The organism is Ekhidna sp., assembly GCF_964218185.1.
Lineage (GTDB): Bacteria > Bacteroidota > Bacteroidia > Cytophagales > Cyclobacteriaceae > Ekhidna.
On the sequence record NZ_CAXPLV010000004.1, the window covers coordinates 288358 to 346028 of the forward strand.

General features: G+C 41.4%; 48 protein-coding genes and 1 tRNA gene (2 of these 49 only partly in view). 22 read left to right on the forward strand and 27 right to left on the reverse strand.

What is annotated here, in order from left to right; all coding sequences use genetic code 11:
- The 3 genes in view from ACEQZT_RS05115 to ACEQZT_RS05125 are tightly spaced (at most 7 nt apart) and all read right to left on the reverse strand, a layout consistent with a single transcriptional unit that may run on beyond the window.
- Nucleotides 1-2493: the 5' portion of a choice-of-anchor J domain-containing protein gene (locus ACEQZT_RS05115; protein ID WP_370087892.1), read on the reverse strand. The gene continues 438 nt to the left of window position 1, outside the view; only the first 2493 of its 2931 coding nucleotides appear in the window; it begins with the start codon at nt 2491-2493; the stop codon falls past the left edge of the window.
- 7 nt (nt 2494-2500) lie between these two features.
- A complete protein-coding gene (locus ACEQZT_RS05120; RefSeq protein WP_370087894.1) occupies nt 2501-2779 on the reverse strand; it encodes a NifU family protein in 279 nt (92 codons plus the stop codon).
- Between the two features lie 3 nt (nt 2780-2782).
- The gene (locus tag ACEQZT_RS05125; RefSeq protein ID WP_370087896.1) at nt 2783-3874 is read right to left on the reverse strand and encodes an Mrp/NBP35 family ATP-binding protein; all 1092 of its coding nucleotides are present in this window, start codon (nt 3872-3874) and stop codon (nt 2783-2785) included.
- Between the two features lie 187 nt (nt 3875-4061).
- Between ACEQZT_RS05125 and dnaG the strand changes: the two genes are divergently transcribed.
- From dnaG to surE, 4 genes are read left to right on the forward strand one after another with little or no spacing between them, the layout of a single operon-like run.
- A complete protein-coding gene (gene dnaG / locus ACEQZT_RS05130) occupies nt 4062-5990 on the forward strand; it encodes a DNA primase (protein WP_370087897.1) in 1929 nt (642 codons plus the stop codon).
- A 4-nt stretch (nt 5991-5994) separates the two neighbouring features.
- Nucleotides 5995-7194, forward strand: coding sequence for a bifunctional 3,4-dihydroxy-2-butanone-4-phosphate synthase/GTP cyclohydrolase II (locus tag ACEQZT_RS05135; RefSeq protein ID WP_370087899.1), 1200 nt, complete (start codon nt 5995-5997; stop codon nt 7192-7194).
- On the forward strand, nt 7191-7793 hold the full coding sequence (locus ACEQZT_RS05140; RefSeq protein WP_370087901.1) for a hypothetical protein: 603 nt from the start codon (nt 7191-7193) through the stop codon (nt 7791-7793). Before ACEQZT_RS05135 ends, ACEQZT_RS05140 begins: the two co-directional genes overlap by 4 nt.
- Before the next feature lies 1 nt (nt 7794).
- Entirely contained in the window at nt 7795-8565 is a 771-nt protein-coding gene (gene surE / locus ACEQZT_RS05145) for a 5'/3'-nucleotidase SurE (protein ID WP_370087903.1), read from the forward strand.
- An 11-nt stretch (nt 8566-8576) separates the two neighbouring features.
- On the opposite strand, the gene ACEQZT_RS05150 is transcribed toward surE, so the two are convergent.
- From ACEQZT_RS05150 to ACEQZT_RS05185, 8 genes are all read right to left on the reverse strand, one after another.
- Nucleotides 8577-8996, reverse strand: coding sequence for a hypothetical protein (locus ACEQZT_RS05150; RefSeq protein ID WP_370087905.1), 420 nt, complete (start codon nt 8994-8996; stop codon nt 8577-8579).
- Entirely contained in the window at nt 8981-9418 is a 438-nt protein-coding gene (locus tag ACEQZT_RS05155; protein WP_370087907.1) for a hypothetical protein, read from the reverse strand. Before ACEQZT_RS05155 ends, ACEQZT_RS05150 begins: the two co-directional genes overlap by 16 nt.
- A gap of 180 nt (nt 9419-9598) precedes the next feature.
- Nucleotides 9599-11125, reverse strand: a complete 1527-nt coding sequence (locus ACEQZT_RS05160) for a bifunctional GNAT family N-acetyltransferase/carbon-nitrogen hydrolase family protein (RefSeq protein ID WP_370087909.1) — start codon at nt 11123-11125, stop codon at nt 9599-9601.
- A gap of 100 nt (nt 11126-11225) precedes the next feature.
- Nucleotides 11226-11669, reverse strand: coding sequence for a hypothetical protein (locus tag ACEQZT_RS05165; RefSeq protein WP_370087911.1), 444 nt, complete (start codon nt 11667-11669; stop codon nt 11226-11228).
- Between the two features lie 61 nt (nt 11670-11730).
- Nucleotides 11731-12666 (reverse strand): lipid A-modifier LpxR family protein, encoded by a 936-nt coding sequence (locus ACEQZT_RS05170; protein WP_370087913.1) that lies wholly within the window; start codon nt 12664-12666, stop codon nt 11731-11733.
- A 10-nt stretch (nt 12667-12676) separates the two neighbouring features.
- The gene (locus tag ACEQZT_RS05175) at nt 12677-13555 is read right to left on the reverse strand and encodes a cation diffusion facilitator family transporter (protein ID WP_370087915.1); all 879 of its coding nucleotides are present in this window, start codon (nt 13553-13555) and stop codon (nt 12677-12679) included.
- An 8-nt stretch (nt 13556-13563) separates the two neighbouring features.
- Nucleotides 13564-14883, reverse strand: a complete 1320-nt coding sequence (locus tag ACEQZT_RS05180) for a dihydrolipoamide acetyltransferase family protein (protein ID WP_370087917.1) — start codon at nt 14881-14883, stop codon at nt 13564-13566.
- Nucleotides 14884-14934: 51 nt separating this feature from the next.
- On the reverse strand, nt 14935-16179 hold the full coding sequence (locus tag ACEQZT_RS05185) for a competence/damage-inducible protein A (protein ID WP_370087919.1): 1245 nt from the start codon (nt 16177-16179) through the stop codon (nt 14935-14937).
- Between the two features lie 60 nt (nt 16180-16239).
- On the opposite strand from ACEQZT_RS05185, the gene ACEQZT_RS05190 reads away from it, so the two are divergent.
- Nucleotides 16240-16959, forward strand: a complete 720-nt coding sequence (locus tag ACEQZT_RS05190) for a DUF4197 domain-containing protein (RefSeq protein WP_370087921.1) — start codon at nt 16240-16242, stop codon at nt 16957-16959.
- 25 nt (nt 16960-16984) lie between these two features.
- A complete protein-coding gene (locus ACEQZT_RS05195) occupies nt 16985-17545 on the forward strand; it encodes an EF-hand domain-containing protein (RefSeq protein ID WP_370087923.1) in 561 nt (186 codons plus the stop codon).
- On the opposite strand, the gene ACEQZT_RS05200 is transcribed toward ACEQZT_RS05195, so the two are convergent.
- Nucleotides 17516-20155, reverse strand: a complete 2640-nt coding sequence (locus tag ACEQZT_RS05200) for a triple tyrosine motif-containing protein (RefSeq protein WP_370087925.1) — start codon at nt 20153-20155, stop codon at nt 17516-17518. The genes ACEQZT_RS05195 and ACEQZT_RS05200 overlap by 30 nt on opposite strands.
- A 24-nt stretch (nt 20156-20179) precedes the next feature.
- Here ACEQZT_RS05200 and mtgA point away from each other — a divergent pair, with 24 nt between their 5' ends.
- Entirely contained in the window at nt 20180-20881 is a 702-nt protein-coding gene (gene mtgA, locus ACEQZT_RS05205) for a monofunctional biosynthetic peptidoglycan transglycosylase (RefSeq protein WP_370087927.1), read from the forward strand.
- Here mtgA and ACEQZT_RS05210 read toward each other — a convergent pair whose 3' ends face one another.
- The 6 genes from ACEQZT_RS05210 to ACEQZT_RS05235 all read right to left on the reverse strand — a co-directional run bounded on the left by ACEQZT_RS05210 (nt 20882) and on the right by ACEQZT_RS05235 (nt 28899).
- Entirely contained in the window at nt 20882-24985 is a 4104-nt protein-coding gene (locus tag ACEQZT_RS05210; RefSeq protein WP_370087929.1) for a S8 family serine peptidase, read from the reverse strand.
- Nucleotides 24986-25780, reverse strand: coding sequence for an SDR family oxidoreductase (locus ACEQZT_RS05215; RefSeq protein ID WP_370087931.1), 795 nt, complete (start codon nt 25778-25780; stop codon nt 24986-24988).
- Nucleotides 25761-26162: a hypothetical protein gene (locus ACEQZT_RS05220; protein ID WP_370087933.1), complete on the reverse strand. Its 402-nt coding sequence runs from the start codon at nt 26160-26162 to the stop codon at nt 25761-25763. Before ACEQZT_RS05220 ends, ACEQZT_RS05215 begins: the two co-directional genes overlap by 20 nt.
- A gap of 6 nt (nt 26163-26168) precedes the next feature.
- Nucleotides 26169-26672, reverse strand: a complete 504-nt coding sequence (locus tag ACEQZT_RS05225) for a dihydrofolate reductase (protein ID WP_370087935.1) — start codon at nt 26670-26672, stop codon at nt 26169-26171.
- Between the two features lie 106 nt (nt 26673-26778).
- Nucleotides 26779-27705: a methionyl-tRNA formyltransferase gene (fmt, locus tag ACEQZT_RS05230; protein ID WP_370087937.1), complete on the reverse strand. Its 927-nt coding sequence runs from the start codon at nt 27703-27705 to the stop codon at nt 26779-26781.
- 27 nt (nt 27706-27732) lie between these two features.
- Nucleotides 27733-28899, reverse strand: coding sequence for a PDZ domain-containing protein (locus tag ACEQZT_RS05235; RefSeq protein WP_370087939.1), 1167 nt, complete (start codon nt 28897-28899; stop codon nt 27733-27735).
- Nucleotides 28900-29056: 157 nt separating this feature from the next.
- On the opposite strand from ACEQZT_RS05235, the gene ACEQZT_RS05240 reads away from it, so the two are divergent.
- Together ACEQZT_RS05240 and ACEQZT_RS05245 are read left to right on the forward strand one after the other, a co-directional pair.
- On the forward strand, nt 29057-29890 hold the full coding sequence (locus ACEQZT_RS05240; protein WP_370087941.1) for a PstS family phosphate ABC transporter substrate-binding protein: 834 nt from the start codon (nt 29057-29059) through the stop codon (nt 29888-29890).
- Between the two features lie 49 nt (nt 29891-29939).
- A complete protein-coding gene (locus ACEQZT_RS05245) occupies nt 29940-30797 on the forward strand; it encodes an oxidoreductase (RefSeq protein ID WP_370087943.1) in 858 nt (285 codons plus the stop codon).
- Here the strand turns inward: ACEQZT_RS05245 and ACEQZT_RS05250 are convergent.
- Complete coding sequence (locus ACEQZT_RS05250; RefSeq protein WP_370087945.1) at nt 30794-31699, reverse strand: LysR family transcriptional regulator; 906 nt, start codon at nt 31697-31699, stop codon at nt 30794-30796. The two genes, ACEQZT_RS05245 and ACEQZT_RS05250, sit on opposite strands and share 4 nt — an antisense overlap.
- 108 nt (nt 31700-31807) lie before the next feature.
- On the opposite strand from ACEQZT_RS05250, the gene ACEQZT_RS05255 reads away from it, so the two are divergent.
- Together ACEQZT_RS05255 and ACEQZT_RS05260 are read left to right on the forward strand one after the other, a co-directional pair.
- A complete protein-coding gene (locus tag ACEQZT_RS05255) occupies nt 31808-32740 on the forward strand; it encodes a DMT family transporter (protein WP_370087947.1) in 933 nt (310 codons plus the stop codon).
- Between the two features lie 2 nt (nt 32741-32742).
- Nucleotides 32743-33126, forward strand: a complete 384-nt coding sequence (locus ACEQZT_RS05260) for a hypothetical protein (protein ID WP_370087949.1) — start codon at nt 32743-32745, stop codon at nt 33124-33126.
- A gap of 21 nt (nt 33127-33147) precedes the next feature.
- On the opposite strand, the gene ACEQZT_RS05265 is transcribed toward ACEQZT_RS05260, so the two are convergent.
- From ACEQZT_RS05265 to ACEQZT_RS05285, 5 genes are read right to left on the reverse strand one after another with little or no spacing between them, the layout of a single operon-like run.
- On the reverse strand, nt 33148-33321 hold the full coding sequence (locus ACEQZT_RS05265; protein ID WP_370087951.1) for a hypothetical protein: 174 nt from the start codon (nt 33319-33321) through the stop codon (nt 33148-33150).
- Nucleotides 33322-33326: 5 nt separating this feature from the next.
- Nucleotides 33327-34010 carry a hypothetical protein gene (locus tag ACEQZT_RS05270; protein ID WP_370087953.1) on the reverse strand — a complete coding sequence of 228 codons (684 nt, stop codon included), beginning with the start codon at nt 34008-34010 and terminating at the stop codon, nt 33327-33329.
- A 41-nt stretch (nt 34011-34051) separates the two neighbouring features.
- A complete protein-coding gene (locus ACEQZT_RS05275) occupies nt 34052-34420 on the reverse strand; it encodes a VOC family protein (protein ID WP_370087955.1) in 369 nt (122 codons plus the stop codon).
- Nucleotides 34421-34469: 49 nt separating this feature from the next.
- A complete protein-coding gene (locus ACEQZT_RS05280; protein ID WP_370087957.1) occupies nt 34470-35387 on the reverse strand; it encodes a glutaminase in 918 nt (305 codons plus the stop codon).
- The gene (locus ACEQZT_RS05285) at nt 35388-36539 is read right to left on the reverse strand and encodes an exo-beta-N-acetylmuramidase NamZ domain-containing protein (protein WP_370087959.1); all 1152 of its coding nucleotides are present in this window, start codon (nt 36537-36539) and stop codon (nt 35388-35390) included. It lies immediately after the preceding gene.
- Nucleotides 36540-36600: 61 nt separating this feature from the next.
- Between ACEQZT_RS05285 and ACEQZT_RS05290 the strand changes: the two genes are divergently transcribed.
- Nucleotides 36601-37818 carry an ABC transporter permease gene (locus tag ACEQZT_RS05290; RefSeq protein ID WP_370087961.1) on the forward strand — a complete coding sequence of 406 codons (1218 nt, stop codon included), beginning with the start codon at nt 36601-36603 and terminating at the stop codon, nt 37816-37818.
- Here the strand turns inward: ACEQZT_RS05290 and ACEQZT_RS05295 are convergent, their stop codons facing one another.
- The 3 genes from ACEQZT_RS05295 to ACEQZT_RS05305 are packed head-to-tail and all read right to left on the reverse strand — an operon-like array spanning nt 37819 to nt 40650.
- Entirely contained in the window at nt 37819-38553 is a 735-nt protein-coding gene (locus ACEQZT_RS05295; RefSeq protein WP_370087963.1) for a polyprenol monophosphomannose synthase, read from the reverse strand.
- Between the two features lie 29 nt (nt 38554-38582).
- Nucleotides 38583-39254 (reverse strand): hypothetical protein, encoded by a 672-nt coding sequence (locus ACEQZT_RS05300; protein ID WP_370087965.1) that lies wholly within the window; start codon nt 39252-39254, stop codon nt 38583-38585.
- Nucleotides 39255-39264: 10 nt separating this feature from the next.
- Nucleotides 39265-40650 carry an arginine decarboxylase gene (locus tag ACEQZT_RS05305; protein ID WP_370087967.1) on the reverse strand — a complete coding sequence of 462 codons (1386 nt, stop codon included), beginning with the start codon at nt 40648-40650 and terminating at the stop codon, nt 39265-39267.
- 174 nt (nt 40651-40824) lie between these two features.
- Between ACEQZT_RS05305 and ACEQZT_RS05310 the strand changes: the two genes are divergently transcribed.
- From ACEQZT_RS05310 to ACEQZT_RS05355, 10 genes are all read left to right on the forward strand, one after another.
- Complete coding sequence (locus tag ACEQZT_RS05310; RefSeq protein WP_370087969.1) at nt 40825-41739, forward strand: dimethylarginine dimethylaminohydrolase family protein; 915 nt, start codon at nt 40825-40827, stop codon at nt 41737-41739.
- A complete protein-coding gene (gene ctlX, locus ACEQZT_RS05315; RefSeq protein WP_370087970.1) occupies nt 41732-42667 on the forward strand; it encodes a citrulline utilization hydrolase CtlX in 936 nt (311 codons plus the stop codon). Before ACEQZT_RS05310 ends, ctlX begins: the two co-directional genes overlap by 8 nt.
- Before the next feature lie 17 nt (nt 42668-42684).
- Entirely contained in the window at nt 42685-44469 is a 1785-nt protein-coding gene (argS, locus tag ACEQZT_RS05320) for an arginine--tRNA ligase (protein WP_370087971.1), read from the forward strand.
- Nucleotides 44469-45359 (forward strand): 1,4-dihydroxy-2-naphthoate octaprenyltransferase, encoded by an 891-nt coding sequence (gene menA / locus ACEQZT_RS05325; RefSeq protein ID WP_370087973.1) that lies wholly within the window; start codon nt 44469-44471, stop codon nt 45357-45359. The genes argS and menA overlap by 1 nt, the downstream gene beginning before the upstream one ends.
- A gap of 73 nt (nt 45360-45432) precedes the next feature.
- Complete coding sequence (locus ACEQZT_RS05330) at nt 45433-46278, forward strand: universal stress protein (protein WP_370087975.1); 846 nt, start codon at nt 45433-45435, stop codon at nt 46276-46278.
- Nucleotides 46279-46313: 35 nt separating this feature from the next.
- The gene (locus ACEQZT_RS05335; protein ID WP_370087977.1) at nt 46314-49442 is read left to right on the forward strand and encodes a caspase family protein; all 3129 of its coding nucleotides are present in this window, start codon (nt 46314-46316) and stop codon (nt 49440-49442) included.
- A 76-nt stretch (nt 49443-49518) separates the two neighbouring features.
- Nucleotides 49519-49590, forward strand: a tRNA-Glu gene (locus ACEQZT_RS05340).
- Nucleotides 49591-49829: 239 nt separating this feature from the next.
- Nucleotides 49830-53063 carry a choice-of-anchor tandem repeat GloVer-containing protein gene (locus ACEQZT_RS05345; protein ID WP_370087979.1) on the forward strand — a complete coding sequence of 1078 codons (3234 nt, stop codon included), beginning with the start codon at nt 49830-49832 and terminating at the stop codon, nt 53061-53063.
- Between the two features lie 553 nt (nt 53064-53616).
- Nucleotides 53617-54360, forward strand: coding sequence for a FadR/GntR family transcriptional regulator (locus ACEQZT_RS05350; protein ID WP_370087981.1), 744 nt, complete (start codon nt 53617-53619; stop codon nt 54358-54360).
- A 252-nt stretch (nt 54361-54612) separates the two neighbouring features.
- Nucleotides 54613-57671 carry the 5' portion of a SusC/RagA family TonB-linked outer membrane protein gene (locus tag ACEQZT_RS05355; RefSeq protein ID WP_370087983.1) on the forward strand. Its footprint extends 70 nt past the window's final position, so the window shows 3059 of its 3129 coding nt (coding positions 1-3059); the start codon lies at nt 54613-54615; the stop codon falls past the right edge of the window.

A 57671-nucleotide genomic window follows, 5' to 3' on the forward strand; every position in this document is an offset into this window, starting at 1 on the left:
GAGAGAGTCAGAATCTGCATCTAAAAGTGTTTTTGAATAGGATTCTCCACAATCTGTTGACATTAAAACCTGGAGTCTATCCTGAAACCCGCTTCTGGATGCATATGATGCTCTAAAATATAAACCGGCACTATCAAGACCTCCTGTGTGAAGTCTTGGACTTATAAACCAACTTCTTTTTCCAAGTTCTGAAGCATTAAATCCTTTTGCTCTAAGTGATTTGGAAGGAGTAAGATTCGATCGTACCCACAAAGTATCAGATCCTTCAACCGCCACAGTCCAATTATCAGGACTTTCAAAATCTACTATCAATGGGTATTCATCATGCTGAGTATCTCTGTAGACTATTGTGCTTATGAGATTGTCAAGCAAGGATTCGTCTGTGACTCCATTAACCATAATTATTTCTGCACCGGCTACATTTTCACCTACAACGAGGTTATCTATGATCAAAGGGAATGTTGCAAAGCTTTTTGATGGTATGTTTAATGCATTGAAGGTTGATTCTAACGTATCACCATCTATGTAATACTCCACTGTAAATGATGTGATTGGTTGAGAGCCTACATTTCTGATTCGCAATTCAACTTCTGTTGATGCAGCACATGTAATCAATGGACCATTTAGACTTATTGCATTGGCGTCATTTTCAAAGAGGTTGGTCTCGACAACAGCAATGTCATCAAGGTAAATATTATTTCCACTTCCATTGATCCCAACAAACGCAAATTGAACACCATCTATGTCTCTATACTCCGTTATACTCAATACTGTATCAACCCATTCTAATTGATTTGCAGGCGTAAAAGAGGCCGAGGTTGGAGTTGCAGTGGCTAGATTAGGTCCAAAACTTGAAAATATGACATCTGGAAAAGTCTCACCACAATCAATACTTGCCTTCACCATCAAACCATCATAAAATGCATTTGGTGGATTTGCATATGCATAACTGAATTCTAAATCTCCTGACGAAATCCCTTGGAGATTCATGATGGGCGTCTTGATGATGGTTGTCTCACCAAACCATTCAGCATTTTGATGAGCTTTGAAAACCAGGCTTTGGTTGGAGGGAGTTTCTTTTGGAGCGTTTACAACTTCCCATGGAAATGAAGCTCCTGTTAATCCTAATACTTGCGATGCACCTTCAAAGGAATCATAGAATGGTAGGTTAAGCGTACTAGTTGCAGAGACTGCTTTCAAAATCGTATTGTTAGCCGGATTTCCCTCTATCGTTCCATTTACATTACTAATCTCAAATGATACCGAGCCTGGTGGGTTATTTATTGATTGTGTTGCAAATGCCACTGTATCTGAAGAAAGTGGTGCCAGGGAAGTTACTATGCTTTGCACTCCTCCAATAGGATTCCCATTTTTATAGAGCTGAACATCATAGGAGGTAACTTCATTTGTTCCATAATTCACCAATCGGAGCATAGGAATAAAATTTGTGCTACACTCAGCTTCTTTTGGACTCAAGATATTTGTAGCGGCCAGATCATCCGTGAATCTAGTCGGTTCGCTGAGGCCGGGCGATGTTGTAAGTGAAAATCGATTTTGGGCATTATCCATCACCGTTCGCATCCGTGTTTTTTGCCCTTCAGTGAATAGGTTCATACATACATCATCTGTATAATCCATATAGTTCTGAAACATTTCGGGTTCACCCATGATACATACTTCATCATCGTCGGGATTGGGCCAATCGCATGGTGAGGTATATCCCCCATTGTCATTGTCGGCTAAGGGGGTGTCATCCACAAAGTCATCCACCGAGCAGTTACCATCTCCCCAGATATGCCTTAAACCAAGCCAGTGTCCAACTTCATGTGTGAGCGTGCGGCCATAGCTTTCGAAAGCACTAGCTGAAGGATTTACACCAAAATATTCATAATCAATGAGTACCCCATCGAAAGTGAAATCATCCGCATCATTGGTAATGCCTTCTAGTGAGATGAGTGGAAAAGATGCATAGCCTAAGAAAACCTGAAGGTCCAGCACAAAAATGTTGAGGTAATGCTCCGCCGGCCAGTAGCTTTCAGATCTGAGCAGTGGTCGGTGTGAATTAGCCCGGTAGCTGTCTCGTGATCCTCTCAGCCGATTGATGCCATTGGTAGGGTTACCGGCAGGATCTTGCTTAGCTAGTACAAACTCGATTTCTACATCGGCAGCAATACTGCTGTATTCGGATGGCGTGTTTATCGCATCGGCATTCATGCGACGGAAATCAGCTGTAAGTGAGTCTATTTGAGCTTTAATTCGCTCATCAGATAGATTAACACCAGTACCTATTGGCTCACCTTTGTGGAAAACATGAACGACCACAGGTATTTGATAGAGCGTTGCTAAAGGTCGTGCTTGAGAGGTTCTTTCAGCTATTTTAGTGCTTAACCAATTTTCAAATTCTCCAGTGGATGGTGCTACTGTTCCACACCTTTCCTGTGCTGAAACACTCAGGCAAATAAGAAATATAAAAATAAAGACCCCACTTCGCATGGGTTCATTAGTTAGCAAATGGAAGTTTGGCGTTTGGATCGTCCGGCGAAGTAACATTAACGGCATGCACGCTTTTGATTTCGGGTACTTCGCGCTTGATCGCCTCTTCTACACCAGCTTTCAGTGTCATGGTAGACATAGGGCAAGAACCGCAGTTACCCATCAGCTCTAGTATCACATTCATGTCTTTATCCACTTCCAATACCTTCACATCTCCACCATCAGCTTCCAAATAGGGCCTAATCGTGTTCAGGGCTTTTTCTACTTTTTCTACTAGTTCTGACATATACTAAACGGTCACTTCTACTTTTTTAGTCTCTGCCTGTGAGGCATTTCGGATAGCTACCTGCTGAGCTACTTTCTCTGCAAGTTGCTTAAATGATTCTGATAAATCACCATCTTTCATTGCTGCCGGGTACCCGCTATCTCCACTTTCCCTAATTGATTGAACAATAGGTATCTGCCCCAACAATTCAATCTCATTCTTCTCTGCAAGCTTTTTACCTCCTCCTTCTCCAAAGATAAAGTATTTATTGTCAGGAAGTTCCTCCGGAGTAAACCAGGCCATATTTTCTACTAATCCTAAAATTGGAACATTGATTTGAGGCTGCTTAAACATGGAAATACCTTTCTGTGCATCAGCGAGTGCCACTTTTTGAGGAGTGGTGACTACTAAGGCCCCAGTAACAGGCACTGCCTGAACCAAGGTTAGATGAATGTCACTGGTACCCGGAGGCAGGTCTATGATTAGGTAGTCAAGATCTCCCCACTTTGCATCAGAGATAAATTGTCTCAAAGCAGAACTTGCCATTGGACCTCTCCAAACTACCGCATCTTCACTATTTGTAAGGAATCCAATAGAAATGAGTTTTACGCCATATTGTTGAATCGGTACAATTTTATTTTTACCATCTTCTTGAACGATCCCAGGTTGCTCAAACTCACAGTTGAACATGGTAGGTATAGACGGTCCATAGATATCAGCATCTATCAACCCTACGTCTGCACCTGATCTCGCTAGTGCCACAGCTAGGTTAGCCGCAATGGTAGATTTCCCCACACCACCTTTTCCCGATGAAACTGCGATGATGTTTTTCACACCAGGAAGCACAGGTCCCTCGTCTCGTTTGGTCGTGACATTGGAAGTCATATTGATGATTGTTTTCACATCGCCTAGATGTTTCTGAATCTTTTCCTCACAATCTTTTTTTATGACCTCCTTCAAGGGGCATGCTGGTGTAGTAAGCACTACATCAAATGCAGCCTTATTCCCATCAATATGAATATTCTGGATCATTCCGAGTGATACCAGATCTTTTTTCAGATCAGGATCAATGACCTCACTTAATGCTTTTAGTAAATTTTCCTTCGTCAATTCCATTCGTGCCGCAAGTTAAAATGAATCCTGCACTTTAGCTCTTTTTGAGCGTTTATAGCTAGACTTTCTTCTCCACATCAAACCACCAATTTTGCGTATCAGTTCGATTGACTTTTAGATTGCCGTATAAGTCCTTTACATTTCAGATGGTGTCCCATTAATCGGGTAATTTTGCAGACCAATTTCAACTATGATCCATCCATCTACCATCGAAGAGATAAAGAATCGAATCGACATTGTCGAGGTGGTGGGGGATTTTGTAACACTCAAACGTTCTGGGTCTAGCTACAAGGCACTGAGCCCCTTCACAAACGAAAAGACACCATCGTTTTATGTAGTCCCATCCAAGGGAATTTTCAAGGATTTTAGTTCAGGTAAAGGGGGTGATGCGATCACTTTCGTAATGGAGGTAGATGGTTTGAGCTATGTGGAGGCACTTAAATACCTGGCAGGAAAGTATGGAATTGAAGTAAAAGAAGAAGAGCAGTCTGATGAAGCTCAGCAAGCTCAAAATAAGCGTGAAAGCTTGTATATCGTCCTCAATTTTGCCAATGAATACTTTCAAAGGGTACTTCATACCTCGGATGAGGGTAAGTCGATTGGCTTGTCCTATTTCAAGGAACGTGGATTTACAGAGGAAACGATCAAGAAATTCGAGCTTGGTTACTCCAAGGAGCTTTGGGATGGATTGCTGAACGAGGCTACTCAAAAAGGCTATAATAAAGAACTTCTTGCAGAGGCTGGACTTGTCATCGACAAGGATGGTAAGAACTATGATCGGTTTCGTAGCAGGGTAATGTTTCCTATCCATAATGTTTCCGGGAAGACGATCGCATTTGGAGGTAGAAAGCTTTCGAGTACTGATAAGTCAGCGAAGTACATCAACAGTCCTGAGACAGAGCTGTATCACAAAAGCAAGGTGCTTTATGGTATGTATCAAGGCAAAAACTCTATCAGGAAGGAAGATAATTGCTACCTGGTGGAGGGCTACACAGATGTGATATCTATGCATCAGGCTGGGATTGAAAATGTGGTGGCATCATCCGGTACAGCCCTTACGGAAGATCAGGTTAAACTAATTCGCAGGTATACCGAAAATGTGACGGTCATTTTCGATGGTGATCAGGCTGGAATTAAAGCTTCCATGCGTGGTATTGACCTTTTACTTGAAGGCGATCTGAATGTGAAGGCCGTGGCATTGCCTGAGGGGGAAGACCCTGATAGCTATGCTAAACAACTTGGAGCTTCAGGATTCAGAGATTTTGTTGCCGAGGATGCGCAGGATATCATCCGCTTTAAAACGAAAGTGCTGCTAGATGATACAGGTAATGATCCTGTAAAAAAAGCAGGTGTAATTAAAGACATTGTTTCTAGTATCACCAAGATCAATGACCCTGTAAAGCGAACGGTTTACATAAAAGAGTGCAGCGATCTTCTTGGAATTGCCGAGTCTGTCCTAGTAGCAGAGCAGAATAAAATCCTGATTCAAAACAGGAAAGGTCAGCGCAAGGATGAGGGCCCCATTCCTGAGGAAATGCCTCCATTTCCGATGGAGCAGGAAGATCTGGTGGACAAGCTGGACATTAGTAAAATCATTGAATTTCAGGAGAGGGAGAGTATTCGGATTTTGGTGAATTACGGAAAAAACAAAATTCAGACAAGGGAATTACAGGATCAAGATTTAATTGATTATTTCCTGAACGAAGCGGACGAAATTCAGTTTACCAATCAGACCTATCGAAAAATTGTGGAGATTTTTCAGGAAAGATTGAAGGCCGGGGAGGTTATTGATGGTGAGTTTTTATTGAATCACGAGGATGCGCAGGTTAGAAAGACTGTCATTGACCTTAGTGCTGACAAATATGAGATAAGTGAAAACTGGAGTGAGAAATACAAAATTCATGTACCAAGGGAGACGGAATTTTTGAGGGATGTCACATATACAAATGTGCTTCGCTTGAAGTTTCGGATTGTGCAGCAATTGATCCAGGAGGAGACTGAAAAGCTGAAGCATACAACAAATGAAGCTGAGGTAGATGAACTTTTGGATGACATAAATGAGTTGAAAATGGTATCTGTTGAGATTGCCAAAATATTGGGGAACGTATTAGTAGGTTAGAATAATGCTTGATAAAATAGAAGAGGCCATTGAGGCCATCAAAAATGGAGAAGTGATCATCGTGGTTGATGATGAAGACAGAGAGAATGAAGGAGACTTCATTTGTGCTGCGGAAAAGGTCACACCAGATATTATCAATTTCATGTCAAAGGAGGGAAGAGGGCTTATTTGTGCCTCACTGCTCGAAGATCGCTGTAAAGAATTGGATCTGGACTTGATGGTAGGTAAGAATACGGCCACTTTTGAGACTCCATTTACAGTTTCTGTGGACTTGATAGGGCATGGAACTACTACAGGTATCTCTACTTCAGATCGAGCTAAAACCATTCAGGCACTTGTGAATCCGGAAACCAAATCAACTGATCTTGGACGTCCGGGACATATTTTCCCTTTGAAGGCAAAACAAGGAGGAGTCCTAAGACGTGCAGGGCATACTGAGGCGGCTGTTGATTTTTCAAGACTTGCTGGATTGACTCCAGGGGGTGTGTTGGTTGAGATTTTGAAGGATGACGGCACCATGGCACGCTTACCTGATTGCCGTAAGATTGCTGATAAGTTTGGACTAAAGCTAGTTTCTATCGCTGATCTGATTGAGTATAGAATGAAGCAGGAGTCAATGGTGGAGGAAGAAATAGAGGTGCAAATGCCAACCAATTGGGGGGATTTTCAACTGAAAGCATTTAAGCAAATAAATACTGGTGAGGAGCATTTGGCCCTGGTGAAGGGTACCTGGAAAAAGGACGAGCCGGTGATGGTGAGGGTACACAGTTCATGTGTGACAGGAGATATTTTCGGATCATGCCGGTGCGATTGCGGAGGGCAGCTGCATGGCGCTATGCAAATGGTAGAGAAAGATGGAAAAGGAGTGGTGCTCTACATGAATCAGGAGGGCAGGGGTATTGGGTTACTCAATAAGCTAAAAGCATATAAACTACAGGAAGAAGGCAAAGATACGGTGGAGGCCAATTTGGAACTTGGGTTTAAATCGGATCAGCGAGATTATGGAGTAGGAGCCCAGATTTTGCGAAAGCTTGGAATTACCAAACTTAGACTGATTACAAATAATCCTAAGAAAAGAGTAGGACTGATGGGGTATGGCTTGGAAATTGTAGAAAATATTGGAATTGAAATTGCCCCAAACACTCACAACCAAAAGTATTTGGAAACAAAGCGAGACAAACTAGGACACGAAATTTTGAAATGAAGCAGCTATTAATAATTCTATTTTTAAGCATCACCTTCACACTTTCGTCACAGCAATTTTCCTCTGAAGTATTTCATGATGGATTCATGGTCACTACTGAAAAGGATACCATTAAGGGAGATTTGAAGTACGACCTGGATGCTAACATTTTGACTGTAATCCACCAGGGAAAGACTAAGTCTTTTTCAAGCCATAAAGTCTTCTATTTCGAGATTTTTGATAAAATCCTCAATAATTACCGTCAGTTTTATTCTATTCCCTATACAGTTAATGTTGGATACAAAATCCCTGTCTTTTTTGAGCTTGTTTATGAAGGAAAGCTTTCGCTGATGGCTCGAGAGCATATCGTGAGTCAGACTGTAAATAGCTCGTCGGCTTATTGGGGTGGAGGGACCGGCACCCAGCTTGTAATCCGATATTCTTACTTTTTCATGGATTCGAATGGAACGATCACCTACTTTACAGGTCGAAAAAAAGAACTTCTTTCTTTCATGGCTAAGAAGCAGTCGGATATCAAGAAGTTCATAAAAGATAATAAACTCGATACAGACGAAATGGCTGATTTAGTGAGAATTACAGCCTTTTATAACTCAATTTAGCATGTCAAAACCACTAATTTTAGTAAGCAACGATGATGGTATAACTTCTCGCGGAATTAGAAAACTCGTGAATGTGGTTAAGGAACTGGGTGAAGTTGTGGTAGTTGCTCCTGACAGCCCTCAATCAGGGATGGGACACGCGATCACTGTGGGAGACACTTTAAGACTTCATAAGAGTGATATTTTTGGAGATATTGAGGCTTATGAGTGCAGCGGAACACCAGCTGACTGTGTGAAGCTGGCGAAGCATTACGTGCTGAAAGGACGAAAAATTGATTTGATTGTTTCAGGTGTGAATCACGGGAGCAATAGTTCTATCAGTGTGCTTTACTCGGGTACCATGAGTGCGGCGATCGAGGGAGCGATCGAGGGAGTGTCCTCAATAGGTTTCTCACTGTGTGATTATGATCCTTCAGCTGAGATGTCGCACATAGATGAATACATTAAAAAAGTAACGGAGGAAGCCCTTAAAAATGGTATACCGAAAGGAATTGCCCTAAATGTAAACTTCCCCGCTTTACAAAAAGAATCTATCAAAGGCATTAAAGTGTGCCGTCAGGCAAATGCCAACTGGGAGGAGGAGTTTGACGCACGAAAGGATCCCTATGGAAGAACCTACTTTTGGATGGTGGGCAACTTCGTCAATCATGACAAAGGAGAGGATAACGATGAATGGGCACTAGCTAATAACTACGTTTCTATCGTTCCTTGCCAGTTTGATATGACCGGGCACCATGCCATCTCTCAGCTCAATGAGGCCTGGGATATTTAAGTGAATCAGCGTTAGTCTAAAGAATAATTGAGCGAACTATCTCTCAAATAAAGTTGGGTAGATTGTTGGTCTGAAGTTGAAAATTTCTTGTAGGCTCTTACTGCATCGCTATAAGTTCTTTCGGAAACAATTGTAAACAATAAACCTGCTCCAATAAATATACCTCCATAAATACCTGCTAGGTTCACTTCTTGACTATTGCTCGGAGCACTTCCTGATGACAGACTCACAATGCCAAGTGTGTACATAAGGAAGGACATTCCTTTTGTCGCTTTATGAGTTTGCATCAAGCTTCTAGCTTTTTTTGAATCTTTTTGATCAAGAATAAGCCTCCTGATTTCCTTCCTGGATAGCGAATCAATGCTTTGAGAATACTGTTCATGATAAATACGAATATTTGACTGATAGAGCAGATTTATCGTCCAGACCATTTGTGAATTTCTAATTCTGACCTTAGAAAGGGTTTGTAATTCGTCGACATGCTTGCTTGATTCAAATAGATCGCTTTGGCCTTTTTAAAGCGTTGTTCCGCGGCAATCGTACAAGCAATCGCAACTAGTCCGCTAGTCCATGCATAGGTTGTTGCAATAATTGAATTTTTATTGTCCTTATCAGGATTTTTAGATGAGCCGGCTATAGCACCAAGTACGATTGCAGAAGTAAAAAATACATAGGATGTCACCCTGGACCTATTGTGTTTAACAATCATCTCTCTTGCTTCGTCTGAATCATTTTGCTTAAGCAATAGTGAGCGAATTTCAGATTGACTCATCCCATCAAGACTCTCCGTTTTTTGACAGAGGCTGACGGTACAGGAAAACATTGTTAGGAAAAGGATCAAAAGCTTTTTCATTTGTTAGGTGAGTTAGTGAGGAAATAAATTAACAAATAATGTTTTTATTTAATCAGACAAACTTATCCTGAATAAAAAAGTTCTTAATTTTAACATGAATAAGGAATTGGCTGATGTATTGGTTAGTACTAACCCTACTTAAAAACCCCTAAAAATACGTTGGTTTTTTTGTTTATGAGGCTACTTTTTTCGTAACTCATATACATCAGTCCTTCGATCCTTCAGATTGTTCACGCTTCCAAATTGGTGTAACTCTCTAAGATCATCTACATCCACATCAGCGATGAGGATCATCTCTGTGTTGGGAGTAGCTTCTGCTTTGATGCCATTGGTTGGGAATGCAAAGTCACATGGAGTAAACACAACCGATTGTGCAAACTGTATGTCCATATTATGAACATTCGGCAAGTTTCCCACACTACCAGCCAAAGCTACATAACACTCATTCTCTATGGCTCTGGCCTGGGCGCAGTTTCTCACGCGTGAGTATCCATTTTGTGTATCAGTCAAAAATGGAACAAACAAAATGTCCATTTCCTGATCAGCGAGCAGTCTGCTCAATTCAGGAAACTCTACATCATAGCAGATCAGCACACCTATTTTACCACAATCTGTTTCGAAGGTTTGAAGGGTTTTGCCACCTTCCATCCCCCAGATTTTTGATTCATCTGGTGTTACATGCAATTTCTCATATCGTTCCACCGACCCATCACGCCTGCATAAATAACCAACATTGAATAGCCGGTCATTCTTAATTTCGGGCATGCTGCCGGTGATGATATTTATGTTGTATGAAGTAGCCAGCCTTGAAAATCTGACGACAATTTCTTCCGTATGCTTCGCAAGCTCTCGGATCGCATCTGGCTCAGACATGTGATTATTTTCGGCCATCAATGGAGCATTGAAAAACTCAGGGAATAGGGCGAAATCCGAGCGGTAGTCAGAAACGGCATCAATAAAATACTCAGCTTGCTGCATCAGATCATCCAGGTCTTTGTAAGATCGCATTTGCCATTGGATCAAGCCCAGCCTCACTACCTTCTTGATACTGCTGGCCTTGTCTGTTTCCTCTTCATAGTAGATATTGTCCCATTCCAATAGCACTGCATAGTCTTTCGACTCCTTGTCACCTTCCAGGTATCCCTTGAGGATTTTGGAAACATGGAAGTCGTTAGAAATCTGGAAGTTTAGCACAGGGTCGTCAATCTCCTTTAGTTTCACCTTGTCAATGTACTGACGTGGGGTTAAATCTTTCGCATATTTGTGATAGTTGGGAATTCGACCGCCAAATGCAATCCCACGGAAGTTCATCCGTTCGCAGAGCTCCTTTCGGTAGTCATACAAGCGTCTACCTAGCCTCAGGCCTCTAAATTCAGGCTTGATGAATAGATCAACGCCATACAAAATATCTCCATTCTTTTCATGTGTACTAAAAGTGTAGTTGCCAGTTATTTGACGATACGTATGTCGTTTTTGTGCCATCCGGCTATTCGTTATCATGGACAGGGCACAGCCAGCAATTTGCCCGTTGACTTTGATAACAACCTGACCTTCAGGAAATAGTGATATGAGTTTTTCCAACTCATGCTTTTCCCAGTAATTGTTTTCTACCTGCTTGTAAGCTTCTATCATGGCTTTTTTTAACTCCTGATAGTCATCCAGGCTCAGGTAGGAAAGCTCAATATTGTCAATATCAATTTCTTGCATGATGTAAATGTACAATCGAATGCAATCAAAATAAGGATATTACAAAAGGCGCAAAAAAAGCCGGAAAAATGTCCGGCTTTTCTTAATGTGATTTTTCAATTTAATCCTGTGCTACATAAGTTTCAACAACGTCGCATCCATCCAATGGAAAAGTAAACATGATCGTTAGGATATCAGCTTTGATGGAATAAACGATATCAAATTCATAGGCAGTTCCCTCTTCTTCAAAACTTACAGAGACGGTGTTTCCAGTGATGATATAAGTGGCAGTTATAATCTCTGTATTTCCATCTTCTTTTTCTACAATTGTCAAAATACCATTGTTTAAGGTGATAGTTTCACAATCGTTTTCTGTGCATGGAATGTCTGACACATTCTCATCATCTTGAGGGTTGTCACAACCGGTAGCTACACGACTAGAGTATACCCAAAGGGTACCTTCAAGAGTAATCTCAACATCATTATCATCACCTTCATCGCTGTTACATGAAATGAAGGGCGTAATGAGCAATCCAATCAGGGAGAATAGAATTAGCTTTTTCATAATAGTGGGGTTTTAAGGCTCTATTAAAGATCGCCAATTTCCAAATGGAAGTCAATAGTCATTAGAATCGCTGATTCATGCGAATGCCTACATACTTGTGTAGGCGTGCTTCTGTTGTTGATTTTGTTCGTCGGTAATAGAGAAGAGCTAAATCAAACCTGGTCCAGCTTGCCATCAGTCCGGCTCGTACATGATATATCCATGGCTCACGAGTTTCGGTATAGATGGATTCTTTCCCAATCAGATTGCCTTCTATGGTGGCATTGTAGGCAACAAACTCCACACCCGGGCTAAGGAAGAAAAAGAATTCCTGTTCTCCAGGATTAGTTTTTTCAATACCCAATGTACCATTGTATAACGTAGAATGCTGGATAGGCTTGAAGGTTCCGAATCTGATTACAAACTCCTGTCTCAAGTGAGTGAAGGTGGTACCAAGTGCAAGGTTTGACTCTGGTGTAAAATCGAGCACTTCACCACTTAGAAGTGTTTTTGCATAGGTCCCATAGGTATTTATAATTGGCGCATCGTTTATCTCATATTTCCATCCAAGAGGTAGCTGCATTCCGAAAGCCTTATGCCATTCGTATTGCAGGTCTCCCGTACGGAGGGAAGGTCCCATCCATCCGAGCTCCAATTTGACTTTTAAAAACGCTTTCGAATTGTAATAATATTGGTTTGAAGCAGCTAAAGTGATCTGGCCTGCATATGGTCGGTCCATATCAGCTGAGTCTTCCCAAAAAAGGTGTCGGGGGCTATAGATTCTATGATTTAAATCGTAAGATCGAATCACCTTTGCCATTGATGGTTTCCATTTAGAGGAGTCCATCAAATGCCGATATCGAATAGCAACTCCATTGCTGTAATATTGATCTCGCGTGAGGTTCAGCGTGTAAGCATCATTGTCATTCTCTATTTGAAATTCTCGCGTGAGGTGCTTTTTCTGGCTGTAGCCAATTAGGGTAGTCAAGAGTGATATAAAGATGAATAATAACCTCATTGCTGCAAAACTAGCATGGTTCACATTTTTCAGAAGAGGTTTCAAACTCAATAGTCGTGTGGTTGATACCAAGCTTACTCACTCGTTTCTTAGTTTCGTTTTTAATAGCCTCTAATTGTGACAATGGAAGATCATTCCCAATAACCAGGTGGATAGAAAGGATGTGGTATTCTCCATCCATCGACCAAATATGACAGTCATGTACTTCCAGTACTTCGGGGATGTCGATTATTATCTCGTGAATTTTATCAATGTTAATATCAGATGGAGTGCCCTGAAGAATAATACGGAAGCTTTCTTTTAAGTTTTTGAAAACATTAAATAGAATATAGACAGCAATAAGAACGGAGAGAGCAGGATCGATGATCGGTAAATCCCAGAAGTGCATTACAACTGCCCCCATAAGAACAGCAATCCATCCTAAAATATCTTCCAGTAGATGAGTGTAAACAGCTTTTTCATTTAGGCTGTGCCCTTTGCTTAACCTAAAAGCAGCTGCGCCATTTACAATCACTCCTCCGATCGCCAGATATATCATCCCCTCAGTATTTGGATTTACCGGATCGAATAGTCTGGGAATTGCTTCGATCACGATAAAGACTGATCCTGTTACCAGCACGATAGAATTAATCAATGCTCCAAGCACGGAGAATCGCTTGTAGCCGTAAGAATATTTTTGGTTTCTGTCCCGCTTGGCCACTTTGGCAAAATACCAAGACACGCCGAGTGAAAGGCTATCACCCAAGTCGTGAAGTGCATCTGAGAGGATGGCCACACTATTGGTCCATAAGCCTCCTATGATCTCAATAATGGCGAACCCAAAATTAAGAAAGAAGGCAACCTTGATGTTGCCTTCAGAATGGTCGTGATGGTGGTGCGAGTGCCCCACGTGATCAATTAAATGCCTCTGTTAAGATCGTAAGCCTCCAGGTAGTCAGCTACTTTTCTCACAAACATACCACCAAGAGCTCCATCCACAACTCTATGATCATAGCTATGAGATAAGAACATTTTACTTCTTATTCCAATCATATCACCCTCAGGTGTTTCGATGACCGATGGCTTTTTCTGGATAGCTCCAAGTGCCATGATCGCAACTTGAGGCTGCATAATGATTGGTGTTCCCATTACATTGCCAAAAGAGCCAACATTAGACACGGTATAGGTTCCACCTTGCAGCTCATCCGGCTTCAACTTGTTCTCACGTGCTCTCTTGGCCAGATCGTTCACTTTCTTGGTGATTCCCACCAGGCTTAGTTGATCTGCATTATGGATTACTGGTACGATCAGGTTTCCTGTTGGTAGTGCAGTAGCCATACCAATGTGAATACCTTTTTTCTTCACAATATTATTTCCATCTACCTGCACATTGATCATTGGGAAGTCTTTGATGGCTCGAACGATTGCTTCGATCAGGATAGGAGTGAAGGTGAGTTTTTCACCTTCTCTGCTCTGGAATTCATTCTTTACTTTATCTCTCCATGCCACCACTTTGGTTACGTCTGCTTCTACAAATGAGGTTACGTGAGGAGAGATATGCTTAGAGGCAACCATTCGTTCTGCGATCATCTTGCGCATGCGATCCATTTCGATGATCTCATCTCCACCATCGACAGCTACTGGCATAGGCTGATGAGATGCTGATACCATGGTTGGGGCTGTAGAAGGTGCAGGAGTTGCTACACGAGCACCAGAAGTTCTGGTTTTTACATAATCAAGAATGTCATTTTTGGTTACCCGACCTTCTTTTCCTGAACCGCTAATAGATTCTAACTCAGCAACAGAAATCCCCTCTTCCTTAGCAATGCTTCTAACCAGCGGAGAGAAGAACTTACCGGAATCAGAGGTTCTTGGTACTGCCGTGCCATTGCTAGCTGAGGCTGTGCTCATAGCAGTTTCTAAAATTTCCTCTGCCTTTTCTACTGGTGATTCCTTAGGGGCTTCAGCAGGAGATGGGGTTGATCCACCTGCTTCACCATCTACTTCAATTATAGCAATGGGTTTACCTACTTCTACCACGTCACCTTCACCGGCGAGAACTTCCTTCAGTACTCCGGCATGTGTTGCTGGTATTTCGGTATCAACCTTATCTGTAGCTACTTCAAGGATCGACTCATCTTCTTCGATGGTGTCACCTACATTTTTTAGCCATGCAAGCACCGTCCCCTCCATCACACTTTCGCCCATTTTAGGCATTACCATTTCTACAGTTGCCATATTATATTTTGTTTTTGGTTGTTTATTTTGATTTCAAAGATAATAATTTTGTTAATCCTTATCTAAGTTTATTCTAATCATGTTCAGTGCTGCTACCGCACTGTACTTTATGTTTAGCTCCCTATCTCTGATAAACTGAAATTTCTTAGCTACGTTTTTCTTTGCATCTGCGTACCCAATCCAAACTGTTCCTACAGGTTTTTCGGGTGTTCCGCCTCCAGGGCCAGCAATGCCACTTATTGAAACTCCAACATCAGATTTAAACTCCTTTCTCACATTCTTTGCCAAAGCTAAAACAACAGGTTCACTGACGGCCCCATGTTCCTGAATGATTTTCATATCAACATGCAATTGTTCGTTTTTTAGCTGATTGGAGTAGGGGACAAATGAGCCATTGAACCACTGAGAACTTCCTGGTACGGATGTAATTTTATGAGATAAATAACCGCCCGTGCAGCTTTCTGCCACGGCGAGCGTCATTCCTTTGGCTTTCAGCATTCTTCCAATTGCTTCTTCAATCTCTTCATCTTCATATCCATAGACAAATTTCTCTATCAGCGGTATTACCTTATCAATTTCTGCCTGAACAAGCTTTTGAGTGGTAGCGTTATCGCCGGAAGTTGTAAGTCTGAGTTTGACAGCTCCCATTGTTGGTAGGTAGGCTAGCTTAATGGTCTTTGGAAGTTGGCTTTCCCAGTCTTTAATAATCTCGGCCAGCTTCGATTCGCCAATGCCTATAGTTCGGATCATCCGGTGATTGATAGTGTCCCGTACAAATTTTTCTTTGAGTTTTGGTAGGATAGAATCTTTCATCATCTGTCTCATCTCAAAAGGGACACCAGGCATGGATACAAACACCGTATCATTCTGGTCAAACCACATTCCTGCAGCAGTGCCAATGGAATTTTTGATGGGAGTGCAATTGGCAGGAAGGTCCGCCTGCATGGCGTTTGACTCAGACATCTCCCAACCTGCCCGCTCAAACATCCCCTTGATATGACTTAGGATTTCTTCATTTCTTTCAAGCTGAGTACCAAAGTACTCGGTGAGGCAGGGTTTTGTTAGGTCATCACTGGTGGGGCCAAGCCCTCCGGTAATTAAAACCATATCTGCCAGCTTTTCTGATTCTGCCAGGTTATCCAGAATTTCCTCTCTGGAATCTCCAATAGTGATTTTTTTAATCACACGAATCCCTAAACTATCGAGTTCACCACTGATCCAATGTGAATTTGTGTCAAGCGTTTGGCCGTAAAGAATTTCATCACCAATGGAAATCAGTATTGCTTTTGCAGGCATTGAGGTCGATTAGATTAATGCGGAATATTCGCTAGTTTTAAAAAACTCAAAAATACCAAGATGCAGATGAAGTCGACAGCTAAAATTCTATTTATGGCAATGCTTTTTTTAGGATGTACCGCTCAGCAAATCCAATCAATTACCGATGCAATTGGTTATGAAGAAGGGCTGACAACCGAGCAGGTGGTTTCAGGACTAAAGGAAGCACTTGTGAAGGGGACGACAAGCGGTACTCAAAAGGTGAGTAAAGTTGATGGGTACCTTAAAAATCCGAACATTAAAATCCCATTTCCACCGGATATCCAAAAGGTAGAAAACACACTGAGAGATGTAGGGCTGGGAAGCCAGGTAGATCGATTTGTAACGACGCTGAATAGAGGTGCAGAGGAAGCAGCAAAAGAGGCTAAGCCAATTTTCGTAAACGCAATCAAGCAAATGACGATAAATGATGCCTGGAATATTTTGCAAGGTAGCGACAAAGAGGCAGCTACCAACTATCTCAAGAAAACGACCAGCGATGAGTTGCGAAGCATGTTTTCACCGGTCGTGAAAAGGGCATTGGATCAGACTAAAGCCACTAAGTACTATGCTGACGTGATTAATTCATACAATAAAATTCCTCTGGTGGAGGATGTGAATCCGGATTTGGAGAGCTACGCTACTGAAAAAGCTATGGAGGGGTTGTTTTATATGATTGCAGAAGAAGAAAAGAAAATTAGAGCTAACCCTGCAGCCAGAACTACCGATCTGTTAAAGAAAGTTTTTAAAGAACAGGATTAATTATTTTTGGAACAAATAATCATCTATGCTGACGGAACTTCAAATTAATAAGTTAGAGCGATTCTTCTACATTCTGGACTTTGACCGGAATGGCATCATTGAGAAGGAGGACTTTGTGGGGATAGCAGAGAATCTGTGCATTCTGTGGAGGATACGAGAGGGTGAGGAAAAGTACGATTTAATAAAATCTCGATTTGAAGACGGCTGGAATCACTTCAACCTTTTTGTGAACAATAACGACGGGAAGGCCAACTGGGATCATTGGATACATTTTGCGGAGCAGGTGATTGTGAATGGTGATGAAGCCATTTTTACTGAATATGTGGATGAATTTGTCGGAGAGATTTTTGACAATTTTGATACTGACAATGATGGCTACATCGATATTGATGAATACATTGATTTGCTCGTGGGATACCGCATCGAAGTACGATTTGCAGCCAAGTCTTTCAGAAAACTTGATCGTAATCACGATGACCTGATCAGCAGGGGTGAGCTAATCCGCGCTGTGAAGGAATTTTTTCGCAGTGATGATCCCGATGCACCAGGCAACTGGTTATTCGGAAGAGGAGTCCTTTCGGACTAATGGAATATTCTTCTTTTTAATCTGCACCTTTCCTTTTGTCATAAGCTCTCTAAGAAGTCTTTCCAGTGGGAAGATCATAAATGCAATGGAGGCATCCAGTAAAAAGTCTACCACAGGCGTACTTTTGAAATTGAAGAGTGACCCGATGGCACTTTGAAGAAATTCAATGATAAGTACCAGTGTGAGTAGAGTCAAACCACTCCTTAGCAACCTGTTTTTGGAACTATCCTGATTTAGTTTAGTGGAGAGATAAACCAGCCCTCCAAAAAAGATAATTTGGATAGCATAAAACCAGGGAGTTTGCCAATAGGGTGGCTTGACAGTAAAAGCCAACACTTCACCTTCCTCCATTCTCCCAAAAGCATCTCTTGATCGTACCAAGAGTTTGTAGTCGCCTTCAGGCAGAAAGCTATAGTCAATCGATTTACTGTTTGTCCAATCAGACCACTCACTATGCAGCCCTTCTAGCTTGTACTGAAATTCAGGATTTGAGAGTCCTAAAAAATCTGGCTTGGACAGTTGGATGTTTAGGTAGTTTTCATCGTATTCTAGGGTGAATTTTTCTTTCTGGTTGATATCTCCTTTTTCATTAGATACCCTGCGAAGGAAAAATGGATTGTTGTTTAGAATTCCGCTTTTGGTTGGGTCGTATTTTAGTAGATCATTGTCGGGGGTGAGCAGCCAAAGGTGGCCTGAGCTTTTGTCCAGTGAGATAGCTCTCAAATCCTGAAAAACGCCCATGTATTCCATTGTTTCTATAGTGCCATCCTCTTTAAGATGATACCATTTTTGTCCATTAAACACCCACACGCTGTTTTCAACCGGATCGAATAGGTGATGTAACGGTGAGCCTATTTGTCTCTCCAACTCCAAATCTTCTTTCACTTTATCATCTACAGAATCATAGTAGAAAAAACCCTGAGCATTGATAAAGTATGGTGTTTCATTGCGCTGGAGGATGTTTACATCATCCAGATGCGTGTTATTTAGTCTATACTCTTTGAGGACAGTAAAAGACGTGTCTGTCGAGATCGTTTTGTATACAGATGTGGTTCCTGCCATCCACATATTTCCATCTTTGTCCTGACGCATGCTCACGATCAGGTCTTCAAATTGCTCACTAATTTCTTCCACCCATATATCACCAATAAGCTTGTAAACCTTGATTTCGAAATCGGCAGTGCTAAGTATAAGCTGATCAAGATCGTTGACCATGTAAGATCTTACACGCTCCGGTATGATCATCTCAGCCTTGTAGTCTCTGATTTCATAAATACCAATAGTGCCGACGGCCAGAATCTCGTCCCGATATGGAAAGGCGGAAAAGAATTTTCCATTTGCACCTTCTACCTGCTCAAACTTGTAGTTGATTTCTATTGGCACCTTCTTGGTTCTGCGGACATATTTGGCACTATTTTCCTGTCCCTGTACTTTCTCTACATTCTTTTCATCTTTAAAAATGCTGGTAATGGCCTTAAAAAATCCACGTTTCTTTTTATCCGGTTCTTCTTGCTCTTCTATCTGTTGAGGCTTTGAACCAGCTATTCTTTGGTAATAAACCTTGTTCTCAAAAATGGTATCCTCAGTAAAATAAAAAAGCCCCAAACTTGTTGTGATCCAAAGATCGTCATTGTAGGTATGTACACTGGTGAGATTTCCGTGAAGTCCCGGGAAATGGGAGTAGCTATACGCTGGAAAAAGCGGTGTTACGTTGGTGATTCCGAACTGATGGGCAACCCAGATTCCATTGGAATTGTCTGCATGAATGGTATAAACTTCATTGTCGGGGAGACCCGCATTAAAATTTGTTACCTCAATGTAATTCGGGTCGTTGATATTGAGAAGTGCCAAGCCTCGTTCAATTGTAGAGCAAACAAAAAGTGAGTCATTCAGCCACTGTATTTCACTCAAAGTAAACCCAATGTTGTAGAGTTGCTTATTCTGAGGTAGTGGCTGATAATCAAAGTCTTTGTACAAGTAGATACTATCGTTCTCGGCCAGGATTAAATCCGGTTGGTCCTTTCTGCTATCCGTATATTTTACTTTTTTGATTGGGTTGATGATCGTCAGTGAATCGTTGATCAAGTACGTTTTGTCATCGAGTGTATTGACAAACATTTCGGCATCCAGCTCATAGATGTTGGAGTAGTCACCTTTGTGCTGTTTGATTTCACCAGATTTAATATCATAAACGATAAGGTGATGGGTACTTAAAAAGTAAATCTTGTTTCTCAAATGATGAGTTTGAAAGAAAAGGTCGTGAAGCGTATCAAGCTCCACCAGTGGTCGGTAGCCTATGCTTCGCTTTTGGAAGTCAATCAATCCTACACCTCCAATGCAGCCTACATACACTGTATTGGCGGAATCTATTGCTAGTGAAAGTGCTGCTGCCGGTGTTTTGTAGAAGTCCCACGCCTCACCATCATACTTGAGAATACCAGATCGATTGGCAATACAGATTCTTCCATAGCTATCGTGTGAGATTGCAAAGTTAGAATTGTCTAAATTAGAATTCCTTGGATAGTGATGTGTGAGTAGGAAGTCGCCTTTTTGAGCTGAGATATTTAAGGCACTTCCAAGTAAGACGATGATCCAAGTTAGTCTGCACATGACACGAATTTAAGGTAAGAAAATTTGAAAAAAATCATATTCCACATAATCAGACCTATAGCTGGATTTATCCTTCTATTCAATATCCTAACCTTGCTTTGGGTGGTGATTTATGCCTTTATTCCTATACCACTAACGAAGCTAATGGTGATAGAAGGCCAATCGAAGAAGATTGCCTACGAGTGGAGAGACTTGGAGGATATTTCAGAGCGTTTACAACTTGCTGTCATGTGTGCGGAGGATCAATATTTTTTACTTCATGCAGGGCTGGACTTTCGGTCAATTAAAAAAGCTGAGGAGGTAAACAAACGTGGGGGTAATATGAGAGGAGCCAGTACCATTACTCAGCAAGTGGCCAAGAATGTCTTTTTGTGGCCCGATCGAACGTGGGTGAGAAAGGCTGCTGAGCTCTATTTTTCGTTGCTGATTGAAATGGTCTGGAGCAAGCAGCGCATCATGGAGGTATACCTCAATGTAGCAGAGTTTGGCGATGGAATCTTTGGAGCAGAGGCTGCCTCACAAGCTTATTTCAAACGCCCGGCAAAAGGACTAAGCGTGACCCAGGCAGCCAGACTCGCCGCGATTCTCCCTAGTCCGAAAAGATATTCTGCGGTAAGCCCAAGTCCGTATGTTCAGAGACGAGTTGAGTGGATCGAAAAGCAAATGTGGTATTGGGGATATAAGATGACCTATGAAAAGGAATTCGTTAAGGATATGATCAAGTAATTACTCAATAAGTACTTGTTGTTGGAAGCTCGCATCACCTTTGAAAATTTTAATCACGTATGTCCCTTTTTGCAGAGAGGATAGGTCCAGGTATTTTGAAGGCGATGCTATACTCCAGATTTCTTTTCCATCCAGGCTAAAAACTTTCAGCTCATCTATTTCACCTTCCGATACGATCTCGACCTTACCATTTGTTGGGTTAGGAAAGATGAAGAAGTTATTTTCTTCTTTGGCAGAAAGTGGATCAGAGAAATTTAGTATAAGCGTATCACTTGATTTACAGCCAGAGAGCGTGATGATTTCAGCTACGATTTCGTAAGCCTGATTATCTAGAAAAAAAGTAGGATTTTGAAGTGTTTCTAGCAACTCATCATTGACATACCATTGGTAGGAAGCCACATCATCATCACTCACACCAAAAAGCTGAACCTTGTTTTTTGCTCCTACTTTGGACGTAATATGGCTTATCTCTATTTCTGGAGTCTCTACTGTAATGTTTACCTCAATTGGCATTCCAGGCAGCCCATCTTCCAGACTTACCACATATACTTTTGAATAATCTGCTGTCTTTAGACTCTTTCCCTTCTTAATTAGTGTGGTAAGATCAGGATCCTCGTAGAAGCCAAAAAAGTCTCCGCTTTGTGGGAGGATTTCTACTTCACCGCCAGAGCAAGAAACGATATCCGTATGAGATGCAAAAGGAGAGGAGCTTACGAAAAAGGTTTTCGTAATCCTTCTGATGCAGTTATTGTTGCTAGTAATTTCTAGCTCAGCATTGATCAATCCATTGGTAGCAGGAATGGTTAATGAGGCTGAGGTCCCAGCGGAAACCCCATCAATAAACCACTCCAATGTAGAGCCTTCGGCAAGGTCATTAGCTGAAAAAGTGAGGTTGTGATCTGCACTCAAGGTATCAGGCGCTACCAGCACTTTTCCACTTACTTCCATCACATCTATATGGTAGGCAACCTTTTTACTTTCAAAAGATCCATATACACCACTTACATAGATGATTGTGTCTCTCTGGATTGACTCAATCAAAAGATCCTGTCCACCAAGTGAGGGCTCGGATTGGTTCCGAAATGCATAAAGGTAAATTTTCTCGGCACTCGGCTCTGAGATAGTAACATCATCTCCGGGGCAAATACTAGCACCAGGAAAGGATGGGGCTGTGGGGCGGTTTGCAACAACCAGATCTTTTTCAAAAGTATCCATACATCCTTGTTCGTTTTCTATCATTAGAGAGATTGTGTAGGTGCCAGGAGTAGAGAAAGAAAGGGACGGGTGCTGAATAGATGCTAAAGTGCCCTGATCAAAATCCCAGTTCCACGAAATGGCATTAAGGCTTTTGTCTGTGAACTGGACTACATTGGTGGTAGGGTGATCCAGATAAAGTGTGTCGGTGGACATTTCAAAGTTGGCTATTTCATTGAGAAGATTTAATCGAACCTCAAAAATGTCAGAAGGATAGTTTTGATCTACATTTTTCACGTAAAAGGTCGTGTCTTGTGATGTACTCACATTAATCGATTCAGCCACACCACCGATTTGTGTTTGACCCAATGGGTCTTCATAGAATTCATATTGAGTTCCTGCGGAGGGATTGATTTCCACAGAAAATCCATCGCAGGTATAGAATGTTTCCAAAACCCGTGGCTTTTGCAGGAAATCATCTAAGCGACTGCTTGCATCTTGAAAAGCCAACTCAAGGTTGGACTGAGAGTTCGCGACAGCATATATCACATTCACGTACTCTTCAGAGTATGCATTTAGCTGCGTGATGGTTACACCATTGATGGTCGCTACATCATTTCCTGCACCCACACCACCTGCCGTCAATTTATCCTGATTTACAAGGTAGTCATACTTGGTTGCGTCATTGAAAAGGTCATTAACATCCTGAGAATTTCCATTGTGCGCTCCCATGTCGATTGCGCTAAACTCAGGATTATCCCCACCTAATACCTGAACTCCTGCAAACAAATCGCTGGTTGAATTCCGAGCAAAAATGTAATGGTTGGTTCCGTTATACTCAGCATAGTTGGTTGTTTCATCGTCCAAGTCCCAGTCCGCAAAAATTCCAACAGAAAGATTGTTGATGGCTGATGCTGATGTATTGACAAGTCGATATCGGATAATCAAAAAATCTTCATCTACCCATGTAATGTTTGATTGCTCGACAAGGACTGCTCGATTGAGGTCATTGAACTCTGAATATCCAAAATGATCAGCTCCAGGATGATGGTAAAGCTTATAGTTCTTTTGGACATTGAAATCCTGATTTCTTGACTGATTGGAGTAGCTCGTAATGATATTATCTGAAACGCTTGAGCCATTGGTAGCCAACATAAGACCTGTATAGGTCATTAAGGTGTCCAGATTGTACCTGAAGCCAGAACCTTCAAAGTTTGGTCCATACTCGTTAAACCCCAGATCTCCATCACCACTAATGGTCATGCTAAGCACATCATTTCCAAAATCAGCATAATCTGGAGAGGTGGTCACATCCAGATATTGGAAGTCATTGTAGCTACTCCCGCTATAATCAAACCGAATACCAATGGTGGTTTCAGGAGCGATATCTTTGTTTAAAATCACTTCAAACGAAATGTTTTTGGTATCCAATGTATTCAGATATCCGGGCTGAAACGAACCCTGCGATATAATGAAATCATTGTTGGGGGAGGAGATGGTAACAGTAGGGTTATTAATAGCCGAGAGGTAATTGGTTAACAAGGCGGATACCTTTACCGTATCTCCAAAAAATACAGTTTCGCCAAAGCTGGAAGTGAGTGTGGGACTTTCGGCTCTTAGTGATTTCACGTTTGTCTCACTCACCGCTCGCAGTACGTTCAACCTGCCTTTCCCAAGCTTACCCTCATAGTCTGAATTATTACCCACATCATAAATGTCATCGGTGGTGGATCTTACCCGCTCCATAATTTGCAACGCAGATAAGCCGGGGAACACATCTTTCACAAGTGCGGCCGCAGCAGCTACTTGTGGGGCTGCATAGGAGGTGCCAGGACCACCGTTGGTATAGCCGTCATTTTTAATGGTGGAGTACATAGAAACTCCGGGTGCAATAAGGTCTACTGAATAATTAAAAGTCGATCCGCTGGACTTATTGTCACTTCCATCTGAAGCTCCTACTGATAGAACATTTTCATAGCTGGCTGGGTAAAATTTGTTTTGTTCGGTTGACTTACCTCCTTCATTCCCCGCTGCTGCCACTACTACCACGTTTTTTTCCAGTACCGCATAGTTTATGATATCCTGTTCCGATTGGAGGGGGATTCCCATTCTTCCCCATGACAGATTGATCACATCAAACCCCATGTCAGCCGCATACTCAATTGCTCCGTATAGGCTGGTGCTGGAACCATAGTTATCGGAGGTTCGAAATCCTTTTAAGGCAGCAACCTTGGTATTGTAGCCAACACCGGCTATTCCCTTCCCATTGTTGGTAGAAGCGCCTGCTATGCCGCCCACAATCATGCCGTGATTACCATTTTCCACATTTGGATCATTGTCATTATCGGCAAAGTCATAGCCAAGGTAATCATCTACATATCCATTTCCATCATTGTCCTCACCGTCAATAGGGTCTGCTGTATTTACCCATAAATTGTTGACGATATCCTCATGATCCGTATCAATCCCAGTATCTATAATCCCGATAGTAATGTCATCGTCACCTGTTGTGATATTCCAGGCATCATATGCACGGATGACATCCAGGTAGTATTGATTACTCGTTAACGGATCATTGGTGGTGGCGAGTGGAAAGTACTCCACAATTGGGTCTGCATAAAAAATAGCCGATGATTTACGGAGTTGATTGCAGTACTGGATGGGGTCAACTCCTTCGGGAACCTGCACCTTGATCAGGTTAGAGATTGAAGTTTGACGAATATTATTTGCGGTTGATTTTGATAAGTTTTGAATTTGAGAGTCCTCTCTTCCCGGCTTCAATTTCACATAAACCCATTGCTGGCTGACAGTTTGGCCTGAAAAATCACTCGTCTTGAGCATTTTAGGCTGCTGCCCAAATGAAAACTGCATCGCTGTAGAAAAAAGCAATATGATGACCAATTTTTTCACTTACTTCACTCTCAGTTTCCTTATAGCTTTAGCTGCCGCTTTTGGCCAAAACCGCTTTAGGTAGATGCCCATTTTTTCTTTCATTCCACCAATGTAAGTCTCCTGTTTATCTGCTTCGATTGCTTTAATTATCAATCTGGCACACTTCTCAGGCGACATCCCCTTTTCTTGCCCTGGATCCATTTTGTTTTGCTGGCTACCATCTCCAACTAAGGCATTGTAGGAGATGTTTGTTTTAATATACCCAGGCAGCACAATGGTAACCTTTATTCCGTCTTTGTGGTGTTCTGCTCTTAGTGCATCATAGAAACCATGAAGGGCATGTTTGGAGGCTCCATAGCTAGATCGGTATGGAGTATTAATAATGCCCACGGTTGAGGTTATGATCACATGATGACCCTTTTTTCTTTCCACCATTTTAGGAAGGAGGGTTTTCGAGAGGGTAATAGATCCGAAATAATTGACCTCCATGAGTTTTCGATCTACCTCAAGGCTTGTGTTAATGATGGTGTCGCGCTGACTAATGCCTCCATTGTTGATGAGAATGTCTACATCTCCAAAAATGGTTCCTGCTTCTTTCGCACGTTGAATCAATGAGAAGCTATCTTCCAGGTCAAGGGTCAGCGTTTCTACTGTTTCTGACTTACAGGCTTCTTTTACCCGATCAAGCTCTTCTTTCCTTCTGGCTGATAAAATAAGCTTAGCTCCTTTTTCGGCTAGTTGATAGGCCAGCTGCTCTCCAATGCCTGAACTGGCGCCTGTAAGCCAAACAACACTATCCTTTATTTTGGTCATTCTTATGCTTATTGTTCTCCATATATACGTAAATGCTGTATACACCGACTGCCGTACCAAACGGAAAACTAAAAATAGAGACACACCCGGCAATCAGCGCCATAACCACTCCCCAGCTCTTTTTTTGCAGAAGGCCGATACCTCCAATGATGGAAGGTAATGCTGAGAAAATGAGTAGTAAAATGAAAACCGTTCTGATAATAGAGCCGACTATAAAAAGTACTTCGTCGGCATCATTACCCACATCCTTGGCAATTTCCTCTGATATAAACGGGAAAAGAATTGAAACTAAACTTCCTATAAAAATGAATGCAATGGCAATGAGTGATCCATACACGATGTGAATGATCCCAAGTGTTCTTTTGTGAGCCTGAATATCCATGATGATTTAATGTTTTCTTGAATATACAACGAAATCGAATGAATACTTGTGTCTATCGTCGGTTGGGTGGTGGATACGGGATTCTTCTTGCCAGATGGATTTGTCAAACTCCGGGAAGGTGACCTGACCATCAAATGATTGATTGATTTCTGTGAGGTAAATTTTATCTGCGAGGTTCAATCCCATTCGGTAGATTTCTCCACCACCAATAATGAAGGCTTCTTCCTCATTGTTTTGACGTGCAATGTCTAGTGCCTGATCCAGTGATTGTACTACCTGCCCACCTTCAGCATCATAGTCTGATTGGCGTGTAATGATCACATTGGGTCTGCCCGGGAGTGGCTGAAAAGACGGGGGGAGCGATTCCCAGTTTTTTCTTCCCATCAGTACGTGATGTCCTTTGGTTGTGTCCTTAAAATATTTGAAGTCATCAGGCAGATGCCAGGGGATGTCATTGTCTTTGCCGATCACCCTGTTGCTACCCATTGCCGCTATCATTGATATGATCATAAATCCTACGCTTCGTATTGTTATGGATTAAAATTAACCACGACTATGCTCATGGTCTTAAGTTGGTTAATAATAATCGGGTCATTGAAGTTGTTTTGTGGAGGGATTAGTTGATAAACTGATAGCCTCGCAAAAAGTCCTGCACTTTCATTCTTTTCTTGCCTTCGAGCTGAAGGTCTGTAATGTCAAGCGTACCATCCTTGGTATTCACCCGTATAAAATTCTTCCCATCAGAATAGAACTCACCTATAGGCTTGTTTGTACCCTCTGATGATTTCCGCACATCAAAAATCTTTACGGTTTTGTCGTGAAGCACACTCCATGCTGCAGGATAGGGAGATAGTCCTCTGATAAAATTTCGTATGTTTTCAGAGGGTTGCTGCCAGTCTATCTTGCAGTCATCCCTAAAAATCTTTGGCGCAGATTTTAATTCCGGATCGTTGGATTGAGGGATTTGTGGGTAGTCACCATCTTCGATAGCTCGCACGGTCTTCAAAACCAAATCAGCCCCTTTATTCATCAAGCGATCGTAAAGCGAACCAACATTGTCATTCATGTGGATAGGTTCTGATTCCTGATAAATTATTTCACCAGTATCAATTTCATGCTTCAAAAAGAAGGTGGTAACCCCAGTTTGAGTCTCGCCATTCATGATAGCCCAATTGATGGGTGCAGCACCCCGATACTGAGGGAGAAGAGAAGCATGTAGATTGAATGTGCCCAACTCCGGCATATCCCACACTGCAACCGGGAGCATCCTAAATGCTACAACGATTTGCAGATTGGCATTGTAGCTTTTAAGCTCTTCGAGGAATTCCGGTGATTTTAAATTGGTAGGTTGAAGCACCGGAAGGTTTGCTTCCAGTGCATATTCTTTAACTGCCGAAATCGCCAGCTTCTTACCTCGGCCTTTAGGCTTATCCGGAGCGGTGATTACAGCAACCACATTCACACCATTTTCAACCAGCCTTTTCAGACTTGCAGCTGCAAAATCAGGTGTACCAAGAAAAATAATTCGAAGTTCTTTGCTCATAGGCGTGCAAAGAAACCAAACAATGAATTAATCAATAAGTGATCTCAGCTTAAGAGACATGGATTTTTCTTTTCCGCCTTGATTAATAACTAGATCAACGGTCTCACCTTCCATTTTCAACATCTTTTTCACTTCAGCAAGATTTACTTCAGCCATTGATTTTCCGTTGATTTTAACCAACTCATCATTAAGCTTGATGCCTGCTTCAGAAGCAGGGCTGTCTTCGAATACCTGGTGGATCAATACACGCTTTTTATCAGCTGCCAATTGTACATCAATACCACTGCAGTTCACCTTGAAGTTTGCGTCGTAGGTATGATCCTTCTCCAGATAGAGCATCTTGCTACCATAGTCAATGGTGAAATTGTACATGCGAATGATCTGGCTTCCGATAATCCCCGAAACAGATTTGCTGGCCTGAATACCTTCAGTGGCCGTACTAATTCCTATCGGAAGGTCTTCTATCAGTTGATTGCCGAACTTCAAGGAGATCACATGACCCTCATAGTGTAGTGTTTCTTTAGCAGAAAGACCCTTCACATAGTATGAAAAGTGCTTTCCGGTTTTGTTAATCACATCCCATTGCTTGGCGTATGGAGAATTGAAATCCAGGGTCGTACCTGCCCCAGTGATGAAATAGAAAGTTCCGTAATGAGGTTCATTGTTGTTTAGGACAATATCTCCTTTAATCACAGGAATGGAGGTATCCAGCGTAAACGGAATGGCATCACCCTTTTTAGGAGCCTTCCCCAGGTCATAAATATTTATAGTCTTCGTGTCAAAGTTCACATAGATGGAGTGGTGTCTCAAAAGATCGTATCCCACAATCCCATCGATATCCATTCCAAGGCTTATTTCCAGGTGATCAAAGTCAGTAGAGTAAACCTTAATATTTTTTTCCATCAGGAAATGATTGATGGCAATGGTATTGTGCTTGATAAGCTGCCAGTTTGAAGAAGCTTCATTCATCTCAATCGATTTTCCGGATAAGTTCAGTCGTTTAGCTACATCTTCATCGAGCACAGTGTAGCCAGATCCAGTATCGAAAATGAAGTCCAATGGTTCAGAATCGTCCACACTTACTTTGATGATGATGTGATCTCCAAACAACTCAAAAGGGATGCTGGTGATGGGAGCCTGTGCAAGTGAACTGAAAGCAAAAATCAGTGATAGTAAGTAGGTTAGTTTCTTCATGGTAAAATATTATTTGGAATGACAGGATGAAGTTAAGGAGTTTCAACGATTAGATCACAATTTGAAACCAAATAATGATTCCTTAACAGATCGATAATGTCTGGTTGAACACGCTGATTTTTTCCTTTCCTACTTTCGTTTTTTTAATCAATCAACTATGAGATACATCATTTCCCTATTTGTTTTAGGCTGCCTCTATAGCTGCGGAACAGTTATGAAGAAAAAAAATTATGAGCCACTTATTCTCAAAGGAAGCGAATCCATGCATGAGGCATTTTCCAGTCTTGTTGGGGATTTTAAAAAGCTCCAAGACACTCTGGATGTAAGGATTGAGGGAGGTGGTAGCCGAACCGGGTTGATGGCCATAAAAGATCAAACTGCAGATATTGGGTTGTCTTCCTTTCCATTTAATCTGGATTCTATACTTGGAAATGATCATGGAATAAACCAGAGAATTGTAGCGTATGATGGAATCGTTTTGATTAACCACATTGACAACCCAATAGGTCAACTATCTGATAGCCAGATAACCAACATATACTCCGGGCTGGTTACGGACTGGAGTGAAATTGGAGGTGAGCCAGGTGCTATTCTGCCTGTGGTGAGGGACTCGAATTCCGGTACCCAGCGTTTTTTTACTGAACACTTTAAAATTTTCGAGGTGGCACCAACCGCCGTGGTAGCCCGAGAGAATCATGAAATTGTGGATTCTGTAATTAGCAATAAGAATAGCATCGGGTTTATAGGATATGCTTACTATACAGCTATGGTAAAAAACATTGCATTACCAGCTGCAACTGACCGATCTGATACAATACGTTTTGTAGAGCCAGAGCCTCGATATATCAATAATGGTGATTATCCGCTGAAACGTTCATTGCGGATATATTTCAATGAAAAATATGATGCGAGAGTGATGGCCTTTCTTCAATATCTTGACACTGATAGAGCGAAGGAGATCATTGAAAGTCACGGACTGATCATCAACTAATCGAACAATTTTCATCCGGTCGCTGTTGAATCGTCCAAACAAAGAAATTATGAGTAAGCGCGTTTGGTTAATAACAGGCTGTTCTACAGGTTTTGGGAGGGAGTTGGTGAAGGTAGTGGCAGAAAAAGGCGAGATCGCAATTGGGACGGTTAGGAAGAAAGAGCAAATTGCACAGCTGGAATCTATAAATCCTGAGTTGGTGAAAGGGATAATCCTGGATGTCCAAAAGCAAGATACTATTGAGCAGGCCAAGCAACTCATTGAAAAAGAATACGGACGGTTGGATGTACTGGTGAATAATGCCGGATATGGAACCCTGGGCCCAATTGAAGAAACCTCAGAAGAGGAAATTCAGCGGCAATTTGATGTGAATGTTTTTGGTTGTGTTAGGATGATCAAGCTGGCTTTGCCATTTATGCGAAAGCAGAGAAGCGGTAATATCCTGAATATTACTTCGATTGCCGGTTTAAATGGATTTCCCGGAGTAGGCATTTATAATGGGAGCAAGTTTGCCCTTGAGGGAATAGGAGAGGCATTAGCTGCCGAGACTCGCCATATTGGAATCAAAGTTACAAATGTGGAACCAGGTCCTTTCCGTACAGATTGGGCGGGGAGGTCAGCCACCTACAATGAATCTAACATTGAAGAATATAAGGAAACAGCCGCCAAAAACATGGAGAGCATCCGTGAGGTGAGTGGAAATCAAATTGGTGATCCAGTACGGGCTGTTAATGCGATGTATGAGATTACTACCCTTGAAAATCCTCCGGTGCATTTACCTCTAGGAAAGCCAGCTTACAAGCGAATTGGCATTCGATTAGCAGAATTCAAGGAAGAAATAGAGCAGTATAGGCATATAGGACAGCCAACTGACTATACTGAGGAAGAGCTTGAGCAAATGGGCTAGTTGACACAGCAGCAAAGCCCCCCGATATTACATCTGAGGTGATGAACGAAATTCTCCAGGTACTGAGGACGTTTTTCATCTTGTAGCGTAATTGCATGCCAGGTTCGATGAATCCCCCTTTTCGTCACAGGCACTAGCGCTAGCCTGTTGTCTTGCAGATAGGGCTCCACGATCCACTTGGCCATCACATTTACTCCCATGCCTGCTTTCACCAATTCCACCACAGCTTCAGTTACCTGTACTTGCATCACCTTTTTGGGCTTTACGCCCTCAGGAATCAAGACCTGCGAAAAGAGTGATACCGATTCAAGGGGATAGGAGTGAATGATCACGGTTTGATCCTCAAAATCCTGGGCCTCTACATAAGGTTTTTTCGACCAGGGATGCCCGGTTGGAACCAATGCAAACACTTCATCGCGGAATAGCTCGTGATAGTCAATGTTCTGCCTATCCGAATTTTCATAAATAATCGCCAGATCGATGGTTCCGTTCAAAATTTGATCTTCAACGCTCGTATCGTTGTTATGGAAAATCTCCAATTCCACATTTGGAAACTCTTTGTTGAAATCTGACATCAGCGAAGGGAGCCAATGGTAGCAGGTGTAGCATTGTGTTGCTAGCCGGAGCGTGCCACTGGTTCCGGAAACATATTTTTTGATAGACATCTCCGTTCGCTCCAAGTCACTCAAAATTCTTTCGGCAGAGTCAAGCACCATCTTTCCTGCATTGGTCAGGATCAACTGCTTGTTTACCCGGTGAAATAGCTGAGTACCGAGTTGGTTTTCAATCTCTTTCAACTGATGACTCAGTGCAGATTGAGATAAAAATAGAGCGTCTTTAGCCTTGGTAAGACTCTTAGTCTCAGCCACTTCGCGAATGAGTTTCAGGTGCCTGATTTCCATAATGTAATATTAATTTATTTCATGATATACACAAAATCAATTCATCAAATTAATAATACGTTCGATTTTCATTCTCGTTCAATTTGGATACATAAAAAAATCAGAACTATGAAAGTCAAGAATATTCATCTGCTCCTCCTGCTGGCATGTTTGTGGGGGCCTTCGTTTTTGTTTATCAAAATTGCTGTTGGGGAAGTTCCACCGATTATGCTTGCCGCTCTACGGATAGCTATTGCTGCTTTGATTCTCAATGTGTTGCTTTTTATAAAGAAAGAAAGACTCCCTCTCAGTCTGGATTACTGGAAGAAAATTGTTGTCGCAGGTTTATTTGCACAGGGAATCCCATTCGTACTTATTAACTGGGGGGAACAGTACGTAGATAGCTCACTTGCGTCAGTTCTAAATGGATTGATGCCTCTCTTCACGATCATTTTTGCGCACTTCATGATTTCCGATGAGCGACTTACTAATAACAAGATTTTTGGTGTCCTCCTTGGGTTCATTGGTTTACTTGTGCTTGTTATGCCTAGCTTGCTGAGAGGAGCAAATGGTTCCTTTTTGGGTATTCTGTCAATCACTGTTGCCGCGGCGAGCTACGGTATTGGGTTGTCCTACATTAGAAAACACTTCTCCAATGCCGAGTCCTTCAAAGCTCCAGCTGCGCAGCTTCTTTCAGTAAGTGTGTACTTGCTCCCATTGGCTTTTCTAATACACCCAGAATTCAGTATTTGGTCAGTCAGTACGGCTGGCATAGGCTCTATTTTGGTGCTAGCCATTTTTGGAACAGCTATAGCTTTTATTGTTTACTTCAAGCTAATAGAGCAATCGAGTGCCGGATACGCCTCATTAGTAACCTACATCATGCCAATCTTTGGGGTTGTGTTGGGAGTAGTCTTTCTCAACGAGCCATTGACACTCTGGGTATTGGTTGGTGCTGCATTTATTCTGGCAGGTATTCGCCAAACTAAAAAGCCAGTTGTAAAAACTGAAAAGAGATTCGGAATTCAAATTGATACAGCACTCTACTCAAAGTTTAGATAGTTATGATGAGTTGGGTGATAACAAAACAGTTTGTATTCACGCTTCTGCTTGTGACCTATACGCTGGCAAGTGGACAGATGATGATTGAAAAACCAGTCTTTATTTCGAGCGATACCTTTGCTTCATCAATGAGAGCGGAGGTATTGCTACGAATGAATGAGAAAGCTGATTTGACGATGACCGAGAAAAGGAGAGGGTGGTATCAGCGAAAGATTTCCAGACGATTTATGGAAATCAAACATCAGCCAGCAGATGATTTTAACATCTACCTGAGTATTGGCCAACTCATCACACCCAACATAAAAACTTCAATGGAGGTCTCTCTAAACTACATGGGTCAGGTGAACATACGAAACCTGATTGCCTTGAGAAGAAAGGAAAAATAGCTGATCAAATTGGGTTTATGATCAGGACTTTAGCAGTCGTTCGATTGATTTCTGATCAAGCTTCAAAGACTCAAGGATCTTCCTGGCTTTGCGCTTGTTCTTCTTCAATGCTTTTTGGAATGTTTCAAACTGACCAGTTACCATTAGTCTCTGGATGATGCTCATTCCTTCGTAATTGGATTGTATGGTGCTCATTTTAATTAAGATTTAGTTTCATTTTGGTAGCTCATTTGAAAGCCTATTTTGTTTCCTCCCCCGAGGGATTGCGTTTTTTCCATTTGTTCACGAACCGTAATATTTCGGATCTGTGGAAATGGCGGTGCAAGCAGATCATTTTCTGCAGCTTGCGCAATGATCAATTTGATCAAAATATTCAAGTCTACATTTTCAAGCGGCTTAGCTGAGACGGTCTCAAACATAAAGCCAACCTGCCTATCTCCTTCAACGATGAAATGGTTTTCAGAGTTGATTAAAAGACGAGCAAGTAGATAGCCGGGATCATTCAGTCGATTAAACTCAAACGAATCGGCCATGAAATTGTACACATTTATTTGACCCAGGTATTTGCGAAGTGGTTGGTCTGCGACATACTTGGATTTGTTATATTCATAATCGGTGGGAAGCGTGATGATGTTTGTATGCAAAACAAAAACCAGTAGATCTCCCGCAATCCGTATGTGAAACTCCTGATCGCTCACCTCATTGACGGAAAGTTTTATGTCTTCGTCTCGTTCAGATGTTTTTGATTTCAGGTCTTCCACCAGGCTTTTAGCTTCATCTTGAATTTGCTTAAATGCCTTACAAATATTCCGATAAGTCTTCTGCTTGATCGTGGATTTGGTGAGCAGAATTTTAGCGATGTTTTCTATGGGATCTTGATTCATGAAGTCTGTTTATTCCTTAAAGGCTTTTTGTTAGAAATTGTTCATTTGGCATTTTGATGAAGCGCCACACGGTTGCCCTCAGAGTCCTCAAAGTGAGCGACAAATCCATGTTCTCCTATCGCTGTTTTTTCATTCAATACTTTGCCTCCGGATGAAGAAATAAGAGGCAGAACGTCATTGATTTCCGGCACAGAAAAGTAGACTAGCGTACCTTGATGTGAAGGGACATAGCTTTCCTGTTTCATTAAGGTGCCGGTGGCTCCATCCTGATCTGTGACAAATGGAAAGAAAGACATCACGGATGTGCCCATCTCCATATTATCAGCCATCTTGATTTTAAAAATGGACTCATAGAATTTCTTCGCTCGATTCATGTCGTTTACGGGGAGTTCAAACCAATTTGCTCTCATGATAGTGCAGTTTAATTATCATTTTCAAGATAGTATCTGATTTGCAGAACTAAAAAATAGACGACCCTGTAATCTCTGTCAGCAACTCCAAGGCACGCATACCTGCCGTGCTGTTTCCTTTTTCATTGAGCTTTGGACTCCAGACAGCCACACTATACATATTGGGGTAGATGGCTACAATCCCACCACCAACGCCACTTTTACCTGGAAGCCCAACCCGAAAAGCAAACTCTCCCGCTTCATCATAGAAGCCACACGTCTGCATGATCGCATTAATTCTTTTGATGTGTGTTTTGCTCATTATTTGCTCCCCATCGTGCAATGCCTTGCCTTGATTGGCAAACATGAGAAACGTTTGTGCCAGCTCCCTGCACGACATGCTTAAGGAGCATGTGTCAAAATAAAAATCCAGTACCTCTTCCGCGTCATTATGAATGTTTCCATAACCCTTCATCAGATTGATCATGGCTCTGTTGCTGTAGCCCTCCTCTTTTTCTGAGGCTGCCACTTTTTCGTTGTAATCTATAGTGGAATTTCCTGCCACTCTTCTTACAAAATCCAGGTATTCTTTTTTAGGGTCCTTCAGGTGGGTCATCAATATATCACAGATCACCAGCGCACCTGAATTGATCAGAGGATTTCTGGGGATACCGTGCTCATATTCCAGCTGAACCAGAGAGTTGAATGGATCGCCTGAGGGCTCCACATCCACTCGCTCCCATATTTTTTCATCCTGCTCCTTAAGCAGAGCCAGAGACAATGAAAGTACCTTAGAAATACTTTGAGTAGAAAAGCGTTCTTCCGAATCGCCAAAGTGAAATTCCTCACCGATAACACTTGTTAGATGCATGCCTAACTTATTCGGGGAGATTTTCGCCAACTCTGGTATGTAGGTGGCAAGGTTGCCTTCCAGCTTTTCTCCTTTGAGTTTATCTTCTATTACGTTGAGTATACCCTGATAGTCCATTCAGTCATTATAAAGCAAGTACTGCTTTCTTTTGGTTTTAAAATCACGGAGCTGAGGCTCCCAGCTTTCTCTAATTTCTTTTTCCGTTTGTCCTTCTTCTATCTGTTTTTGAAGCAGATTAGTTCCAGCTAGTCGCTTAAAATAATCATTGAAGAAATCATCCCGGTTCATAGTCTGATAGGCGTCTATCAATGGCTGGATGGTGAAGTTGTAGTTTGGCTTTGTCCCGATCCAGGATTCACCATAGCACATAAGATCTTCGTAAGGAGGCCACTTAGCTCCCTCGCGAGACTCAGGGGTGAAGCCATGCTGTGCATTGGGGTAGTCAGGGTGGCCAATTTGTTGAAATGCATGATCTGTGCCACGACCTACAGACATGATGGTGCCTTCAAATAAACACAAGCTTGGATATAGTGAAATACTCAAATCATCTGGGAGATTTGGGGAAGGTTTAACAGGTAAAGAATAAGGCATGGAGTGCTTCCAATTCTTATTTTTTATGACGGTCAGGTCTACTTTGTTTCCAGTTGACAACCAACCTTCATCATTGATCATCATGGCGAGCTCACCTACAGTCATTCCATGCACAATCGGGATAGGGTGCATGCCTACGAAAGACTTTAATGACATGTCGAGAACAGGACCATCAACGTAGCTTCCATTTGGGTTGGGCCGATCGAGGATAATCAACGGAATTCCTTTTTCAGCGCAGGCTTCCATCACGTAATGCATGGTGCTGATGTAGGTATAAAACCGAGTGCCTACATCCTGAATATCAAAGAGCATTATATCGAGATCAGCCATTTGAATAGAATCGGGCTTCTTGTTTTTACCATAAAGTGATATCAATTCAAATGAGTTTTCAGAACTGTCATACTTCACTTCTTGTCCATCGCTGACTTTTCCAGTAAATCCATGTTCGGGTGTAAAGACTTTGGTGACTTTGATATCCAGCTTCACCATTGAATCGAGAAGATGAGTAGTGCCAATCAGTGAACTGTGATTCACCGTCATTCCTACATTCTTACCCTTGAGTAAGGGCAAGTATTCTTCAGTTTGATGTGCTCCTGGAAGAATCTCATTGCGCTGACGTTGCTCCTGACTGGAGCAACCAAGTGAAAGGAGGATGAGTATAGAAATAAGTTTTTGCATATTAATCACCAAGATAACTTGTTCTTAGCCTATTGAAAACCCTATTTTGCATCATCAGCATATGAATCTCCCATTTTTTATATCTAAGCGAATATCTAAAGAGTCTGCGGGCTCCTTTTCGAGCACGATCAATCGTATTGCAGTGGTTAGTATAGGGTTGGGTTTGGCTGTGCTTATTGTGGCTTTCATGGTGCTTTTTGGTTTCAAAAAAGAAATCAAAGACAAGATTTATAGCTTTAGCGGACATCTGATCGTGAGTAAATACACCCTATCAACTTCGTTCGAAGAGACGTCAATTGTGGTGGATGATTCATTGATGCAGGCTTTGAGAACCTATCCGCTAACTGAGCGAGTGCAGCCTTATGCAATGAAGGCCGGCCTATTAAAAACAGATGAGGAGGTTCAGGGAGTCATAGTGAAAGGCGTAGATCAATCGTTTGATACTACAGGGTTTAAAAAGCATATGCTTTCCGGGCGATTTCCTGATTTTTCAGGAGAGGGTTATTCCACTGAGATAGCCATTAGCAATAAGGTGGCCAATTACCTTGAACTGACGGTTGATGATGAGGTATTGATCTATTTCGTACAGAATCCGCCCAGATTCAGACGTCTGCGGGTCACAGGAATTTATGAAACGGGCTTGGAGGAGTTTGACGAAAAAATCATCATTGGAGATCTTGGGCTGGTGAGACGAATAAACAACTGGCCGGATTCACTGGCTGGTGGGATAGAGGTGTTTATTTCTGATACTGATAAGCTGGAGGAGGCATGGAATTACCTGTTTCATAGCCTTGGAATTGACTTGTATGTGGATAAAGTAACGGATAGGTACATTCAAATTTTCGATTGGCTCAATCTGCTCAACCGGAATGTGGTCATACTTTTAACGATCATATTGTTTGTTTCAGGAACCAGCATTATTTCTATCCTTCTGATTTTAATCATGGAAAGAACTCAAATGATTGGGGTGTTGAAATCGTTAGGCGCATCAAATCGAATGATTAGGCGAGTGTTTGTTTTCAACGGTCTTCAATTGATCATTAGAGGGCTTTTGTGGGGTAATCTGATTGGCCTTTCACTTGGCTTAATCCAGTATTATTTTAAGGTAATACCACTCGATGCTACCAACTACTACATGAGTCACGTGCCGATCCAGATAGACGTTCCTACTATACTGGCACTTAATTTATTAGTATTGGTTTTGATTGGATTAACTCTCCTAATCCCAGTTGCAATAATCTCCCGGGTTAGTCCGGTGAAGGCAATCAGGTTTGATTAGCTAGGCTACTGGTTCGTATTTTTTGAACAAGCTTTTGATTTTCATTTGCAAGACACCAAAGATTGCCTCTTTGAAGATGCCTTTAGACATTTTCGAAACGCCCTTGGTACGATCTGTAAAGATGATCGGTACTTCTACAATCTTGAAGCCATGCTTCCAGGCATTGAACTTCATCTCAATCTGAAAGGCATATCCTATGAAATGGATTTTGTCCAAATCCAGCTTCTCAAATACGGTTCTGCTATAGCATTTAAATCCTGCCGTACTGTCACGGAAAGGCATTCCGGTGATGATTCGCACATAAAAACTAGCAAAGTAGCTCATGAGCACCCTGCCCATTGGCCAGTTCACCACGTTTACACCAGTTACATAACGACTCCCTATCGCTACATCTGCACCATCTACACAAGCAGAGTGGAGCCTTACCAGATCATTTGGGTCGTGGGAGAAATCTGCATCCATCTCGCAGATGTAATCATATCCGTTTTCCAGCGCCCACTTAAAACCAGTGATATAAGCAGTGCCCAATCCAAGTTTCCCTGTTCGTTCAATGAGGAAAACACGATCTGGTGTTCTTGCCATTTCCTCTTTCACCACTTCAGACGTTCCATCTGGAGAGCCATCGTCTACTACCAGGATATTGAAGAGTGGGGAGATGGCCCTGGTCACATTTATGATGTCGCGAATGTTTTCGCGCTCATTGAAGGTGGGTATGATAACCAGGTTTTTAGACATTAATACTTATGCTGATATTGTAAATTGATCTACTTTTTGACCATAAAGCCATTTAGTAAATCATGAATTTTATCCTTATTTTTTTCCCACAAAACATCGCTTGCGTAGGTCACAACCTGGACAGATCCTTTTTCATTCGAAAAATAGTATGAATCAAAAATAATTGGGATTCCTCCAAATTCAGTTTTAGAAACTCCTCTTAAAACCTGAGAGCCATTTATATTTCTTAGCTCGACTTTTAAAATTTCAACAGAACCATTTAGGTTTTCTTCTAATTGATTTATTGCAATACGGTACAGGTTATCCATAGGAATTTTTGTTTCCTCGGAGATCACTACACACCATGCATCAAAATTTTTGGCCTGAAAAGCAAACTCAGCTTCTTCATTGAGGTTAGCCGGAGGTATTCTTGACCATACTTTTTCGTTATACTTTAAAGTAAATTGATCACCTGCATTTCTTACCTCTTTTTTGCTCTCGGGAGAGGTGACTATTAATGTAGAGATTGTATCAATGCTAAGTTCACGTTTTAGGAAGTTAAATTCATCTATAGAAGGTGCTGAATCCAATTCTTCAAAACTCCATGTTCCATTATCATAGACGAATATTGTATCACCATATTCTGTATATGCCTTGGTTTGAGATACTAACGAGGTATTAAAAACTAAAAAAACGTAGAATAACAAAATATTTTTTCTCATCGTGTTTGTGTTAATACCCTAAAATTTTCATCATCGCTTCGCTTTCCTGCTCCGGAGCAAATAGCTCATGAGTGATGTTTCCATCTTTGTCACGATCAATGATAATGTGTTTTGGAGCAGGGATTAGACAGTGCTGAATACCGCCATAGCCACCAAGCGATTCCTGATATGCTCCGGTGTGGAAAAATCCGAAATAGAGCGTTTCATTCTCATCATACTGAGGCAAAAACACCTCGCCAATATGTGCTTCAGAATCATAATAATCCATGCTATCGCAGGTTAGTCCCCCCAGGTTCACGCGGTGATATGGACTTTTCCAGTGGTTGATGGCAAGCATGATGTATTTCTGATTTAGTCCCCATACATCAGGCATATGGGTAATGAAGGATCCGTCCATCATGTACCAGAGCTCTTTGTCATTTTGAAGCTTTTGATCGAGAACCGAATAGATAGTGGCCCCACTTTCACCTACAGTGAAGCTTCCAAACTCTGTGAAAATATTGGGAACAGGCACATGATTCTTTTTACAAATCCACTGAATGTTTTCAATGATCTGCTCGGCCATATATGGATAGTCATACTCAAAGTGGAGGGAGTTTTTAATAGGGAATCCACCTCCAATATCTACTGTATCCAGCTCTGGGCATATCTTCTTTAGCTCACAGTACTTGTAAATAAACCTGCTAAGCTCGCTCCAATAGTACGCTGTGTCTTTGATGCCAGTATTGATGAAGAAGTGAAGCATCTTTAGCTTGGCCTTAGAATCTTTAATTTCTTCTTTGTAGTAGGGAAGTATGTCGCTGTATCGAATGCCAAGTCGAGAGGTGTAGAAGGCAAAGTTTGGTTCTTCATCGGCAGCTATTCTGATACCAACTTTAAACTCATCCTTTACATTCTCTTTGTAATGGTTCAATTCATTGAGATTATCAAGAATAGGGACACAATTTTTGTACCCCTCATTTAAGAGTGAAGCAACTTCCTTCAAGTAAAGCGGACGCTTAAATCCATTACAGATAACATGGTGTTCTTTTGTCAACTTACCAGCTTTGAGCATGCTTCTGACAATCGGAATATCATATGCTGATGATGTCTCGATATGTGCATTATTAGCCAAGGCCTCTTCTACGACAAACCGAAAATGAGAGCTTTTGGTACAATAGGCATAGGTATAGCTACCCTCATACTTGTGTTTTTTAATCGCATCCTCGAAAATCTTATAAGCGTATTTGATGTTTTGCTCAATCTTTGGCAAGTAGCTCAGTTTCAATGGAGTCCCATATTCCTTTATGATCTCCATAAGATTCACCCCGTGAAAATGTAGATTGTCTTTTTCTACTTTGAATTCTTCGGTTGGAAAGTAAAAGGTTTGATCAATTAGATCGGCGTATTTTCTCATCGGCTAAAAAAGGGAATAAATCGATGCAATTATCCATTAAAATCAGCATTCAAAAAAACAATTGCTCCCTCAATTTAAAATGAAATAACTATGAAGCTAAGAACTAAAACACTTTGGAGTCGATGCTAGGTAGCTTGGAGATAAGGTTTAATTTTGCCTCAATTTTTCAATTCTATGATCACCGTAAAAGTATTTGACGAAACAGCCCCACTGGAGGCGGTTATTTTGGGGATAGCAAAAGATATGGGAGGTGTTCCAAAAATTGAGGAAACCTACGATCCTAAATCAAAAGAACATATTCTTGCCGGCACTTTTCCAAAGGAAGAGGATTTGATAAAGGAGATGGATGCTGTGGCTAAGGTTTTGGAGAAGCATGATGTCAAAGTTTATCGTCCGGAAAATATTCCTGAGCTAAACCAGATTTTTGCCAGAGATATCGCTTTTGTGATAGGTAATAAATTGGTTGTACCCTGCGTGACACCTGAGCGGAAAAAGGAGTCGGATGGAATTCAATACGTAATAGATGCGGTAGAAAATGTGCTACTTCCGGACGAGCATGAGCGAATGGAAGGGGGAGATATTATGCCTTGGAGAGATTATATTTTTGTTGGCTATTCCAAAGCTGCGGATTTTGAAAAATACACAGTATCGAGGACAAATGAAGATGCTGTAAAGTATCTCGAGAAGCAATTTCCTGATTTCACTGTCAAGGCTTTTGAACTAAAGAAGTCTGATGATGATCCTCGCGAAAATGCCCTGCATCTTGATTGCTGTTTTCAGCCGGCAGGAAAGGATAAAGCCGTGATTTACCCAGGAGGATTTAAGAATCAGGAAGATGCGGAGTTTCTCATCAACTTTTTTGGAAAGGAAAATGTCTTTGAAATCACGAAAGAGGAGATGTATGAGATGAATTCCAATTTCTTCTCAATTAGCCCTGAAGTAGTGATTTCGGATAGCAGTTTTACCCGACTGAATGAGCAATTCAGAAAGTGGGGACTTACAGTAGAAGAAGTAAAATACCGTGAGGCAGCCAAGATGGAAGGTCTTCTTAGATGCTCCACCATGCCCCTAAGACGAAGATATGAGTAAGCAGATTACAAATAATATAATGATGATTCGCCCGGTTGCCTTTCACATGAATGAGCAAACTGCGGTGAACAATTATTATCAGAAAAATGCTGAGGGAGCTAGTGCTGAAGATATTCAAAATGAGGCTCTGCAGCAGTTTGATGCATTTGTGGCCAAGCTTCGTGAGGAGGGAGTCAATGTGACCGTTTTCGATGATACAAAAGATCCGGCCACTCCAGATTCAATTTTTCCTAACAACTGGATTTCTTTTCACCAGGATGGAGTGATTCGATTATATCCGATGTATGCGGAAAACAGACGACTAGAGCGAAGGGAAGACATCATTAGAGAGCTGAAAAACACTTTTAAAGTAGATGAGGTGGTTTCCTTCACAGACTGGGAGGCCAAAGGAGCTTACCTTGAAGGAACAGGTAGCTTGCTTCTGGATCGACAAAACAAAATAGCCTATGCTGCAATTTCTGAGCGTACCATGCCTGATGTGCTGGAGGATTTTTGTGATGAGGCCGGATTCGATGCTGTAACATTCCACGCACTTCAGACTGTGGATGGCAAACGTCTTCCGATTTATCATACCAATGTCATGATGTGTTTGGGTGAGGAGTTTGCAGTTGTTTGTCTGGATAGCATCGATGATCTGGAGGAGCGAGAAAACCTGGTTGAAACACTGGAGGAAACAGATAAGGAAATCATAGAAATATCAGAAGAGCAGAAGGAGCAGTTTGCGGGCAATATGCTGCAGGTACTTGGCAAAAATGACCAACGTCTTGTGGTGATGTCTTCAGCCGCATTCAATTCCTTATCTGATGTGCAGAAAGCAGCCTTGTCCAAGCATGGTAAGCTAGTTCATAGTGATATCCACACCATTGAAATGCTGGGTGGAGGAAGCGCCCGATGCATGATGGCCGAAATTTTTAACCCAATCAAATAGAAAAGAATCAAGCAAACATGCTGGAGCAAAAGATTCAAAAAGCGATATCGAAGGCATTTGCCGAATTATATAACCATGAATTGGCTGAGGGAGAAATAGGGCTTCAGCCTACTCGCAAGGAGTTTGAAGGAAGCTACACGTTTGTTGTTTTCTCCTATCTAAAAGTTACTAAAGGAAAACCTGAAGATTCTGGTGCTCAGATTGGTAATTGGTTAAAGGAAAATACCGACTTCATCAAGGCTTATAATGTTGTTAAAGGCTTTTTGAACCTTGAAGTTGCAGACCTGACTTGGACAGAAACTCTTCAGGAAATAGTTGCCGATGGTAATTACAGAACGATACCTGAAAATGGTCAGAAGGTAATGGTGGAATTCTCCTCTCCAAATACCAATAAGCCACTTCACTTAGGACACCTTAGAAATAATTTCCTTGGAGATTCAACTTCTCGCATCCTTGCCGCTAATGGGTATGAGGTTAAAAAAGTGAATCTCGTTAATGACAGAGGAGTCCATATCTGCAAGTCCATGTTAGCTTATCAGAAACTAGGCAATGGGGAAACGCCGGAAAGTGCCGGAATGAAAGGTGATCATCTTATCGGGAAATACTATGTGAAGTTTGATCAGATGTACAAGGAAGAGATTAATTCGCTTGTAGATAAAGGGATGGATCCCGAGGAAGCTAAGAAAGGGGCTCCATCCATCAAAGAAGCTCAAGAGATGCTTCAGAAGTGGGAGAGTGGCGATGCGGAGACCGTAGCACTTTGGGAGAAAATGAATGGCTGGGTCTATGAAGGATTTGATAAGACTTATGAGACCATGGGCATTGAGTTTGACACCATGTACAAGGAGTCAAATACCTACTTGCTTGGTAAAGAATTGGTGGATGAAGGATTGGAAAAAGGCATTTTCTTTAAGAAAGAAAACGGTTCCGTTTGGGTTGATCTGACAGATGAGGGCATGGACGAAAAGCTGGTACTTCGTGGAGATGGCACGGCTGTGTACATGACTCAGGATATGGGAACCTGCGACATGAAGCACAAAGACTTTCCTTTTGATAAGTCGGTTTTTGTGGTTGGCAATGAGCAGGACTACCACTTCAAGGTACTCTTCGCCATCATGAAGAAGCTAGGCAGAACCTATGCAGATGGACTTTACCACCTTTCTTATGGTATGGTTGATTTACCAACCGGAAAGATGAAATCCAGAGAGGGTACAGTCGTAGATGCAGACGATTTGCTTCAGGAGATGTTTGATACAGCGGAGCAGCACACCAGAGAGTTAGGGAAAATTGAGGGCATGGAGCCTGAGGAGGCCAAAAACCTTTATCGGATGCTTGGATTAGGTGCTTTGAAATATTTCCTTCTCAAGGTAGATCCGAAGAAACGAATGCTTTTTAACCCACAGGAGTCGATAGAGTTTCAGGGTCATACCGGACCATTTATTCAATATACTCATGCCCGTATTTCGGCGATTTTACGAAGAGGTAAATCACTGGAAGTTCAGTCAAACTTTAACCCAAAGATGGTTGGCGAGCTGAGCAAACGCGAGATCGATCTCATCTACAAGATCACAGAGTTTCCATCTGCCCTGCAGGAATCAGGTAGGGAGTATTCACCGGCTGTGATGGCACAGTATGTTTACGATTTAGCCAAAGAATACAATGGATTTTACCAGGAGGTACCAATTTTCAATGAAGAGAATAAGGATAAGCTGGCCTTTAGAATTGCGCTTTCATCCATCACAGCAAAGTTGATTAAACAGAGTATGTACTTGCTTGGAATTGAAGTTCCGGAACGGATGTAATGATGAAGTCCTGGATTAAAGCTTTTCGTCTGCGCACGCTTCCACTGGCCGTTTCCGGTTGGATGGTTGGACTTTCAATTGCAGGAAATGCCTCAGACTTAAACCCTTCCATTGCAGGACTTACGCTACTTACAGCTATGTTACTTCAAATTTTATCCAACCTTGCCAATGATTTTGGCGATGCGTCATCCGGGGTAGATACCCACCGTACGGGAGAGGCAAGGATGGTTAGTTCAGGCAATATCACAGCAGCTGCAATGAAACGAGCTATGGTTCTTTTTGCCATTCTTGCGTTCGTGTCAGGGTGTTATTTGCTGTATTTGGCGTTTGCTGAGGACTGGGTAACGGCCATTATCTTCTTAGCCATTGGCCTAATCGGGATCGCCGCAGCGATCAAATACACGGTAGGAAAAAATCCGTATGGCTATGCTGGATTTGGAGATGTTTTTGTATTTGTTTTCTTCGGGATCGTACTGGTATTCGGAACGTATTACCTCCAAACTCAGACACTTGACTGGCAGGTGCTTCTGCCCGCCAGCTCACTAGGGCTTTTTAGTGTAGGCGTACTTAATGTGAATAATATTCGGGATATTGAATCTGACAAAGCTTCAGGCAAACACTCCATTCCGGTGCGCTTGGGCCGAAATAGGGCGGTGATCTATCATATCATCCTTTTGACTTTAGGAATTCTTTCAAGCTTGATTTACGTCATTTTCACTTTCAATAATTGGTGGCAGTTTTTGTTTGTTCCTGTCGTTGGTTTGCTAGCGAAAAACATAAATGCAGTAAAAAATAAACCTTCGGTTGAGCTTGATCCTTACCTCAAGCAGATGGCGATTTCTACCCTATTATTTTCTATCCTTTTCTCGGTAGGTCAACTACTTAGCTAGTTTTCTGAAAAATAGGGCTAATCTTCTAAATCATTTTTCATTAAATTGGGTTTGGTTATAAAACCCAAATCAAATGAAGAAAATATTAGTCCCTTACGATTTCTCAAAAGTTTCCGAACACGCATTGGATTTCGCATGCCAGATTGCTGATAAAGCCGATAGCGATATTATGTTGTTAAATGTTATCGAGCATCCCACTGCAGATTCGTTTAAAACATTAGGAATGCAAAATGTGGATCCCATGGAGCAGCTGTATATTAAAAAAATGTACGAAACTGTTCAGGCTAAACTTGCAGATGTAGTATCAAAGGCGAAGTATTCCGACGAAAGAATTGTTACGAAGATTCAGCTGGGAAATCCATTCAACACAATTATTGATCAAATTACTGAAGAAAAGGTGAGCCTGCTTGTGGTTGGAACAGAGGGAGCTGAGGGACTGAATGAATTCTTTGCCGGATCTAACGCAGAAAAAATTGTTCGCAAGGCATCCTGCCCTGTGATCACTACTCAGAACAAATGTGATCTGGAGCCAATCGAAAAGATTGTCTTTGCTTCAGATTTTCAGCATACTGACGATTACTTTGTGGGACAACTGCTCGATCTTCAGCGTAAATTCGAAGCGCAATTGAACATTGTGAAAATCAATACACCGGCAAGCTTCACATCCACTCGTCATGATACAAAGCAGATGGAGGATTTCGTGAAGAAGTACAAAATAGAAAACTATACCATTGATATCTACAACTACAAAAATGAGGAGGATGGAATCATTTTATATGCAGAAGATATCAAAGCAGATATGATTGCACTAGGTACCCACCAGCGCAAAGGGGTAGGGCATTTTCTTGCAGGAAGCATCGCGGAAGATGTGGTGAATCATGCCCAGGTTCCTGTTTGGACAGCACATTTAAAGGATTGATGAGACGGACGGCACAATTCCTAATCGTTTTTTTTATGAGCCTCTGTTTTGCAGAGGCTCAGTCTTTTCGGGCTGTTATTCAGAAGGGACATGGAGAGGCTATCAAGTCAGCCTCCATTTCTGCTGATGGAAAATATTTATTCACCGCTAGCAGAGATAAAACACTGAAAATATGGGATGCCAACTCCGGGAGAGAGATCAAATCATTAATAGGACACGATCATACCGTAAATGGATTTTCAGTCTTTGAAAATACAGTCGCGACAAGTAGTGCCGATGGTACAGTTGGGGTATGGGACATGATCTCTGGACAGCTCTTATGGCAAAGTTCCAGATTTAGGGATTATGTGACATCCGTGGATTTCAGTCCCAATGGTAAGCTGTTAGCCGTAGGTAGTTATGCAGATTCAGTTACCATTTTCAATGTGAAGGATTATAGTGTCCACAAGAAAATTAAGGCTAATTCAGATCGTGGAGTTGGCTATGGTGTGAGTGTAACCTACACCTCTGATGGGAAATATCTATCTGTTGGTGAGGATAATCGTGCGGCTAAAATCTATTCTACGAAGGATTGGAGTCTGATATATGAGTTCAAGCCTGAAAAGGGATACTGCGGAGGGTGTGGCACACTTACTTCGATTCGTGGGAATGAGCTTTTAAAACTCTCCAATGGCACCACATTGACCAAGTACAGTCTAGCTAATGGCGATAAAATACATGAGGGAAATCGTGAGTTTAGAGATATTAAGTCCGTGCAATTCCAACCCTCGGGAGAACATTACCTGGCAGCCAATGAAGACTCGCTTTTCTTATATAAGAATGCTACAAACAAACTTGTAAAGAAATGGAGTTTTGATTCCGAAATCAACGATGCTTCGTTTCACCCTACTGAAGAGTTAATAATTACAGCCGTAGATAAGATTGTGATCGTGACCGATTTTGAGGGGAAGGAAGTGAGGAGATATGAAGGTATTTTAAATGGATCGAGCACAGGTTTAGATTACGACCTGGGTAGTTATTGGGAGCACTACATCGCTAAGTGGGTAAAGTACAAGTCAGCTCGTATGCTTGATGAGAACGGTGTGTTTATTGGAAAAACAGGAAGCAAAGCCCGAAAGTGGGATGTGAAAAGTGCCTCCATTTCTATGGAGTATCTTGGCCATGAAAAAGGCATTTTGTGCTTTGAGCGATTGGGTGGAAATCAAATTGCTACCGGAGCAGGGGACGGTAAGATTATCATCTGGGATGAACAAACCGGCAAAATGATCAAGAAGATCAATGCCCATCGCGAGCCTATATTCGATCTTGAACTTAGCCATAATGGAAAACTCTTAGCCAGCACGGCATGGGATGGAGTGATCAGTCTTTGGAATACTGCCACCTGGGAGCGGTACAATTACATATACAATGAAGGTGCCTCTACCTATGCGTTGGCCTTTACTGAAAATGATGCATATCTGGTGGTTGGAATGCTCGATAAGACCCTCAAGTTATGGGAGATTGAGACCAAGCGTTTGGTGAGGGAGTTTGTTGGGCATACGGACAATATAACATCAATTAAAGTCGAAGGCAATGAGGTTATAACTTCCAGCTGGGACGGGAAGATTATCGTTTGGGATTTATACAGCGGTCTTATAAAACAACGATTTGATGCCGGAAAGCCAGTCTTTGAAGTCGAAATAACTCCCCATGAAATAATAAGTGTTGGGGCAGGCAGGAAAGTAACATTCTGGAATAAATCCTCCGGTGAAATTTCAAATACTCTGGAGGGTCATCAGGCGGAAATAAATGGAGTAGAGGTCAGCGGTGACTTGATGATGACGGCAGATGTGGATGGGGTGACTAAGTTTTGGAACCTGGGGAGAAAAGAAGAGCTATTTGAGCACATCCAGATTGGTAAAAATGACTGGATGGTAAAGACTCCAGATGGTTATTTTGATGCTACCGACGATGCAATTTCAAACATCCACTTTGTGAAAGGAATGGAATCTTTTGGTGCGGATCAGCTCATGGATGAATTTTATGTTCCGGGCCTAGTGGAAGATATTTTTAATTCCTCGCGAGGAGGAAAAAAATCCATGGGTAAGGTGTTGGATCAGTCTCCACCACCAACGTTGAAGCTATCCGGATTGGTACAAGATGAAATTGCCAAACTTTACCTCAAAGTTGAAGATCAAGGAGGCGGCATTCAGGATGTAAAGTTATATCACAATGGAAAACGTGTATCTCTGGAGCCACAAATTCAAAAGGTTCGATCTGATGCAAATGCCAAAATTTATTCGATTGAATATCCATTAGTCGCCGGGCACAATGAATTTTCAGCTTCAGCCTCATCCAATTCAAATCTGGAATCGAATATGGCTAGTGTAAGCTTGTTTTCTGACTCAAAAATTCCGGGAAGTACCTGTCACATTTTGGCTGTTGGCATTAATGAGTATCAGAATAAAGCGCTGAATTTAAACTATGCCAAAACGGATGCAACTTCCTTCGCCGAGCAGATGAAAAAGCAGGGTGAGACAATCTATTCCAATGTGGTGCTCCATCAGATTTATGACAATGATGCTACCAAAGAAAACATTCTAGCAAAGGTGAATAGCCTCAAAGATCAGATATCAATAAACGATGTGTTTGTGTTTTACTACGCAGGCCATGGGAGTATGGTGGATGGAAAATTTTATCTGGTTTCATCGGGAGCGAGTAGGTTGTACGATAGTGATAAAATCAATGAATATGGGATAGAGGCTGAGCTTTTGCAACAAACCATGCTAGAAATCAAGGCGTTGAAACAATTGATTATCATGGATGCTTGTCAATCAGGTGGTTCGGTGGAGGTGCTGGCTCAGCGTGGAGCTCCTGAAGAAAAGGCAATTGCACAGCTTTCCAGAAGTTCAGGCATTCATGTGATGGCTGCAGCCGGAAGTGAGCAGTATGCCACTGAATTTGAGTCGTTAGGTCATGGACTGTTTACTTATGCTCTGCTAAAAGGATTATCTGGTGATGCTGATGGTGCTCCAAAAGATGGTAAAGTCACCATCTACGAACTTAAAGGATACCTGGATGATCAGGTGCCGGAGCTAAGCATCCAATACAAGGGCAGCCCTCAGTATCCGCACACCTTTTCCAGAGGGCAAGACTTTCCCATTGTGATTGTGGAAAACAAGTGAAATTTCTTTCGCTTTTTTTATTTTACTTCTTTGCAAAACTGATATGACATTCTATATTTGCACTCCCAAAACAAACGGTCCGTTCGTCTAGGGGTTAGGACGCCAGGTTTTCATCCTGGTAACAGGGGTTCGATTCCCCTACGGACTGCTTCATAAGGCTTCTCTAAAGAAGCCTTTTTTGTTTATCTAAGGGTATCTCTACAACAGTTATGTACTTCAGCGTATGTCTTCTTGAGCTTGTTAGAGTTCGGATCAGGAAGATAAGTGTATTGAAAATCTCTACAAAATCGGTCTACTCATCTAAATCATTAATCTAAAAAGATGAAAGTTGTTATTTTGTTGACTCATTATGATTATACTAAAGCCTAATATAAACTATTAAGAAATTTGAAGTTCACTACTAGAGTTCCAATCATTAAACCTTACCACCTGCTTAAAACAGCGGCTACATCCCTTCTAATATCAGTTTTTCTTTTCAATTCTTATTCTCAAACAAGAATAACAGGCACTACCATATCTGGAGGAGGTCATTTATTCTCGGTTAACGTAGATGAATCAGAATTGGAAAGATGGATTGATTTCACTTTTGAAAAACATTTTGCAGGGAATTTAGCTAGGGCAGGCGAGAGATTGTATGGAATGGCATTGGGAGGAAAGTATGGTCATGGAGTTATTTTTTCGCTAGCTCTTGATGGTTCTGATTACCAAAAACTATACGATTTCGAAGGAATAGATGGAAGCCTTGTAGTGGGCAGTGTCACTAGTCCTCAAGGACACTTTGTGAATTTCGAAGGAAAATTGTGGGCGTCTTTACCGAGGGGAGGAAATGACAACTCAGGCGTAATAATTTCATACGACCTTATTGAAAAAGCTGTCAATGTAATTCATCATTTTAATGATGAAACCGATGGTTCTTTAGCCTTGGGCTCATTGATTAATGAAGAAGGAAAGTTTTTTGGTGTTACAACAAAAGGTGGTAGTAACGATTTTGGAACATTGTTTCAATATGACCCTTCTGAATCAAGCTTTTCAATATTGCATCAATTTGAAGGTGGTAATCCGATGAAAGAATTGACTTACCTGGATGGTAAACTTTATGGAATTAAATCTTCAGTTTTTAGTGCTTCATTTAGAGGGTTTTATCGTGTTAATGTAGATGGAACTGATTTTGAAATGACAAGTACATTGCTGGTCGGAAATCAAGAACCTAATGGTCTTATTCATCACAATGGTAAACTATGGGGAACATCAAAACTAGGTGGGTCTGGTAATGATGGGACTATTTTCAAATTAAATCCAGATGGAACTGATTTTGAATTTGTTTATGAATTTGATGAAGTTTCTGGCAAGAGTCCCGCAGGAAGATTGCTGATTCAGGATAATAGTCTATTGGGGATAACTACTAGAGGCGGTGAAAATGATAGGGGAGTGATATATTCAATCGATCCTGAAACATCATCGTTTAGCAAACTCCATGACCTATCGGATCAGATAGGAAGTCTTCCTCACTCTGGTCTGTCGGCTTTTGATAGTAAACTTTTTTGCCTGACTTCCTTTGGTGGGAGTATTGAAAATAGAGACAATGGTTTTATTGGATATGGATCTGTTATTACCATGGATTTAGATGGAAATAATTTAGAAAAGAAATACACCTTTGGCACGAACAAAAATGGTAGTTACCCATTAACACCACTTTTGGATTTAGATGATTGGATTTACGGTGCTACTAGCGAAGGGGGCATTGAAGGAAATGGTACGATATATAAAATAAAGAAGGACGGAAGCCATTTTTCAACTATACATTCCTTTGAAAATTTTAATGGACGTTTCCCACTAGGAAATCTAGTTCTGTACAATGAAAGATTATTTGGAATTACTAAATATGGTGGCGATCATGATGGTGGGGTTATTTACTCAATCAATAAAGACGGATCAGACTTTAATATAATTTTTCATTTTGAGCCCAATACTTCTGGGATTCAACCAAGCACAATTTCTTTAATTGATGGTCAATTTTGGGGAACTGTAACCAGGCTTAGTGATGAGATTGCCAACAGCTTAATTTTCAGACTAAATGCTGATGGAACTGAATTCCAACATGTGTATTCATTTTCAGATGGCTTAAGGGCTCAAAATAATGGGAACTTAATCATTGCAAACAGTAAAATCTGGGGGAAGATTGATGCAGAACAAATAGATTTTGATTTTGGTCCCGGCATTTTATTCTCTATAAACAGTGAGGGTGGAGATTTTCATAAAGAACGTGATTTTACTACATATGATGGAAGAATTCCGGAAGGAAATCTATTACTCCACGAAGATGAAGTATGGGGGATTACAAAATATGGAGGTAGCAATGGGAATGAATGGCCAGACGATGATCAGGGTGTAGTTTATAAGATAAACACAGACGGCACTGGCTTTACTCTTTTACATTCCTTCATTGAAGCTTCAGGTATGAACCCGGTTTCTGGACTAAAATTATTGGACAATAAAATGTGGGGAGTCACGGAGCGAGGCGGTGAAAATGGATTAGGAGTTATTTATTCCATTAGTTTAGATGGCTACCTCTACAATAATGAAGTTTTATTTACTGAAAAAATAGGTAACGGACCTAATCACTTTACTGTTTATTCAACTAAGGTAGATCCAGAATTAGAAATAGAATTTATACCTGAAAAGGAATACGGTGATGATTCATTTGTAATCAATATTACCTCAGAGAATGCTACTCCTGCTAATTTATATTCTTCCGCCGAGTCAATTGTAAAATTAGAGGGAGGCATGGCTACCATAATGGGAGCAGGAACTGTTTTGATCATAGCTGAACAGAATAGCACAAGTGAATTTTTTTACACCTCTGATACTATATCCCTAACAATTGAAAAAGCCCCGCTTACAGTTACAGTTGATGACCAAAGCAAAGTGTATGGAGAAGCCAACCCTGAATTCAAGGTTAGCTATACCGGTTTTGTGAACGGGGAAGATGCCGGTTCTTTAACCACAATCCCCACAGCAAACACATTAGCAGATGAGAGCAGTGAAGTAGGCACATATGCAATTACAGCATCAGGAGGCACATCAGAAAATTATGCTTTCACATATGTTGACGGGATCATGACAGTTGAAGAAGCCTCACTTACAGTTGCAGCTGATGACCATTTAATTAATGAGGGGGAAGCATTGCCGGAATTGACTATTACCTATTCAGGTTTTGTCAATGGTGAAGATGCAAATTCGCTCATTAGTAAACCAGTTGCCACAATGGGCATCACTGACACCAATACAGCCGGCACATTCACAATATCAGTATCGGGAGGTGTATCGGACAACTATGTCTTTAAGTATGTTTCAGGTACATTGACGATCAAACAGGTGCTTGGTTTGGATGGACAAGAAACCATCACGGTCTATCCGAATCCAGCGGTGGACTACATTAAGATTGATAGCAGACATGTGAAGAAAGTGGAGCTGTATGATCTGAGAGGAACTAAGGCACTGACGAGCGATGATGTAAATCAGCAGATCAACTTAAAAACACTTGATAAAGGACTATACCTAATCAGGCTATACAATGAGAATGGAAAGGTAATAGGCACTGAGCGATTCATTAAGAACTAGAATGATAATTAAGGTAGCATTTGCTTAAGGCATTGCATTAGTTGACCCATATGAGTCGCCTTCTTTGCTTTAAAAGAATTATGTTTTATCAAATGTTTTACCCGTTTCCTTTAAGTAATTGATAATCAATGGTTAGAAAAGCCCCCTACGGACTGCATAAAATGTGAACTGAAAGGGATAAGTAGGCTATCAAAAGCTTCTTATCCCTTTTTTAATTATCTACTCATTCACATTGATTCCTGATGATTCATGGGAATAGTTTTACTTTTTTTAGAACTAAGAAGAAGATATCGTTGACTTGCTATTAACGCCTAGTTGTGGAACACAATTATTTTTCTAGTTAGGATCAATTAATCAAAGCGTGAGATCATTTCAATAGCCTTAAGATTTGATCTGAGATGCTTAGCAATTTCATACTTAGCTAAGTTATGATATCTTCAAAATAAGGCATTCTTCTCATGAAAAATTCAAAATCTTTTAATCGAATAGTATAAAATTTTTGGAATTTTAATTGGTATACCATAAATTGGTCAACCAATTAGTCAGTTTAAGAATGGAAATACTTAATAATTTCTCTCAAATACAAGTTGAAACACCCGTTGACAAGATTATCAGACAAATAAGAGACTTGATTACTTCTGGGCAATTAAAAGCTGGGGATCGTCTGCCTTCTGAGCGTAAGTTGAGTGAAAAGCTAGGAGTGGGAAGGACACATCTGAGAGATGCACTCAGGAAACTCGAGTTTTATGGCATTTTGAAAACACTTCCTCAAAGTGGGACCGTTGTTGCTGGCATTGGCATGGCAGCATTGGAAGGTCTTATCACGGATATGCTACATGTAGAGGGAAGAGATTTTAAGTCATTGGTTGAGACCCGAGTTATTTTGGAGACCAACATAGCACAACTGGCCGCAGAAAAAAGGACTGATCAGGATATTATAGAAATTGAAAATGCGCTAAATGCGCATAGGATAAAGATAGATCGGAATGAGGATGCAGTGGAGGAGGACCTTCTGTTTCATCTAAAACTCACAGAAGCAAGCAAAAATTCAGTGTTGAAATCTTTGATGCTGATTATTACACCGGACATTATGCAGTATTTCAAAAAGCATAACGTGTGCGGAGAAGGAAGAGCTCAAATAGCTGTGGAACAGCATGAGCAGCTTTTGCAATACATAGTTGATAAAAATCCTGACAAGGCGGCAGAGGCTATCAAAGATCACCTAAAGGATATTAGTGAATATGTAAAGACAATTGATAATGGGCTCGTGCTCAATGGTAATGGCTCATTAGTATAAACAACCAATAACTTAACCCAAATGGAAACCTAAATAACCAAAAAAGGATCAACCAAGGGCTGATCCTAAAACTTTGAGTGGAGCAAAAATGAAAATATCAATTTGGCGATCGGTATTCATCTCAGGCTCCTTCGTTTGCTACAAAACTACTTAAAGCCCCCGCTTTTAACAAGATTGTTGTACCTCTCGATAGGCCCCCGTTTCACTCAAAATCATTGAGGAATTATCAAATAATCAATTAAAACCTAAATTATGAAACGTATTTTACAATCTGTCGAACTCAAATCAAGTATGAGAATTGCTCTCATTTTTGGTTTGGTTCTTTGCATTTCGACAGTTGCCAGGGCTCAAAACACAGTATCTGGTACAGTAGTAGATGGAAACGGAGACGGAATACCCGGTGTAACGGTCCTCGAAAAAGGGACAGCTAATGGAGCAATCACGGATGTGAATGGATCCTATACTGTATCAGTGGGATCAAATGCCATTTTGGTTTATACCTATGTCGGGTTCAAAACTCAGGAAGTTACAGTAGGAGATCGGAGTACAATTGAGATTACACTCGAAGAAGATCTCGAAGAACTTGAAGAAGTAGTAGTTGTTGGGTATGGTACTCAAAAGAAATCCCACCTAACAGGCGCCATTTCGAAAGTTGAGAATAAAAAGCTAGATCAAATGCCCGTATCAAGGGTAGATGATGCTCTCATTGGTCAGGTATCTGGGGTTAACATTCAGGCTACAAATGCTGAGGCAGGAGGTGCACCTACTATTACGATTAGAGGTGTTGGTTCTGTTACAGCTGACTCTGGCCCAGCTGTGGTTGTCGATGGAATAGTAGTTAGTTCTGATTTTCTTTCAAATCTGGATATGAATGATATAGCATCTTTTGAAGTGTTAAAAGATGCAGCATCGGCAGCTATCTATGGAAGTGAAGGTTCCAATGGTGTCATCATGATCACCACCAAAAATGGACAGGCTGGCAGAACAAAATTTAGTTATCAAACCTATATTGGTAGGAAGGATGCGCATGGAAGCGATGATTACAGGAAAAGTGTTGCAGACTGGGTTGCCTTTGAACAGGCTCAAACTGGTGAGATAAGTGAAGAAACTCAATATATGCAACAAATAGTTGCACTTACTGGGGTAGATAGAGACTGGCAGGACGTTTTCTTTGATGGTGGATATATTCAGAGTCATTCACTCTCAGCCAGAGGTGGAAATGACAGAACAACCTTTAGTGGTTCTTTGCGATATCTACATGATGAAGGTGTAGTTATCACTGATGACTATAAATTTTATAGTGGCAGAATCAAGGTAGACTCTAAGGTAAATGATCGGGTAAAATTTGGAATTAATATCAACCCGTCTTATTCCGCACAGAGACAATTACCTACATCAATTCATAACCCGCTCCGCCTTTCACCGTGGCTACCTATCTATCATACGGAAGCAACCCTCCAGCTTATAGATAGAAATATCTATCCTGGTGTTGAAGTGGGTGATTATTTCTGGGAAGACCACCTGGTTGAACTGGATTTTGATGGTGATGGAAGTGATACACGTCCTCGTACTTCAGGTGATTCAAATCCTTATCAGCAATATGTTGAGAGAGAGCATTGGGAGTATGAGACTAATCTTTACGGTTCAACCTATTTAAGCCTTGATATTATAAAAGGACTTAAAGCGAAGACATCTTTAGCAACCACTATTGAGCAAAGAAAACGTGAACGATGGGACGGTACTAACTACCATGCAGCTGGAGCGAGTAGATCTCAGTATTATCTGCAAAATAGATTTAGAACAAGACTTGTTTCAGATAATACATTGACGTATGACAAAAATATTGGCGAACATGAATTCGGTGGACTTGCAGGAATCACCATACAACGTAGAACAAGCAATACAAGTGAATTGACAGGTGTTGGCTATTCCAATGACCTTCTTAAAAATCTAGAAGGTGCAACCCAAATCACTGAGCCAGCTGAGATCAATACTGAACTTAGAAAGCTTGGGTACTTCTTTCGGGTCAATTATGCATATGCAGGAAAATATTTGGTCAATGTGTCTTTTAGACGAGACGGCAGCTCAGTATTCGGATTAGATTCTAAGTATGGTAATTTCCCTGCAATTTCTGTCGGATGGAATATTGCAGATGAAGACTTCCTGGCAGGAAACAACCTGATAACTACTTTGAAGTTAAGGGCTAGCTATGGTTTAACGGGATCTGAACGATTCAACGTAGGTAGCGATGTTATTAATCATTGGCCTTATTTAGCTCTGTTAAACAATTCTAATGTAGTCATTGATGGGGCTGTAGTGAATGGTGTTTCTCCCTTGAATATCGCGAATTCACTTTTGCAATGGGAAGCATCAGAGGAATTCAATCCGGGAATTGATTTCGGATTCATGGACAATAGAATCACAGGATCATTGGATTATTATTCAAGGATTAGTAATGAGCTGTTATTGGAAAATCCAGTTTCCTACGTAACTGGTTTTACCAGTGGGATTGTAAACCTGGGTGAAGTTAGAAACCGTGGTTTTGAGTTTGAATTGAGGACGAGAAATATGAATCAGAATCAGTTTACCTGGAACACCACGTTAATTGCCTCAACCAACCAAAATGAACTCCTCGCATTTGGTGAATCAAACGGGGCGCTAATTCAAGATACCTATGGCAGAAATTCACAATGGATTAACCTCATCGGCAATCCAATATCATCTTTCTACGGCTATGTGGTTGATACAGACAAGTATAATGACGCTGAATTTAGAGTTGCATATGTAGATAAGCCATGGAATCGAATTAATGGTCAGGCTGAGGACGTTATCGTGAGGGATTTAAATGGAGACGGTAGAATCACTGAAGATGATAAGACCATCCTCGGAGATCCTTATCCTGATATTTTATGGAGTGTAACGAATGAATTTACCTACAAAGATTTCGACCTGTCTTTCATGCTTCAGGGAAGTCTGGGCGCACAGGTAAACAATATCGGTGATCAATATTTCTTTAATTGGTTTGGAAACAGTACCAGATCAGGAGGTGCAGCAGAAGCTGTGGCAGATGGTCTGGTTCCTCATGAATCATTTATTCAGGAAAAAGTGCTGACCAGTGAGGTTATTGCTAGTGCCGATTACTTCTCGCTACGTAATGTGACTGTAGGGTATAACATGCCTGCCAGACTTACTTCAAAAATCGGCGTGCAGGGATTAAGAGTGTATTTCGCTGGTCAGAATTTGCTTTATAAGACAGCCTCTGACTACCACGGGTTCAATCCGGAACATGTTGATGGGTCTGACCCAAGAGC

What these genes read in the sequence shown, in the direction of transcription:
- ACEQZT_RS05120 (WP_370087894.1), bottom strand. Translation starts at nt 2,779, where the DNA reads ATGTCAGAACTAGTAGAAAAAGTAGAAAAAGCCCTGAACACGATTAGG.
- ACEQZT_RS05125 (WP_370087896.1), bottom strand. Translation starts at nt 3,874, where the DNA reads ATGGAATTGACGAAGGAAAATTTACTAAAAGCATTAAGTGAGGTCATT.
- dnaG (WP_370087897.1), top strand. Translation starts at nt 4,062, where the DNA reads ATGATCCATCCATCTACCATCGAAGAGATAAAGAATCGAATCGACATT.
- ACEQZT_RS05135 (WP_370087899.1), top strand. Translation starts at nt 5,995, where the DNA reads ATGCTTGATAAAATAGAAGAGGCCATTGAGGCCATCAAAAATGGAGAA.
- ACEQZT_RS05140 (WP_370087901.1), top strand. Translation starts at nt 7,191, where the DNA reads ATGAAGCAGCTATTAATAATTCTATTTTTAAGCATCACCTTCACACTT.
- surE (WP_370087903.1), top strand. Translation starts at nt 7,795, where the DNA reads ATGTCAAAACCACTAATTTTAGTAAGCAACGATGATGGTATAACTTCT.
- ACEQZT_RS05150 (WP_370087905.1), bottom strand. Translation starts at nt 8,996, where the DNA reads ATGGTCTGGACGATAAATCTGCTCTATCAGTCAAATATTCGTATTTAT.
- ACEQZT_RS05155 (WP_370087907.1), bottom strand. Translation starts at nt 9,418, where the DNA reads ATGAAAAAGCTTTTGATCCTTTTCCTAACAATGTTTTCCTGTACCGTC.
- ACEQZT_RS05160 (WP_370087909.1), bottom strand. Translation starts at nt 11,125, where the DNA reads ATGCAAGAAATTGATATTGACAATATTGAGCTTTCCTACCTGAGCCTG.
- ACEQZT_RS05165 (WP_370087911.1), bottom strand. Translation starts at nt 11,669, where the DNA reads ATGAAAAAGCTAATTCTATTCTCCCTGATTGGATTGCTCATTACGCCC.
- ACEQZT_RS05170 (WP_370087913.1), bottom strand. Translation starts at nt 12,666, where the DNA reads ATGAGGTTATTATTCATCTTTATATCACTCTTGACTACCCTAATTGGC.
- ACEQZT_RS05180 (WP_370087917.1), bottom strand. Translation starts at nt 14,883, where the DNA reads ATGGCAACTGTAGAAATGGTAATGCCTAAAATGGGCGAAAGTGTGATG.
- ACEQZT_RS05185 (WP_370087919.1), bottom strand. Translation starts at nt 16,179, where the DNA reads ATGCCTGCAAAAGCAATACTGATTTCCATTGGTGATGAAATTCTTTAC.
- ACEQZT_RS05190 (WP_370087921.1), top strand. Translation starts at nt 16,240, where the DNA reads ATGCAGATGAAGTCGACAGCTAAAATTCTATTTATGGCAATGCTTTTT.
- ACEQZT_RS05195 (WP_370087923.1), top strand. Translation starts at nt 16,985, where the DNA reads ATGCTGACGGAACTTCAAATTAATAAGTTAGAGCGATTCTTCTACATT.
- ACEQZT_RS05200 (WP_370087925.1), bottom strand. Translation starts at nt 20,155, where the DNA reads ATGTGCAGACTAACTTGGATCATCGTCTTACTTGGAAGTGCCTTAAAT.
- ACEQZT_RS05215 (WP_370087931.1), bottom strand. Translation starts at nt 25,780, where the DNA reads ATGACCAAAATAAAGGATAGTGTTGTTTGGCTTACAGGCGCCAGTTCA.
- ACEQZT_RS05220 (WP_370087933.1), bottom strand. Translation starts at nt 26,162, where the DNA reads ATGGATATTCAGGCTCACAAAAGAACACTTGGGATCATTCACATCGTG.
- ACEQZT_RS05225 (WP_370087935.1), bottom strand. Translation starts at nt 26,672, where the DNA reads ATGATCATATCAATGATAGCGGCAATGGGTAGCAACAGGGTGATCGGC.
- fmt (WP_370087937.1), bottom strand. Translation starts at nt 27,705, where the DNA reads ATGAGCAAAGAACTTCGAATTATTTTTCTTGGTACACCTGATTTTGCA.
- ACEQZT_RS05235 (WP_370087939.1), bottom strand. Translation starts at nt 28,899, where the DNA reads ATGAAGAAACTAACCTACTTACTATCACTGATTTTTGCTTTCAGTTCA.
- ACEQZT_RS05240 (WP_370087941.1), top strand. Translation starts at nt 29,057, where the DNA reads ATGAGATACATCATTTCCCTATTTGTTTTAGGCTGCCTCTATAGCTGC.
- ACEQZT_RS05245 (WP_370087943.1), top strand. Translation starts at nt 29,940, where the DNA reads ATGAGTAAGCGCGTTTGGTTAATAACAGGCTGTTCTACAGGTTTTGGG.
- ACEQZT_RS05250 (WP_370087945.1), bottom strand. Translation starts at nt 31,699, where the DNA reads ATGGAAATCAGGCACCTGAAACTCATTCGCGAAGTGGCTGAGACTAAG.
- ACEQZT_RS05255 (WP_370087947.1), top strand. Translation starts at nt 31,808, where the DNA reads ATGAAAGTCAAGAATATTCATCTGCTCCTCCTGCTGGCATGTTTGTGG.
- ACEQZT_RS05260 (WP_370087949.1), top strand. Translation starts at nt 32,743, where the DNA reads ATGATGAGTTGGGTGATAACAAAACAGTTTGTATTCACGCTTCTGCTT.
- ACEQZT_RS05265 (WP_370087951.1), bottom strand. Translation starts at nt 33,321, where the DNA reads ATGAGCACCATACAATCCAATTACGAAGGAATGAGCATCATCCAGAGA.
- ACEQZT_RS05270 (WP_370087953.1), bottom strand. Translation starts at nt 34,010, where the DNA reads ATGAATCAAGATCCCATAGAAAACATCGCTAAAATTCTGCTCACCAAA.
- ACEQZT_RS05275 (WP_370087955.1), bottom strand. Translation starts at nt 34,420, where the DNA reads ATGAGAGCAAATTGGTTTGAACTCCCCGTAAACGACATGAATCGAGCG.
- ACEQZT_RS05280 (WP_370087957.1), bottom strand. Translation starts at nt 35,387, where the DNA reads ATGGACTATCAGGGTATACTCAACGTAATAGAAGATAAACTCAAAGGA.
- ACEQZT_RS05285 (WP_370087959.1), bottom strand. Translation starts at nt 36,539, where the DNA reads ATGCAAAAACTTATTTCTATACTCATCCTCCTTTCACTTGGTTGCTCC.
- ACEQZT_RS05290 (WP_370087961.1), top strand. Translation starts at nt 36,601, where the DNA reads ATGAATCTCCCATTTTTTATATCTAAGCGAATATCTAAAGAGTCTGCG.
- ACEQZT_RS05295 (WP_370087963.1), bottom strand. Translation starts at nt 38,553, where the DNA reads ATGTCTAAAAACCTGGTTATCATACCCACCTTCAATGAGCGCGAAAAC.
- ACEQZT_RS05300 (WP_370087965.1), bottom strand. Translation starts at nt 39,254, where the DNA reads ATGAGAAAAAATATTTTGTTATTCTACGTTTTTTTAGTTTTTAATACC.
- ACEQZT_RS05305 (WP_370087967.1), bottom strand. Translation starts at nt 40,650, where the DNA reads ATGAGAAAATACGCCGATCTAATTGATCAAACCTTTTACTTTCCAACC.
- ACEQZT_RS05310 (WP_370087969.1), top strand. Translation starts at nt 40,825, where the DNA reads ATGATCACCGTAAAAGTATTTGACGAAACAGCCCCACTGGAGGCGGTT.
- ctlX (WP_370087970.1), top strand. Translation starts at nt 41,732, where the DNA reads ATGAGTAAGCAGATTACAAATAATATAATGATGATTCGCCCGGTTGCC.
- argS (WP_370087971.1), top strand. Translation starts at nt 42,685, where the DNA reads ATGCTGGAGCAAAAGATTCAAAAAGCGATATCGAAGGCATTTGCCGAA.
- menA (WP_370087973.1), top strand. Translation starts at nt 44,469, where the DNA reads ATGATGAAGTCCTGGATTAAAGCTTTTCGTCTGCGCACGCTTCCACTG.
- ACEQZT_RS05330 (WP_370087975.1), top strand. Translation starts at nt 45,433, where the DNA reads ATGAAGAAAATATTAGTCCCTTACGATTTCTCAAAAGTTTCCGAACAC.
- ACEQZT_RS05335 (WP_370087977.1), top strand. Translation starts at nt 46,314, where the DNA reads ATGAGCCTCTGTTTTGCAGAGGCTCAGTCTTTTCGGGCTGTTATTCAG.
- ACEQZT_RS05350 (WP_370087981.1), top strand. Translation starts at nt 53,617, where the DNA reads ATGGAAATACTTAATAATTTCTCTCAAATACAAGTTGAAACACCCGTT.